The sequence below is a fragment of the Alteraurantiacibacter buctensis genome (assembly GCF_009827655.1).
Taxonomy (GTDB): Bacteria; Pseudomonadota; Alphaproteobacteria; order Sphingomonadales; family Sphingomonadaceae; genus Alteraurantiacibacter; species Alteraurantiacibacter buctensis.
Window position 1 is genome coordinate 657 of the sequence record NZ_WTYV01000002.1, and the last position, 57,671, is coordinate 58,327.

General features: G+C 66.6%; 41 protein-coding genes (1 of these 41 only partly in view). 21 read left to right on the plus strand and 20 right to left on the minus strand.

What is annotated here, in order from left to right; translation table 11 throughout:
• The 4 genes from GRI99_RS04645 to GRI99_RS04660 form a co-directional block, all read right to left on the minus strand.
• Positions 1-209: ArsR/SmtB family transcription factor (locus tag GRI99_RS04645; RefSeq protein WP_160770893.1), on the minus strand; the 209-nt coding region annotated here is incomplete at its 3' end.
• Positions 206-3,421 (minus strand): efflux RND transporter permease subunit, encoded by a 3,216-nt coding sequence (locus tag GRI99_RS04650; protein ID WP_160771628.1) that lies wholly within the window; start codon positions 3,419-3,421, stop codon positions 206-208. The genes GRI99_RS04645 and GRI99_RS04650, both read right to left, overlap by 4 nt.
• Before the next feature lie 8 nt (positions 3,422-3,429).
• On the minus strand, positions 3,430-4,443 hold the full coding sequence (locus GRI99_RS04655; RefSeq protein WP_160770894.1) for an efflux RND transporter periplasmic adaptor subunit: 1,014 nt from the start codon (positions 4,441-4,443) through the stop codon (positions 3,430-3,432).
• A gap of 27 nt (positions 4,444-4,470) precedes the next feature.
• Positions 4,471-4,803 (minus strand): rhodanese-like domain-containing protein, encoded by a 333-nt coding sequence (locus GRI99_RS04660; RefSeq protein WP_160770895.1) that lies wholly within the window; start codon positions 4,801-4,803, stop codon positions 4,471-4,473.
• Positions 4,804-4,922: 119 nt separating this feature from the next.
• Here GRI99_RS04660 and GRI99_RS04665 point away from each other — a divergent pair, with 119 nt between their 5' ends.
• From GRI99_RS04665 to GRI99_RS04675, 3 genes are read left to right on the plus strand one after another with little or no spacing between them, the layout of a single operon-like run.
• A complete protein-coding gene (locus GRI99_RS04665) occupies positions 4,923-6,203 on the plus strand; it encodes an NAD(P)/FAD-dependent oxidoreductase (RefSeq protein WP_160770896.1) in 1,281 nt (426 codons plus the stop codon).
• An 11-nt stretch (positions 6,204-6,214) separates the two neighbouring features.
• Positions 6,215-6,418: a YgaP family membrane protein gene (locus GRI99_RS04670; protein WP_160770897.1), complete on the plus strand. Its 204-nt coding sequence runs from the start codon at positions 6,215-6,217 to the stop codon at positions 6,416-6,418.
• Positions 6,419-6,420: 2 nt separating this feature from the next.
• Positions 6,421-7,683: a TolC family protein gene (locus GRI99_RS04675; RefSeq protein WP_160770898.1), complete on the plus strand. Its 1,263-nt coding sequence runs from the start codon at positions 6,421-6,423 to the stop codon at positions 7,681-7,683.
• On the opposite strand, the gene GRI99_RS04680 is transcribed toward GRI99_RS04675, so the two are convergent.
• From GRI99_RS04680 to GRI99_RS04700, 5 genes are all read right to left on the minus strand, one after another.
• The gene (locus GRI99_RS04680) at positions 7,680-8,462 is read right to left on the minus strand and encodes a TSUP family transporter (RefSeq protein ID WP_160770899.1); all 783 of its coding nucleotides are present in this window, start codon (positions 8,460-8,462) and stop codon (positions 7,680-7,682) included. The genes GRI99_RS04675 and GRI99_RS04680 overlap by 4 nt on opposite strands.
• A 5-nt stretch (positions 8,463-8,467) precedes the next feature.
• A complete protein-coding gene (locus tag GRI99_RS04685; RefSeq protein WP_160770900.1) occupies positions 8,468-9,385 on the minus strand; it encodes an MBL fold metallo-hydrolase in 918 nt (305 codons plus the stop codon).
• A gap of 68 nt (positions 9,386-9,453) precedes the next feature.
• On the minus strand, positions 9,454-9,573 hold the full coding sequence (locus GRI99_RS04690; RefSeq protein WP_160770901.1) for a DUF2474 family protein: 120 nt from the start codon (positions 9,571-9,573) through the stop codon (positions 9,454-9,456).
• Entirely contained in the window at positions 9,573-10,571 is a 999-nt protein-coding gene (gene cydB / locus GRI99_RS04695) for a cytochrome d ubiquinol oxidase subunit II (protein ID WP_160771629.1), read from the minus strand. The genes GRI99_RS04690 and cydB overlap by 1 nt, the downstream gene beginning before the upstream one ends.
• Positions 10,572-10,573: 2 nt before the next feature.
• On the minus strand, positions 10,574-12,022 hold the full coding sequence (locus GRI99_RS04700; protein ID WP_160770902.1) for a cytochrome ubiquinol oxidase subunit I: 1,449 nt from the start codon (positions 12,020-12,022) through the stop codon (positions 10,574-10,576).
• A 119-nt stretch (positions 12,023-12,141) separates the two neighbouring features.
• Between GRI99_RS04700 and GRI99_RS04705 the strand changes: the two genes are divergently transcribed.
• Positions 12,142-12,345: a hypothetical protein gene (locus GRI99_RS04705; RefSeq protein WP_160770903.1), complete on the plus strand. Its 204-nt coding sequence runs from the start codon at positions 12,142-12,144 to the stop codon at positions 12,343-12,345.
• Positions 12,346-12,776: 431 nt separating this feature from the next.
• Here GRI99_RS04705 and GRI99_RS04710 read toward each other — a convergent pair whose 3' ends face one another.
• Complete coding sequence (locus GRI99_RS04710) at positions 12,777-14,600, minus strand: bifunctional helix-turn-helix transcriptional regulator/alpha/beta hydrolase (protein ID WP_160770904.1); 1,824 nt, start codon at positions 14,598-14,600, stop codon at positions 12,777-12,779.
• A gap of 151 nt (positions 14,601-14,751) precedes the next feature.
• Here GRI99_RS04710 and GRI99_RS04715 point away from each other — a divergent pair, with 151 nt between their 5' ends.
• The 3 genes from GRI99_RS04715 to glpK all read left to right on the plus strand — a co-directional run bounded on the left by GRI99_RS04715 (position 14,752) and on the right by glpK (position 22,399).
• Complete coding sequence (locus tag GRI99_RS04715) at positions 14,752-19,842, plus strand: autotransporter domain-containing protein (protein WP_160770905.1); 5,091 nt, start codon at positions 14,752-14,754, stop codon at positions 19,840-19,842.
• 175 nt (positions 19,843-20,017) lie between these two features.
• Entirely contained in the window at positions 20,018-20,851 is an 834-nt protein-coding gene (locus GRI99_RS04720) for an MIP/aquaporin family protein (RefSeq protein ID WP_160770906.1), read from the plus strand.
• A gap of 60 nt (positions 20,852-20,911) precedes the next feature.
• Positions 20,912-22,399 (plus strand): glycerol kinase GlpK, encoded by a 1,488-nt coding sequence (glpK, locus tag GRI99_RS04725; protein WP_160770907.1) that lies wholly within the window; start codon positions 20,912-20,914, stop codon positions 22,397-22,399.
• An 8-nt stretch (positions 22,400-22,407) separates the two neighbouring features.
• Here the strand turns inward: glpK and GRI99_RS04730 are convergent, their stop codons facing one another.
• On the minus strand, positions 22,408-22,863 hold the full coding sequence (locus GRI99_RS04730) for an Lrp/AsnC family transcriptional regulator (protein ID WP_160770908.1): 456 nt from the start codon (positions 22,861-22,863) through the stop codon (positions 22,408-22,410).
• 131 nt (positions 22,864-22,994) lie between these two features.
• Here GRI99_RS04730 and ald point away from each other — a divergent pair, with 131 nt between their 5' ends.
• Positions 22,995-24,110 (plus strand): alanine dehydrogenase, encoded by a 1,116-nt coding sequence (gene ald / locus GRI99_RS04735; protein ID WP_160770909.1) that lies wholly within the window; start codon positions 22,995-22,997, stop codon positions 24,108-24,110.
• 6 nt (positions 24,111-24,116) lie between these two features.
• Here ald and GRI99_RS04740 read toward each other — a convergent pair whose 3' ends face one another.
• The 5 genes from GRI99_RS04740 to GRI99_RS04760 all read right to left on the minus strand — a co-directional run bounded on the left by GRI99_RS04740 (position 24,117) and on the right by GRI99_RS04760 (position 29,505).
• The gene (locus GRI99_RS04740; protein WP_160770910.1) at positions 24,117-24,713 is read right to left on the minus strand and encodes an FMN-dependent NADH-azoreductase; all 597 of its coding nucleotides are present in this window, start codon (positions 24,711-24,713) and stop codon (positions 24,117-24,119) included.
• 123 nt (positions 24,714-24,836) lie between these two features.
• Entirely contained in the window at positions 24,837-25,865 is a 1,029-nt protein-coding gene (locus tag GRI99_RS04745) for a methionine synthase (RefSeq protein WP_160770911.1), read from the minus strand.
• Between the two features lie 20 nt (positions 25,866-25,885).
• Positions 25,886-26,872 (minus strand): DUF1852 domain-containing protein, encoded by a 987-nt coding sequence (locus GRI99_RS04750; protein ID WP_160770912.1) that lies wholly within the window; start codon positions 26,870-26,872, stop codon positions 25,886-25,888.
• Between the two features lie 26 nt (positions 26,873-26,898).
• Positions 26,899-27,852 (minus strand): ArsR/SmtB family transcription factor, encoded by a 954-nt coding sequence (locus GRI99_RS04755; RefSeq protein ID WP_160770913.1) that lies wholly within the window; start codon positions 27,850-27,852, stop codon positions 26,899-26,901.
• Positions 27,853-27,975: 123 nt separating this feature from the next.
• On the minus strand, positions 27,976-29,505 hold the full coding sequence (locus GRI99_RS04760; RefSeq protein ID WP_337192868.1) for a tryptophan halogenase family protein: 1,530 nt from the start codon (positions 29,503-29,505) through the stop codon (positions 27,976-27,978).
• A gap of 239 nt (positions 29,506-29,744) precedes the next feature.
• Between GRI99_RS04760 and GRI99_RS04765 the strand changes: the two genes are divergently transcribed.
• From GRI99_RS04765 to GRI99_RS04790, 6 genes are all read left to right on the plus strand, one after another.
• On the plus strand, positions 29,745-32,909 hold the full coding sequence (locus GRI99_RS04765) for a TonB-dependent receptor (protein ID WP_160770914.1): 3,165 nt from the start codon (positions 29,745-29,747) through the stop codon (positions 32,907-32,909).
• A gap of 117 nt (positions 32,910-33,026) precedes the next feature.
• A complete protein-coding gene (locus GRI99_RS04770; protein ID WP_237438152.1) occupies positions 33,027-34,076 on the plus strand; it encodes a glycoside hydrolase family 16 protein in 1,050 nt (349 codons plus the stop codon).
• Between the two features lies 1 nt (position 34,077).
• The gene (locus GRI99_RS04775; protein ID WP_160770915.1) at positions 34,078-35,142 is read left to right on the plus strand and encodes a substrate-binding domain-containing protein; all 1,065 of its coding nucleotides are present in this window, start codon (positions 34,078-34,080) and stop codon (positions 35,140-35,142) included.
• Positions 35,135-36,334, plus strand: a complete 1,200-nt coding sequence (locus tag GRI99_RS04780) for an MFS transporter (RefSeq protein WP_160770916.1) — start codon at positions 35,135-35,137, stop codon at positions 36,332-36,334. Before GRI99_RS04775 ends, GRI99_RS04780 begins: the two co-directional genes overlap by 8 nt.
• A 70-nt stretch (positions 36,335-36,404) precedes the next feature.
• The gene (locus tag GRI99_RS18840; RefSeq protein ID WP_160770917.1) at positions 36,405-38,870 is read left to right on the plus strand and encodes a glycoside hydrolase family 3 protein; all 2,466 of its coding nucleotides are present in this window, start codon (positions 36,405-36,407) and stop codon (positions 38,868-38,870) included.
• Positions 38,871-38,932: 62 nt separating this feature from the next.
• Positions 38,933-40,228 carry a sugar MFS transporter gene (locus GRI99_RS04790; RefSeq protein ID WP_160770918.1) on the plus strand — a complete coding sequence of 432 codons (1,296 nt, stop codon included), beginning with the start codon at positions 38,933-38,935 and terminating at the stop codon, positions 40,226-40,228.
• Positions 40,229-40,276: 48 nt separating this feature from the next.
• Here GRI99_RS04790 and GRI99_RS04795 read toward each other — a convergent pair whose 3' ends face one another.
• From GRI99_RS04795 to GRI99_RS04810, 4 genes are all read right to left on the minus strand, one after another.
• On the minus strand, positions 40,277-41,587 hold the full coding sequence (locus tag GRI99_RS04795) for a sugar porter family MFS transporter (protein WP_160770919.1): 1,311 nt from the start codon (positions 41,585-41,587) through the stop codon (positions 40,277-40,279).
• A gap of 33 nt (positions 41,588-41,620) precedes the next feature.
• Positions 41,621-43,015, minus strand: coding sequence for an alpha-amylase family glycosyl hydrolase (locus tag GRI99_RS04800; RefSeq protein ID WP_160770920.1), 1,395 nt, complete (start codon positions 43,013-43,015; stop codon positions 41,621-41,623).
• A gap of 3 nt (positions 43,016-43,018) precedes the next feature.
• Positions 43,019-44,563, minus strand: a complete 1,545-nt coding sequence (locus tag GRI99_RS04805) for an MFS transporter (protein WP_160770921.1) — start codon at positions 44,561-44,563, stop codon at positions 43,019-43,021.
• Positions 44,564-44,684: 121 nt separating this feature from the next.
• A complete protein-coding gene (locus tag GRI99_RS04810; protein ID WP_160770922.1) occupies positions 44,685-45,722 on the minus strand; it encodes a LacI family DNA-binding transcriptional regulator in 1,038 nt (345 codons plus the stop codon).
• 121 nt (positions 45,723-45,843) lie between these two features.
• Here GRI99_RS04810 and GRI99_RS04815 point away from each other — a divergent pair, with 121 nt between their 5' ends.
• From GRI99_RS04815 to GRI99_RS04845, 7 genes are all read left to right on the plus strand, one after another.
• Positions 45,844-46,539: a DUF6445 family protein gene (locus tag GRI99_RS04815; RefSeq protein WP_237438153.1), complete on the plus strand. Its 696-nt coding sequence runs from the start codon at positions 45,844-45,846 to the stop codon at positions 46,537-46,539.
• A 193-nt stretch (positions 46,540-46,732) separates the two neighbouring features.
• Positions 46,733-49,519, plus strand: coding sequence for a TonB-dependent receptor (locus GRI99_RS04820; RefSeq protein WP_160770923.1), 2,787 nt, complete (start codon positions 46,733-46,735; stop codon positions 49,517-49,519).
• A 106-nt stretch (positions 49,520-49,625) separates the two neighbouring features.
• Positions 49,626-51,170, plus strand: coding sequence for a tryptophan halogenase family protein (locus GRI99_RS04825; protein WP_237438154.1), 1,545 nt, complete (start codon positions 49,626-49,628; stop codon positions 51,168-51,170).
• The gene (locus tag GRI99_RS04830) at positions 51,167-52,987 is read left to right on the plus strand and encodes an alpha-amylase family glycosyl hydrolase (RefSeq protein WP_160770924.1); all 1,821 of its coding nucleotides are present in this window, start codon (positions 51,167-51,169) and stop codon (positions 52,985-52,987) included. The genes GRI99_RS04825 and GRI99_RS04830 overlap by 4 nt, the downstream gene beginning before the upstream one ends.
• Positions 52,988-52,998: 11 nt before the next feature.
• Positions 52,999-54,570: an alpha-amylase family glycosyl hydrolase gene (locus tag GRI99_RS04835; protein ID WP_160771634.1), complete on the plus strand. Its 1,572-nt coding sequence runs from the start codon at positions 52,999-53,001 to the stop codon at positions 54,568-54,570.
• Positions 54,571-54,574: 4 nt separating this feature from the next.
• Positions 54,575-56,611 (plus strand): glycoside hydrolase family 97 protein, encoded by a 2,037-nt coding sequence (locus GRI99_RS04840; protein WP_160770925.1) that lies wholly within the window; start codon positions 54,575-54,577, stop codon positions 56,609-56,611.
• Positions 56,608-57,671, plus strand: partial view of a tryptophan 7-halogenase gene (locus GRI99_RS04845; RefSeq protein ID WP_160770926.1) — the 5' portion only. Its footprint extends 442 nt past the window's final position; only the first 1,064 of its 1,506 coding nucleotides appear in the window; its start codon is at positions 56,608-56,610; its stop codon lies off the right edge, out of view. Before GRI99_RS04840 ends, GRI99_RS04845 begins: the two co-directional genes overlap by 4 nt.

The window sequence follows — 57,671 nt, forward strand, 5'->3', positions numbered from 1 at the left end:
CTGACCACGTCTTCCTCGCGCAGCAGGGCCAGATGCTGTGATACCGAGCTCTGCGACAGGCCGGAAAGTTCGACCAGCTCGTTCACGGAAACCTCGCCTTCGTCCATGCGGCACAGCATCAGCAGGCGCTCGGGGTGGCTCATCAGCTTGAGTCGCCCTGACATGATCGTGGCGTTCGTCTTCAGTTCGGAGCGGTCGGTCGGCTTCATGGGGTAATCTCGGTAAGCGGCACCCCGTCATCGCGCAAGACAATGTAGATGGCGGGGATCACCAGCACCGTCAGCAGGGTCGATGAGGCGAGGCCGAACAGCAAGGATATGGCCAGCCCCTGGAAGATCGGATCGGTCAGGATCACCGCTGCCCCGATCATGGCCGCCGCTGCCGTCAGCACGATTGGCTTGAAACGGATCTGGCCCGCCTCGATCAGCGTCTGGCGCAGGCTCTTTTCGGGGCTGCGGGTATGGCGGATGAAATCGACCAGCAGGATCGAATTGCGCACGATGATCCCGGCCAGCGCGATGAAGCCGATCATGCTGGTGGCGGTGAAGGGGGCGGCAAACAGCATGTGGCCCAGCACGATGCCCACCAGCGTCAGCGGGATCGGGGTCAGGATCACCAGCGGAATGGTGAAGCTGCGGAACTGGCCCACCACCAGCACATAGATGCCCAGCAACGCGACCATGAAAGCTCCGCCCATGTCGCGGAAGGTGACCCAGGTAATCTCCCATTCTCCATCCCACAGTAGGCTGGCGTGGCTTTCGTCAGACGGCTGACCGTTCAGCAGCACTTCCGGCTTTTCCAGGCCGGCGGCTGACCAGTCGAAGCTGTCGATGGCATCGGCCACTTCCAGCATGCCGTAGATCGGCGCTTCGTAGCGTCCGGCCAGCTCGGCCGTGACCATGGTGGCCCCGCGCCCGTCGCGGCGGAAGATCGCCGGGCTGCCCGGCTCCATCCGCGCCTCGACCAGTTCGCCCAGCGCGATCAGCTGGCCGGTGGGAGTGGCGGCCACGGGGGTGGCGGCAAGGGCGGCGGACCACTGGCGCTGCGACTGGTCCATGCCGATGGTGATCGGCAGGGGATCGCGCTCGCCCTCGCGGCTGGCATAGCCGACGACCTGGGTGCCCATCAGCGCGCCGATGGAATCGAACAGTTGGCGTTCGGACAGGCCATAGTGGTCGAGCTTTGCCCGGTCGGGCACCAGCCGCAGGGTGGGGCGCGGCTGGCCGAAGCTGTTGTCGACATCGACGATGTAGGGCACCGCGCGGAACAGGGCTTCCACCTGGGTTGCCGTGGCGCGGCGGGTGGCCTCGTCCGGGCCGTAAATCTCGGCCAGCAACGTGGCCAGCACCGGCGGCCCGGGCGGAGTTTCCACCACCTTGATCGAGGCGCCCTGCGGCAGGTCCAGCGCGGCCAGCCGCTGGCGCAGGTCCACGGCGATCTGGTGGCTGGAACGGTCGCGGTCGCCCTTGGGCAGCAGGGTCACCATCAGGTCACCCATTTCCGGCTGGCTGCGCAGGAAATAGTGCCGCACCAGCCCGTTGAAATTGAACGGGGCCGAAGTGCCGGCATAGGCTTCCATCGCCACCACTTCCGGCACGGCGCGCACCACGGCGGCGGCCTGTTCCAGGACGCGCCCCGTCTCCTCCAGGGTGGTGCCTTCGGGCAGGTCGGCCACCAGTTGCACTTCGCTCTTGTTGTCGAACGGCAGCAGCTTCACCGTCACCGCCTTGAAGTAGAACATCGAGCAGGCCAGCACGGTGGCAATGCCCACCGCGATCAGGAACTTGCGGGCCGAACCCCTGGTAGCAATCACCTTGCCGGCCCAGCGGGCATAGACCGCGCCCAGCTTGCCGCCGTGGGCATCGTGCCCGCCATCGTGGTCAAGCGCCTTGCGGGCAAAGCGGATCATCAGCCACGGCGCGATGATAACGGCCACAAAGAAGCTGAAAACCATGGCTGCGCTGGCGTTGATCGGGATCGGCGCCATGTAGGGGCCCATCAGGCCGGACACGAACAGCATCGGCAGCAGGGCGGCGACCACGGTGAGGGTGGCGATGATCGTGGGATTGCCCACCTCCGCCACGGCCTCGATCGCGGCCTGCATGCGGTCGCGCCCGTCGCGCATGGCCCAGTGGCGAGCGATGTTTTCGATCATCACGATGGCATCGTCCACCAGGATGCCGATGGAGAAGATGAGGGCAAACAGGCTGACGCGGTTGATGGTGAAGCCCAGCACCTTGCTGGCAAACATGGTCAGCATGATCGTGGTGGGAATGACGATGGCGGTCACCCCGGCCTCGCGCCAACCGATGGCAAAGCCGATCAGGACCACGATGGAAATGGTGGCCAGTGCCAGATGGAAGATCAGCTCGTTGGCTTTCTCGTTCGCCGTCTCGCCATAGTTGCGGGTGACGGATACCTCCACGCCCGCGGGGATCAGGCTGCCTTCCAGCGCCTCGACCCGATCAACGATTGCTTCGGATACGGTGACCGCATTGGCGCCGGCGCGCTTGGCCACAGCCAGGCTGACGGCGGGGGCCATGTGCCATTGCCCGTCAGCATCCTTCGCCCAGCGCCAGGACCGTGCCTGGTCCTGCGTGGCGGCCTGTTCCACCCGTGCCACATCGGCCAGCAGGACCGGCGCGCCAGTGGCGGAGCGGACGGTGAGGGCGGCCAGTTCCTGGGCATCCGACAGGCTCTGCCCGGCAACCACCAGCGCCGCCTGCCCGTCTTCGCGCACGGTGCCTGCGGGGAAGGCGCGGTTGGCCTGCGTTACGGCATCGATCAGGTTGCCCAGCGGCACCCGGTGTACCGCGAGAAGGGCGGGATCGGGCACCACGCGCAGCGCCATGGCCTGCCCGCCGGTGAGGAAGGTGAGGCCGACATCGTTCACCTTGGCGACCTCGGTCCTGAGGTCAGCGGCTATGTCGGCCAGAGCCTGGTCGGTCCATTCCCCCGCCGCACCGGGCCGGGGGGTGAGCGTGAGCACCACGATCGGTACATCGCTGATCCCGCGCACGGTGACTTGCGGGAAAGGAATGCCGGCGGGGATGCGATGCTTGTTGGCCTCGATCTTCTCGCCGATGCGGATCGCCGCGTCTTCCGGATCGCTGCCCACCAGGAAGCGGGCGGTGACCATCACGCCGTTGTCCTGCGCCTGGGTATAGGTGTGTTCCACCCCGTCCACGCTGCGCACGATGGTCTCCAGCGGCTTGGCGACAAGCTCGGTGGCATCGGCGGCGGAGAGGCCGGGGGCCTGCACCATGATATCGACCATGGGCACGCTGATCTGCGGCTCTTCCTCGCGCGGGATGGTGATGGTGGCGATGAGGCCGACGATGATCGCCGCCAGCAGCATCAGCGGCGTCAGCGGCGAGCGGATGGTGGCCCGCGTCAGCTTGCCGGAGATGCCCAACTCCACGGCCGAGGTCATTGCCGGCCCACCAGCGTATCGCCGGCACGCACGCCCGAGAGGATTTCGATTTTGCCCGCTTCGCCCGAAGGCGCGGTCTGCACTGGCACCTCGCTGGCGGCTCCGTCGGCCCCCAGCACGGTCACGTAATCGGCCCCGTAACGGGTGGTGACATAGGCTTCGGGCACCAGAAGGGCAGGGCGGTTGCCGGTTTCCACCAGCGCCGCCACGCGCCGCCCGATCAGCCGGCCATCAAGCCCGGCGACTTCCACGTCGGCCGTTACCTGGCCAGCCGTGACAGCAGGATAGAGCCGCGTGACGGTGCCGCTCACTTCGCTTTCGCCGATGGTGGCCCTGACGCGGGAGCCTGCCCGGACCTTGTCGGCCAGGCTTTCGGGCATTTCCAGCCGCAGGATCACCGGCCCCGCCGTGATTACGGCGATTGCCATGCCGGGAGCAACCGGCGCTCCGGCTGGCACATCGGCCCGCAGCACGCGACCACTGGTGGGCGCCAGGAGGGCTCCCTGACCGGCCACGGCACTGACTGCGTCCTGCTGCGCCCGGGCGGCGCGGACCTGCGCATTGGCCGCACTTGCGGCAGCGCGGGCCTGTTCCAGCCGGGCATCGGCATAGACGCCGTTGTCGTGCAGGAAGCGCACCCGCTCCAGTTCTGACCGGGCCTGCGCCGCCTGGGCCTCTGCCGCTGCCGCCTGCGCGCCGTAAGCGCCCGCCTGGTAGCCAAGCTGCGAATCGACGATGCGGCCGATTACCTGCCCGCGCGCCACGGTATCGCCCTCGCGTACGGTCAGGCTGGTGAGGATGCCGGGGATGCGCGCCAGCACCTGCGCCTGGTCAACCGTGGCCACTTCCGCGCTGACCGCCTGCCAATCGGCGGCCTGGCTGGCCTGCAAGACCATGCGCGGTCCAGCGGGGGCGGCGGGGGCGGCGGGTTCTTCCGCCGCTTCGCCGCACGCCGCCAACGCCAATGGTGCCAGCCCCACAAGTGCCAGAGCCAGAATTGATGCCCGCATGGTCAATCTCCCCCCCTTTGTGCAGGATCAGCGTTCCACCGGCAGGCCGGCATCGGCCCAGGCCTTGAAGCCGCCGGCCAGGTGCGTGTCGATGGCGGCCTGGGCAACGGCGCACTGGTCCAGCGCCATGCCGCTGCGCTTGCCGCCGAGGCAGTTGAGTACAACCAGCCGATCGCCTGGATGGGGCACGGCGGCCGGATCAAAGCCGGACAGTGGCAGGTTCACCGCACCAGGCACGTGGCCATCGGCGAACTCGTCGGGTTCGCGCACGTCAACCACCAGCGCGCGGCCTTCCTTCAGCAGGGCAGCAAGCTGATCGGCATCAATTTCACGGTGCGCCTTTTTCCCTAGACCGAACATCGCAAGCTCCTTTTCGATTTTCTATTGACCATATGACATACATCTAATATTAGTCAACTATAATTCAAAGGGTGGTCGAGTGGTTGCCCTGCCGGACTGGCTCGCAGCGGGAGAGAGACATGTCATTGCCCCAGATCATAATCGTCGGCGCAGGACTGGGCGGCACCATCGCCGCCTACGAGATTCGCGATGCCGTGAAGGGCCGCGCTGCGGTGACCGTGATCAACGACCAGGACGATTACTGGTTTGTCCCCAGCAACCCCTGGGTGGCGGTACGCTGGCGCGAGCCGGAGGCGATCAAGGTCCACCTGCCGCCGATCATGGAAAGGAAGGGCATCGGCTTTACCTCCGTCGGCGCAAAACGGGTCCATCCCACGGAAAACCGGGTGGAGTTGAACGACGGCACATCGCGCCATTACGACTATCTGGTGATCGCCACCGGGCCGGACCTGGCATTTGACGAGATCGAAGGGCTGGGGCCGCAGGGTTTCACCCAGTCGGTCTGCCAGACGGGCCACGCCGCCGCTGCCGCGACCGCGTTTGACGCGTTCTGCGAAGACCCCAAGCCGATCATCGTCGGGGCGGCACAGGGGGCAAGCTGCTATGGCCCGGCCTACGAATTCGCCCTGATCCTGGACACCGAGTTGAAGCGCCGCAAGATCCGCGACAAGGTGCCGATGACCTTCGTCACCGCCGAACCCTACATCGGCCACCTGGGCCTGGACGGGGTGGGCGATACCAAGGGCCTGCTGGAAAGCGAAATGCGCGACCGGCACATCAAGTGGATCACCAATGCCCGCATCAGCAAGGTCGAGGATGGCCTGATGCACGTGGAGGAAGTTGCCGAGGACGGCAGCGTGGCGAAGACGCATGACCTGCCATTCGGCTTCTCGATGATCCTGCCCGCCTTCCGCGGCGTGCCGGCAGTCCACGGGATCGAGGGGCTGACCAACCCGCGCGGCTTCATCCTCGCCGACAAGCACCAGCGCAACCCCAATTTCCGCAACATCTATTCACTGGGCGTCTGCGTGGCGATCCCGCCAGTGGGGCCGACCCCCGTGCCGGTGGGCGTGCCCAAGACCGGCTTCATGATCGAAAGCATGGTCACCGCCATCGCCGCCAACCTATCGCTGGAGCTGGACGGCAGGGAACCGGTGGAAGAGGCCACCTGGAACGCGGTGTGCCTGGCAGACTTCGGCGATGGCGGCGTGGCCTTTGTGGCCCAGCCGCAGATCCCGCCGCGCAACCTCAACTGGTCGAGCAGCGGCAAGTGGGTCCACCTGGCCAAGGTGGGCTTCGAGAAATACTTCCTGCACAAGGTCCGCCGCGGGACCAGCGAGCCGTTTTATGAAAAGCTGGCGATGCACGCGCTGGGCATTCGCAAGCTGCGCTTCAAATAGGGAGATGATCGATGACGCTTGACCGCGCCGTGATGCGCTTTGCCGGCCTTGTGGTGCTGCTCAGCGCCATTCTGGCCTGGTTCGTCCACCCTTACTGGCTGGGCCTCACCGCCTTTGCCGGGCTTAACCTGCTGCAGGCCAGCTTCACCGGGTTCTGCCCTGCAGCGACCGTGTTCAAGCGCCTGGGCGTGAGGAAGGGCGAGGTCTTCCGCTGAGCATGCGCCGCCTACCCGCCTTGCTGCTTGCCGCTTCCTGCGCCGTCGCTGCCCCCCCGGCGGCGGCGCAGGATCTTGAAACCGCCATCGCCGCTGCCCTAGCCCATTCCCCTGTGCTCGACGAAGCGGATGCGGGTGCGGCAGCGGCAGCGGCCCGCTTGCGCCAGGCGCAGGCCGAGCGCAATCCGCTGCTGCGCGTGGAGGGCTCGGCCGGGTTGGGGCGGATCGACAACCGCGGTTTCTTCGGCATTGCCGCCGATGATGTGACCCCGCTCTCGGTCCAGGCCCTGGCGGAAATGCCGCTGTTCACCGGCGGCCGGTTGTCCAGCGCGCTGGCGCAGGCGGGTGCCGGGCGCGATGCTGCGCGCTATGGGCAGGACCAGGCCCGCCTGGAGGTGGCCGTTGCCGCCGTGGGCGCCTATGCCGAAGTGCGGACTTCTCGCCGGCTGGTGGGTAGCTTCAGGCAACTGGTCGTGGCCCTGGCCGAGACCGAACGGCAGGCCGGGCTGCGGTTCGAGGCTGGCGAAATCGCCAGCAGCGACCTGGCCCAGGCCCGCGCGCGCCGCGCAGAGGCCGAAGCCGGCCTGGCGCAGGTGCAGGGCCGCCTGGCCTCGGCCGAAGCGGCTTTCGAGCGCCTGACCGGCGAGGCGCCGGGAAGCCTTGAACCGCCCGCCGCTCTGCCTTCCCTGCCCGCCTCGCTGGGCGAAGCGCTGGAACTCGCCCGCGCGACCAACCCCATGCTGTTGCAGGCCCAGGCAGGGACGCGGGCGGCAGAGGCCGGCGTGGCCGCCGCCAGGGCCGAGGGCATGCCGCAGCTTGGCGTGTTTACCGAAGCCAGCCACGTGGCCGACCAGTTCTTTCCCGGCTACCGCGCCAACAGCGTGTCGGCCGGCGTACGCGGCCGCTGGACCCTGTTCAGTGGCGGACGGACCGGCGCGGCCGTGGCCGTTTCGCAGGCCGAAGCCGATGCCGCCGATGCCCGCCTGCAACAGGCACGCCTGGCGGTCGATGGCGCGGTGATCGATGCCTGGCAGGCGATGACCGCCGCCGGGCGCATGGTCGAGGCTTCGCGCCTTGGGCAAGCTGCGGCAGCCGAGGCGCTGCGCGGTCGCCGGCTGGAGGCGCAAGTGGGAGCCGTGCCGACGTTGGCCGTGCTCGATGCCGAACGCGAGGCGATGGCGGCCGAAGCGGCGCTGGCCGAAGCGGAAGGATTGCATCTTGTGGCCGCCTGGCGGCTGCGGGCGCTGACCGGGGCGATCGACTAGAGCGCCGCCACGCCCTGCCAGATCATGTAGCCGGCCACCACGAAGATCAGCAGCGCGAAGACCGTGTTGAGCAGCCCCTTGCGCGCGGCCAGCTTCTGCGAAGCGCGTGTGCCCACCAAGCCGCCGATCACGCCGCCGCCGATGAAAGCTGCGGCCAGTCCCCAGTCAACCAGCCCGGACCAGGCATAGTTGAGCGCTGCGGCCAGCCCGAAGGCGGTGACTGCAACCAGTGACGAGCCGACAGCGTTGCGCATCGGCATGGTGGTGGATGCCATCAGCGCGGGCACGATCAGGAACCCGCCGCCAATGCCGAAGAATCCGCTGAACAGGCCAGTGGCAAGGCCGAAGCCGATCACCTTGGGCGCGTTCTCGCGGTGGCACTGCACGTCCGGATTGCCCGGATCGCCGCGACCGCGCAGCATCAGCACGCCCACTGCCAGCATCAGCACGGCGAACAGCAGCAGCAGGTGCTGGCCATTCATGGCCTTGCCAAGCGTCGATCCGCCAAAGGCGCCCAGCACGCCGGCGGCCGCGAACATCGCGGCACAGCGCCATTTCACCGTGCCGGCGCGGGCGTGTGGCAGAAGATTGGCCCCGGCATTGGCGGCCACGGCCAGCGCGCTGGTGCCGATGGCGATGTGCGGCACGGGCACGCCAACCAGATAGACCATCAGCGGTACGGCCAGGATCGACCCGCCGCCGCCGACCAGGCCCAGGGTAAAGCCTACGAAGCTGCCGGACAGCGCGCCGAGGGCATACTGGAGCGTGCTCAGGTCCACGGCCGTTACAGCGAATTCAGCGGTAGCTTGAGGTAGCTGACGCCGTTGTCCTCGGGCTCCGGCATTCGCCCGCCGCGGATGTTGACCTGGATCGAAGGCAGGATCAGCCTCGGCATCCCCAGCGTGGCATCGCGCGCCTCGCGCATGGTCACGAAAGCGTCCTCGTCCACCCCTTCGTGGATATGGACATTGCCCGTGCGCTGGTCACCCACGGTGGTTTCCCACACGAAGACGTCGCGGTTGGGGGCCTTGTAATCATGGCACAGGAACAGCCGCGTCTGCACCGGCAGCCCCATCAGACGGCGGACAGAGCGGTAGAGCACGCGCGCGTCGCCGCCGGGAAAGTCGGCCCGGGCGGTGCCGTAATCGGGCATGAACAGGGTATCGCCGATGAAGGCGGCATCACCGATTACATAGGCCATGTCCGCCGGCGTGTGGCCGGGCACATGGAGGGCGATCGCCGGGATCGAACCGAGCATGAAGGTGTCGCCATCGTCGAACAGCCGGCCGAACTGCGATCCGTCGCGGGCAAAGCGGGTGCCTTCGTTGAACACCTTGCCGAACACCTGTTGCACGGAGACGATGTGGCGGCCGATGGCCAGTGTGCCGCCAAGCTGTTCCTGCAGATAGGGCGCGGCAGAGAGGTGGTCGGCATGCGCATGGGTTTCCAGCAGCCATTCGACCGCCAGCCCCGCCTCGCGCACATGGGCGATCACGGCATCGGCCGATGTGGTGGTGGTGCGGCCAGAGGCGGGATCGAAATCCAGCACGCTGTCGATGATCGCCGCCTTGCCGGTCGCCGGGTCGGACACGACATGGGTGGCGGTAAAGGTCGCCTCGTCAAAGAAGGTGCGGACCACGGGCTGCGCTGCTCCGGTGCGCTCGATAAGGGCACGGGCAGCGATGATCGCGGGATCGGACACGACGGCTCTCCTTAAATGCGTCAAAGCTAATATTAGAAGACAACGCTATAAAATCAAGGTCGTTCCCGTCAGCCGTTCAGCCACCAGCGGATCACCATGGCCACCAGGCCCAGCACGGCCACGCTGGTAGCCCAGATGCCGGCCATCCACGCCAGTCGCACCAGAAGCGGGCGATTTTCGGGCGCCATCAGTGATAGCCGTGGGTGCCCACCTTGCCGCGGAAAATCCAGTAGGCCCAGGCGGTATAGGCCAGGATCAGCGGCAGGGTCAGCGCCACGCCCACCAGCATGAACACCTGGCTGCGCTCCGGTGCGGCGGTGTCCCAGATGGTCAAGGCGTCAGGCACGGCATAGGGCCAGATGGTGATGCCGATGCCCAGCGTGCCGGCAAGGAACAGGCCCAGCGACAGGAAAAAGGGCCGCGCCTCGCGCTGGCGGCGGGCAAGGTCGCCCAGCAGCACGCCGGCCAGGATCGCGGTGAGCACCGGCACCGGTGCGGCCAAGGCCAGGTCGGGCAGGGCCAGCCAGCGGGTCCGATAGTCAGGGTCCAGCGCCAGGTTGGCCAGGCTTACCGCCCCCATCAGCACCAGCGTGGTCACGGCGGCGATCAGGGCCAGCCGCCGGGCACGCTGCTGGCAGCTCCCTTCCGTCTTCCAGATCAGCCAGGTGGAGCCGAGCAGGGCATAGCCCGCCACCGTGCCGAGGCCGGTGAGCAGCGTGTAGGGCGTGAGCCAGTCCCACCAGGAACCGGCATAGGCCCGGTCTGCCACTTCGATCCCCTGCAGCATCGCGCCCAGCACCATGCCCTGGGCCAGGGCCGCCACCAGCGAGCCGGCAAAGAAGGCCCGGTCCCAGAAGGCGCGGTGGCGCGGGTCACGCCAGCGGAATTCGAACGCCACGCCGCGAAACACCAGTCCCAGAAGCATGGCGATGATCAGCGGATAGGTGGCGGGCAGGATCACCGCGTAAGCCAGCGGGAAGGCGGCAAACAGCCCGCCGCCGCCCAGCACCAGCCAGGTCTCGTTGCCGTCCCACACCGGGGCGATGGAGTTCATCGCCTGATCGCGTTCCTCGCCCACGGCAAAGCGGGGAAACAGGATACCGATGCCCAGATCAAAGCCATCCATCACCACATAGGCGAACACGGCAAAGCCGATGATGCCCGCCCAGATCACGGTAAGGTCGATGTTCACGGCCGGTCCTCCGTCTGGGTATCGCCCGGCAGGGGCTCGCCGCCCGGGTTCTGGGTCGGGCCCGGAGTGATGCCGGCGGTGCGGATCGGCCCCTGGTCAAGCACCGGATCGGCCGTTTCGTGCGGGTGGGGTGGTTGTGCCATCAGCCGCAGGACATACCAGGCACCCGTGCCGAAGACCGCACAATAGACCACGATGAAGGCCAGCAGGGATGCACCCACGGCAGGCGCATCCAGCGGGCTGGCGGCATCGGCGGTGCGCAGCAGGCCATAGATCACCCACGGCTGGCGGCCCACCTCGGTGGTCACCCATCCGGCAATCACCGCCACGAAGCCCGATGGACCCATCACCAGCGCCGCCCGGTGCAGCCACGGCCAGTGGTACAGCCGGCCCCGCGCGCGGGCCAGCAGGCTCCACAGCCCCAGGCCAAGCATGGCAAAGCCGATGCCCACCATCACCCGGAAAGCCCAGAACACCACTGGCACCGGCGGGCGATCCTCCGGGACGATCGTATCCAGGCCCGCCAGCGGGGCATCGGGATCGTGCTTCAGGATCAGGCTGGATGCCTTGGGGATCTCGATCGCATAGCGGACCCGCTGCTCCTCGTCGCTGGGCAGGCCGAACAGGATCAGCGGCGCCCCGTCGGGGTGGCTGGTATAATGCCCCTCCATCGCCATCACCTTGGCCGGCTGGTGCTCCAGCGTGTTGAGACCATGCATGTCACCGGCGAAGATCTGCACCGGGGCCACCAGCGCGGCCATCCACATGGCCATGGAGAACATCTTGCGGGCATGGCCATTGTCCCGGTCGCGCAGCAGGTGCCAGGCACCCACGCCGCCCACGGCCAACGCGGTGGTGAGGTAGGCGGCAATCACCGTGTGGACCAGGCGATAGGGAAAGCTGGGGTTGAACACGATGGCCCACCAGCTCTCGCCCGGCAGGAACTGGCCATTGGCCCCGATCTCGTAACCGGTGGGTGTCTGCATCCAACTGTTCACGCTGAGGATCCAGAAGGCCGAGATGAAGGTACCCAGGGCCACCATCAGCGTGGCGGCAAAGTGCAGCCGCGGCCCCACCTTGTTCATGCCAAACAGCATCACGCCCAGGAAGCCGGCTTCCAGGAAGAAGGCCGTCAGCACCTCGTAGGCCATCAGCGGGCCGATCACCGGCCCGGCCTTGTCGGAGAATACCGCCCAGTTGGTGCCGAACTGGTAGGACATGACGATGCCCGAGACCACGCCCATGGCAAAGGCCACGGCGAAGATCTTCAGCCAGTAGCGGAAAAGGTCGAGATAGATCGCCTTGCCGGTCCTCAGCCACAGGCCTTCCAGCACTGCCAGGTAGCTGGCCAGGCCGATGGAGAAAGCCGGGAAGATGAAGTGGAAGCTTACCGTGAAGGCAAACTGGAGGCGCGCGAGCAGCAGGGCATCGGCATTCTCAAACATGAGAACTCTCTAATATAGATTCGCCATAGCGACAAGGCGGTTCCGGGCCCTGGCCATGGGAACCTTGCGGGCAAGGCCGACATTGCAAGCAGGATGAGACACCACGGAGCCTTCCTGCGATGACCGGCGATCTTGCCGCTCTGGAACGCGAACTGCCCGATCTGGGCGCACGCGGTCGGGCCTTGCTGGAAGCGGCGGAAAAGTCCGCGCCGGAACTTGGCCCCGTCGGACGAAATTACCGTGCGGACGTATTCCGACGAGAAGGTTTCTCCCATTTCCCCGAAGCTATCGAAATAGAGCTCGGTCATCGCTGTCGCGATTAAAGGTGCCCACGTGGCGGGAATGCTCCACGCTGCCGAAGGCCGAGTCATAGACATGGTTGGGCAGTACCTTCATGGGCGGTGCGGCTGGCTCGGCGGGGGCCACTCTTGCCTGGAACACCGGCGGCTGGATTGCAGTCGTCGCCTTCGGTGCCGCCGTTTCTGCCCTCGGCTTGCTGATTCAGGTCGCCGGGCGCAGGTTCGCCGATCGAGTGGCAGACGGAAGTTCGCCTGAGTCCGCGCCTCGTTCACCACCACGTCAGCCAGACCGCCGCCTTCGCGATTGGCAGCCCTGAGAGTTTTGCCACTCGGCAGCTTTGGGCGGGGGGGGGGGGGAGCTTCATAGCCTGATGCATGCTCCGATCGGCGCGCACTACGTCAATCGGAGGCGAGTTGCCGTTGGACTGACAACACCGCGACCCGCTTCGCGATGCTTATTTCGCTGCCAAAACTTCAAGATGACCGGCAATCAGGTCCGGGCTGCTCGATGTCATGAATCTCCCCCCGCCTTCGACGCAGAGTATCGGAGTGCGGGGCAGGACCTGCCGCCAGTAGCGCTCCACTTCCGCGAAGCTGTTATGGATGTCCTTGTCGCCCTGCAGGACAACCCAGTCATCGACATCAAGCGGCGCAAGCCGGTCGAGACCCAGCGAGATCACGTGCTCCTCGATAATTCCCCCGGCCAGATTGCCGGTGGACATGGGGCGCAGGGCGCGGAAGCGGTCGCGGATGAACTGCGGATCATCGCACAGCGCGGTATCCTCAGGGCTTTCCTTGACGATTGCCCGCGTCAGTTGCTCCACCCGTGGCATGGTGAATTGCGTGCAGATCATGCGGAAGAACAACTCTATCAGGCGCGGGCGGCGCATGTAGGTTTCCTTGATCATGCCAACCAGGCCCACGCGCCTGCCATCGGGTGTGGTCTGGGGGGACGGGGAGACCAGCACCACCGGACCCACCCGGTCAGGCACCGCCTGCTTCAGGGCATGGACAAACTGCGCGCCACACTTGGCGATGATGGCAACCCGCGGGATGCGGCAGGCGTCGAGAATCTGCAGCGTATCTGCGATGGCCTGGCCAAAGGGATCCTCGCGGCTTGACCGGCCTAGGTGCGTCGCCCCGAAGCCCGGCCGGTCGATCGCGATCGGTCGCCAGCCTCGCTTCTGCAGTTCCACCAGCAGCGGACGGGGCACCGCGCGACAGGACCAGTTGCTGTGGACGACCAGCACCGGCTTGCCCGAAGCGGGGCCATAGTCGCTCCACCCGATCAGCTCCATCGTCTGCGGGCGCATGGCAAAGCGGGTCGGTTCGATCGCGGCCGCCAGGAAGCCGGGGGCACCGTCGATCGAGCGGGCGAACAGCCGCAACGCCTTCACCTCCACGATCAGCCGCGCCAGCTCGGTCGCGCTCTGCACGCCGAAATTGGCGTAGAGCAGCTCCAGTTCCTTCTTGATCACCGCCAGGCCGCAGCCGACAGCGTGGGCCACCTCCTCGCGCGAGCGACCGCTCGATACCAGCAGCGCCACTTTGGCCTGGCGCGGGGTGATCCGCAGCATGTCGGCCAGCAGGGCTTCTTCATCGAACTCGCCAGGCATGATGCCGAAGGCTGCGGAGACGATCACCCGCACCACCGCCGGCGTGTTGGGCAAGGCCATGCGCCGGGCCACGTCGGCCATGGTTTGGCGGGCCGTCGTATAGCCGATCCCGAGATGCCGCGCAGCTTCGCGCACGCTGCCGATGCGCACCACGGCGACCACTACACGCTGTTGCAGGTCGCTGAGGCCGAAACCCGCAGCTGCCATTTCCAGCGGCTCGGCCGCCCCGCCAGCCACCAGAACCAGCCGTCCTCCCGGTGCCTGCTGGCAGGCCTCACGAATGCGTGACGGCAGGTTCCAGCCCGACGTTTCCTCTATCGGGGCCCACAGGGCAAAGGCCAGCCGGTCGGTTGCAGTGGCAAGACACAGGAGCCGGCCATTGCTGCTGCGCACCTGGGCCTCGGCCAGCAGTTCGTCGAAACTGGCAGGACGCGGCACCCATTCGGGCTCGCCTAGGTCGACCGCATGGCCCTGGCCGTCGAACATGGCAAAGCCCAGGAACCCGTCTGTGGGGATTGCCGCTGTTGCGCGGACATTGTGCTGCTCCTCGCGCCGCACTTCCTCCTCGAACGCGTCGGGATCGGCCAGGAGTGCCTCGAGCAGCTCCTCCGGCCGGTCAATCATGCGCTGGAAGTTGGACGAGAACTTGTCTTCGCGAACCAAGTGCTGGTTCCCTTCGTGTGATCCGCAGCTACAATCCCCCAACTCCATCCGCACAAACAAGGGTGAATTTTTACAACACCCTACAAAAGGCTATCCTTAAGTTTCTCCCGCTGTGCGCATTTACGGCCACTTGCACTTGGGGGATCTCTATATGACCGTTGCCGTTTCGTCTGCTGCCCGCCTGCGCGCATCTCTGACGCTGGGCGCTAGTCTGGCCGCGCTGGCGCTTGCCCAGAATGCCCAGGCCCAATCCGCCTGTCCGGGGGTGGTCCAGGGCAACGTCTGTCTGGTGACGGTCGAAGGCAGCAGCGGCGCGGTTGACGCCGCCAACAACCCCGTCTTCATCTTGACCAACAACGGCACCATCACCGGCGGCCCCGCCGTTTCTCAAGGCGGCTCCTCCACCCTGGTGGTGCTGAACAATGGCACCATCACCGCCACCAACGGCACGGCCATTTCCGGCGCCTATCGCCTGTCCAGCTATGTCGACAACAAGGGCACCATCAACGGCAACGTCGTGGTGGCGGACCCCCCGCAGCCAAACGTGTTCACCTTCGGCTTCATCACCTTCATCAGCAACACTGGCAGCGTGGTGAACGGCGACGTGACGCTGGCCAGCAACGGGTTCACCCGCGCCAATTTCATCCAGCGCGGGGCGGACGACGGCGTAACCGGCACGATCAGCGCGGGCCAGGGGCTGGATATCTACACCCGCAGCTACACCACGTCGCAGAGCCTGGCCCTGGCTCAGGCACTTCCTGCCACCTTCGAGATCGCCGGTTACGAGGCGCTGGGCACCGATACCACGCTGACGCTGACTGGGCAGAGCGGCACCATCAGCCTGATGGGCGACGGCAACGTGGTCAATGAAGGCACGATCTCGCGCGGCCCCTCGAACGAGGCGATCGGCTATTATGGCACCACGGTGAACGTGATCCGCCGGCCGCAAATTCCGCTGGGCCAGCCGGGCAGCTTCCTGGCGGTATTTTACGGCCCGGGCCTGAACAGCTTTACCAACAACGGCACGGTCAACGGCGATATCAACAACCTGGGCACGGCCAGCTTCATCAACAACGGCACCATCAGCATGACCTCGACCACCAACGGCATGGTGATCGCGGGCAAGACCGATGCCGCCTTCACGTTCGTCAACTCGGGCACGATCGCCATGAGCGACGACGGGGCGCGCCCGGCGGGCCTTTCCGTGGTGCGCGAGTTCGATGGCGGCGTTGACGCCGGCGTGCGCCTGCGTTCAGCGGTGTTCACCACGCAGACGGCGGATGTTTCCATCACCAACAGCGGCCAGATCACAGGCGGCGTGGACGCGCGCTTTGCTGCCGATGATCTGACCTTCACCAATAGCGGCCTGATCGCCGGCCATGTTTCCAGCACTGCGGGCTATATCCCCGGGGTCTACATCAACGCGGGCCAGCTTGGCATCCATGTGGGCGACGAGAGCCACTATGACGGTGCCTCTGCCACCGTGGTCAACACCGCCACCGGCGAGATCCGCAATGGCCTGGTGCTCGATGCCTCCACGCTTGCCGCCAGCATCGACAACCGCGGCACGATCGGCATCGGCTACGCGGGCGATGCGATCCGGGTGGACCAGTTTCTCGATGCGGAAACGATCGACAACACCAGCTTCGACTTTGATAACAGCGGCACGATCAACGGCAATGTCGAACTAAACCTTGGCACCACCACGGTCACCGTGCAGAACAGCGGCAACCTGAACGGCGCGGGCGCGCCGGTTGACCAGGACACCTTCCCCGACCTGATTTTCAACGGTGGCGGCATCGCCCTGGCGGTGGAGAACGCCACCGTCGGTGACCAGACGGTCAGCTTCGTCAACAGCGGCACCATCGCCACCACCGCCAGGGCGCAGACCGGCGTGGTGATCGAACTCGATTCTGATGACGACCGCGACAACATAGTCGACGTTTCCGGTGTCAGCGCCACGGTGAATGTCACCAACAGCGGCACGATCAGCGCCACCGGCGGGGCGACCATTGTGACCCGCCAGTTCGCCACCTTCCTTGAGGAAGGCCAGGTGCTGGTCAACCCGATGGCGGCGCTGGCGGTAGATGCCAGCGACATCCCGGCCGAAGCGGTGATCACCATCGATAACCAGGCTGGCGGCGTGATCCGGGCCGGCGGCACGCCCAACGTGCTGACGCCCAACGGCTACTCCGCCGTGCCAAACGGGGTGGACGGTGCGCTGACGGTGGCAGTCTTCGCCTCGGGCAAGACGATCAACATCACCAATGCCGGCACCATCCAGGGAGGCGCGGGCAGCAACTTCGGCGCCAACCTGGTATCGAACAACGTGGAACCGCGTGACGGCTATCTGGCGGGTGCCATCCACACCGAGGGGGACGAATACGGCTCCGATGACGAAACCGCCGTCTACATCGCCTCTCGCGATACGGTGACGAACACCGCAACCGGCACAATCATCGGCTCGATCGATCTGGGCGGCAACGATGATACCCTTGCCAACAACGGGTCGATCACTGGCGACATCTACCTGCGCGACGGAAACGACAGCGTCAGCAACTACGGCACGCTGACGGGCAACCTGTATCTTGGTTCCGGCGACGACAGCTTCACGCAGGCCGTCTCCGCCGTGTTCAACGGCACGGCTGACGGACAGGACGGCAACGACACCTTCAACCTTGACCTGACAGGCGGCGGCACCATCGACCAGTCGATTTATACCCGCCTGCTGAATTTCGAGGTGTTCAACCTCGTTGGCCAGGGCCAGGTGGATGTGGACCTTGGCGACGACGACGATGACTTTGCCAACGACGGCGAACTGGAAGGCGACGTCAATCTGGGCAACGGGAGCAACAGCTTCGAAAACAGCGGCACCGTAGCCGGAAACGTTACCTCCGGCGACGGCAGCGACGACATCGGCAACGATGGCACGGTGGACGGGTCGGTCGGCTTGGGCGAGGGTGACAACACCTTCGAAAATACCGGCACCGTAACGGGCGACGTATCCGGCGGCGATGGCACGGACGACGTTGCCAACGAAGGTGAAGTCGGGGGCTCGGTCAACCTCGGCGGCGGGGATAACGCGCTGAACAACAGCGGCAGCGTGGGCGGCGACATCACCAGCGAAGACGGGGACGATGCCGTGACCAATGGCGGCACCGTGGGCGGCGACGTGAACCTGGGCGGTGGCGAGAACCAATTCACCAACACCGGCGAGGTGGGCGGCGAAGTAGCCAGCGGCTTCGAGGACGATAGCGTGACCAACAACGGCTCGGTCGGCGGCTCGGTTTACCTCGACGGTATTCCCGCACCTGACCCTGACCAGCAGCAGGCCGCGCTCGCCTACCAGCGCACGCTGATGCGCGTCACGCAGGCACTGGAGCCGACCGGCGGCGACGACACCTTCACCAACTCCGACGTGGTGGAAGGCGGCGTGTTTGCCGGGGCCGGCAACGATACCGTCACCAACACCGGCACCATCGGGGGCGACCTGGACCTGGGCGATGGCAACGATACGCTGGTGCTGCAGGGCTCCTGGGCTATCGGCGGCACCACCGATGGCGGTGCGGGCACCGATGCCGTGAACCTGACCCTGCGGGGCGGGGCGCAACAGCAGGCGCTGGACCTGGCGCGGTTCACCGGTTTCGAGACGCTGGGCATCGGTGGCAGCGGCATCGGCGTGGTGAGCGGCAACGTGGCCTTCACCCAGATCAACGTGGGGGCCAACCGCCTGATCGGTGCGGCGGGATCGACCATCACCGGCAACGTGGCGGTGGCTGCGGGCGGCACGTTCGGCAGCGCGGGCACGGTCAACGGCAATATCACGGTGGCATCGGGTGGCACCCTGTCGCCCGGCGCATCGCCGGCGGTGATGACCGTCAATGGCGACGTCTCGCTGGCGGCCGGTTCCACCACCGTGTTCGAGTTCGTGCCCGCCCCGGGCCAGAGCGACCAGTTGCTGATCGATGGCACGCTGACCATCGCCAGCGGCGCGACGCTGAACCTCACCGGCAACCGGCCGCTGACCCCGGGCACGCCTTACGACCTGATCGTGGCCGACCAGATCAGCGGCCAGTTCACCATCGGCACCTGGGACAAGTCGCTGGTGCAGGGCTTCCTGCGCTATGTGGACGGCGCGGCGACGGACCGGCTGCAACTGCTCGGCACTTTCGTGTTCCAGTCTGCGCAGGGTCCGCAGCCGACGGCGGCGGTCAATTACGTCAACAGCCTGCTGCTGGGCGGGACGGCCTCGACCGCGCTCAATGCCGCGATCCCGCAACTGCTCGACAACTCGGGCTTTGCCAGCGTGGCGGCCTTCTCGTTGTTGACGCCGGAGCCCTACGCCTCGGCCACCCAGCTTGGCGTGGAGACGGGGCTGAGCGTTGCGAAGGCTTCGCGTAAGGGCTTGGTCGAGGTTGCCGCGGACGAGCCCACGCTGTTCGGGTTCGGCACCGGCTTCGGCGCCTGGCGCACTCTGGCGGCTGATGGCACGCTGGGCACGTCGCGCGCCCGCAACCACGAAACCGGCTTGATCGGTGGCATCGGCTTTGGCAGCAGCACGGCATCGGCGGGGGCTTTCGTCGGCTATCTCGACGGACGCCAGCGGATCGCCGCACTGGATGCGCAAACCAATGTGGACGGCATGCTGGCGGGCATCGCCAGCCATCTGGGCGGGGCTGGTTTCACGCTCGATGCGCTGGCCGGCTACCACTGGGGCAAGGCGGAAACGCAGCGCAGCGTGCCGGCGGGCGGCAGCGCGGGTGATGACTATACCCTGCGCACCCTGGTGCTGGATGCCCACGCCGGTTACGCCCTTGACCTGGCTGGCCTGTCGGTAACCCCGGCGGCGGGTGTCACGCACATCTCGGTGCGCCGCGCCGCAGCCACCGAAGCGGGCAGTGCCGCCTATGGCCTGAACGTGGCGGGTGAACGCCATGCCGCCACCTTTGTCGATGGTTCGCTGGCCCTGGCCGGTGCAGCCGACAGGGCGATCCGGCCCTGGGCTTCGGTCGGCGTGCGGCACCAGCTGGAAGGTGACCTGGTATTCGCCACCGGCTCGTTGCTGGGCTCGGCGGCAACCTTCACCGTGCCGGGCGCACCGCGCAAAGATACGGTAGTTACGGCTGGTGCCGGCCTTGAGACCGACCTGGTCCCCAACGTCAGCGTGAGCGCCGCCTACAGCGGCGAGTTCGGCGGCGGTTCCGGCAACGGAGTGACGATCGGCCTGCGCGCCCGGTTCTGATCCGGAAAGGTGGGCGAGAGGGGCAGTGACTGCCACTCTCGCCCAGCCGGAAGGCCCAAGTCCCCGGCGTCTCTTCCCCCTGATCCGGCAAGGAGCCACAGCGCAGTCTTGCCATCGTGCTGGCAAGCCAGCGAGGGCCATCGTAGAATGATGACCCTGGGGTAGGGGGAATCACATGACGCAGAAGAAGAGAGATCTGGGAGAGCTGATCGCGGAATTCATTGCCGTGCTGATCATCATCACGGTCGGCAACTCCGCAGCGGCGATGTATGTGCTTTACGATCCCAGCCCCTATGCCACGTCCTATTTCGGCGTCTGCATCGTGTGGGGCCTCGCCGTTACGCTCGCGATTTGCGTCACCGGCGCGGTATCGGGCACCCATGCCAATCCTGCCGTGACGCTGGCCCTGGCGCTGTTCCGGGGCTTTCCGGCGCGCAAGATCGTGCCCTATTGGGTGGCCCAGGTGCTGGGCGGCATCGCCGGGGCGGCGTTGGTCCTGCAGATGTTCGGCCCGGTGATCGATACCTACACCCTGGCCGAGGGGGTAAGCCGCGCCGACGGGGGTGCCGCGGGCGTATTCTTCACCCATCCGGGCGAACACATGACGCCCCTGCGCGCCTTCGTGAACGAGATTATCCTCACCGCCATCCTGCTGCTGGGCATTTTCGCCATCACCGAGAAATACAACACCATGGCCCCGCAGGCCAATTCGGGCGCGCTGATGATCGGTCTGCTGGTGGCCATGATCGGCGGCGCGGCGGGCCATCTGGAAGCCTGGCCGCTCAATCCCGCGCGCGACCTTGGGCCGCGCATCTTCGCCTATTTTGCCGGCTGGGGCGAGGCTGCATTCCCGGCGCCCATGAACTACTGGTGGGTGCCCATTGCCGGCCCGCTGTGCGGAGGCGTGGTGGGGGCGGCACTCTACCAGTACCTGATTTATCCCTTCCTGCCCGAGCGCGAACGGGCGATGTACGAGCAGGAACTGGCCGAGGAACAGAGCCGGGCCTGAGCCAACCGCCGTCACTGGCAACAGCCAGGGCCGATCCAATTGCCGGAGAGATAAACAGCCATGCCGCAGCCAACCCATATCCTGGCGATCGACCAGGGGACCACGTCCACCCGTTGCATCCTGTTCGATAGCGCAGCCCGGCCGCTGGCCGTGGCGCAGCGCGAATTCGCCCAGCACTATCCGGAACTGGGCTGGGTGGAGCATGACCCGGAGGATATCTGGAGCGATACCGTGGCCACCATGCGCGAGGTGGTTGCCACGGCGGGCATCGATGCATCCGCCATCGCCGGCATCGGCATTACCAACCAGCGCGAGACGGTGGTGGTGTGGGACCGTGCGACCGGCCGGCCAATCCATCGCGCCATCGTGTGGCAGGACCGACGTACTTCCGAACTGTGCGGGCAGTTGAAGGCCGACGGGGCCGAAGCAATGGTTACACAGAAGACCGGCCTGCTGATCGACCCCTATTTCTCAGCTACCAAGCTGGCGTGGATCCTTGACAATGTGCCCGGCGCGCGGGCGGCGGCAGAGCGGGGCGAACTGGCCTGCGGAACGATCGACACCTTCCTGCTATCGCGCCTGACGCGCGGCAGGGTGCACGCCACCGACCCCACCAACGCCGGCCGGACGCTGCTGTTCGACATCATGGCGCAGCAATGGGACGAGGAGCTGCTGCGGCTGTTCAGGGTGCCGCCAGCGATCCTGCCCGAAGTGCGCGACAATGCCTGCCTGTTCGGTGAGTGCGATCCCGACATCCTGGGCCACGCCATCCCCATCGCCGGCATGGCGGGGGACCAGCAGGCCGCACTGTTTGGCCAGGGGTGCTTCCGCCCGGGCATGGCCAAGTCCACCTATGGCACGGGCTGCTTCGCCCTGATGAACATCGGCACTACGCCGGTCCTCTCATCCAACCGCCTGCTGACCACGCCCGCCTATCGGCTTGCCGGCGTCACCACCTATGCGCTGGAAGGCTCGATCTTCGTGGCCGGGGCAGCGGTGAAGTGGCTGCGCGACGGGCTGAAGATCATCACCCGCGCCTCCGAGACGCACGACATGGCCACACGGGTCCCGGACAGCCACGGGGTCTACATGGTCCCCGCCTTCGTGGGCCTTGGCGCGCCCTACTGGAACCCGGACGTGCGCGGGCTGATCTGCGGGCTGACGCTGGATGCCACCGATGCCCACCTGGCGCGCGCGGCGCTGGAATCGGTCGCCTTCCAGACCAAGGACCTGGTCGACGCGATGCGGGCGGATTCCGCGCCGGGCCAGGGTGCTCTGCGGGTGGACGGCGGCATGGCCGCCAACGACTGGCTGTGCCAGTTCCTGGCCGATATCCTCGCTGCGCCCGTTGAACGCCCCTCTACCGTAGAGACAACCGCGCTGGGGGCCGCCTTCCTGGCCGGACTGGGCACGGGTCTGTGGACGGGGCTGGACCAGCTGGAGCAGGTATGGAGCCTTAACCGCCGGTTCGAAAGCAAGATGGACCCCGCCTTGCGGACGACCATGATCGGTGGCTGGCGCAAGGCCGTGGAGCGGACCCTGCTCTAACGCCCTGCCTATCCAACCGGGAAGCCGCGCCAGCGCTTGATGGTGCGGATGGCAAAGCTGGAACGCATCGCGCTGACCCCGGGCAGGCGCGACAGGCAATCGCGGTGGATGCTGTCGAAATGCTCCAGATCGCGCGCGCACACGCGCAGGATGTAGTCGGCGCTGCCCGACATCAGGTGGCATTCGAGGATGTCGGAATAGTCGAGCACCGCCCGTTCGAACGCGGCCATCGCCTCGCTGCTCTGGCTGGTGAGGGTGATCTCGACGAAGGCGTTGAGCTTCAGGCCCAGCTTCTGCGGGTCCAGCGTGGCGCTGTAGCCGCGAATGAAGCCCGCCGCCTCCAGCGACTTGATGCGCCGGTGGCAGGCGGAGCTGGAGACGTTGGCCAGGGCTGCCAGATCGGCGATCGACAGCGAGGAATCTTTCTGCAGGGCGGCAAGCAGGATTGCGTCGCTGCGATCCATAATCTTTTCCCGATTCCATCCGGTTGAACGGGATGGTATCCCATTTTTTCAGAAATACACGGCCAAAGTGGCAACCAATTCCTTCGCCCTTGCGTTAGCATCCCCTGCATAACTTGCAGGGGACTGAGCCAATGCGTGTCGGTACGGTCAAGGAAATCAAGAACCACGAATACCGCGTCGGCCTGACGCCCGAGAGCGTCCGCGAACTGGCCGCTGCCGGGCAGGAGGTGTGGGTGGAAACCGGTGCGGGCCTGGGTATCGGGGCCGACGATGCGGCATATGTCGCCGCCGGCGGCACGATCATCGCCACTGCTGCCGAGATCTTCGCCCAGTGCGAAATGGTGGTGAAGGTGAAGGAACCGCAGCCCGTGGAGCGGGCGCAACTGCGCCAAGGCCAGATCCTCTACACCTACCTGCACCTGGCCCCGGACCCCGAACAGACGGCCGACCTGGTGAAATCCGGCGTTACCGCCATCGCCTATGAGACGGTGACGGGCGAGGGCAACACCCTGCCGCTGCTGAAGCCGATGAGCCAGGTGGCCGGACGGATGGCGATCCAGGCCGGGGCGACAGCGCTGGAGAAGGCCCACGGCGGGCGCGGCGTGCTGCTGGGCGGCGTGCCCGGCGTGCTGCCGGCCAAGGTGGTGGTAATCGGCGGCGGCGTGGTGGGCTTCAACGCCGCGCAGATGGCTGTGGGCCTGGGGGCGGACGTGACCATCCTCGACCGCGATCCCAATGTGCTGGAGCGGCTGGACAGCCACTTCGTAGGCCGCGCCCGCACGCTCTTTTCAGGCCGCGCGGCGCTGGCGAGCGAGGTGGCGGAGGCCGACCTGGTGATCGGCGCGGTGCTGGTGCCAGGCGCGGCTGCGCCCAAGCTGGTGACGCGCGAGATGCTGGGCACCATGCGCCAGGGCGCGGTGCTGGTGGACGTGGCGATCGATCAGGGCGGCTGCTTCGAGACGAGCCGTGCCACCACCCATGCCGATCCGACCTACGTGGTTGATGGCGTGGTCCACTATTGCGTGGCCAACATGCCCGGTGCCGTGGCACGCACCAGCACCTATGCCCTCAACAACGTCACCCTGCCGCACGCACTGCGTATCGCCAAGCTTGGCTGGCGCGCGGCCCTGGCCGCCAACCCGCACCTTGCCGCAGGCCTCAACGTGCACGAGGGCAAGGTGACCTATGAAGCCGTGGCCCGGGACCTGGGCTATGACTACGTGCCGGTAGCCGAGGTCCTGGGCTGAGATCGGTCAGAGCTTCGCGACCTGCTCCTTCGCCGCTGCGATCGAGGCGGCGCGGGCTTCGGGGCCGAAGCCGATCTTGTCTGCCCGGATGATGGTAATGTCGGTCACCCCGATGAAGCCGAGGAAAGCCTTGAGCAGGCTTTCCTGGTGCTCGGAGGCATCGCCGTCCGAATACATGCCCCCTTGCGAGGAGGCGATGATCACCCGCGTATTGCCGGCCAGCCCCTTGGGCCCCGCTTCCGAATAGCTGAACGACATGCCCGGCACGCCCAGCCGGTCAATCCAGGCCTTGAGCCCGGACGGGATCGAGAAGTTGTACATCGGGGCCCCGATCACGGCCACGTCGGCAGCCAGGAACTGGCGCAGGCTGGCCAGTTCGCTTTCGGTGGCGGCCTCCATTTCCGGGGTCTTGGCAGCAGACGGGCGACGCAGCGCGCCGGTGGAGATTTCGTCCAGGTGCGGGATGGGGTTTGCCACCAGGTCGAGCCGGATGACTTCAGCTCCAGGGTGCTTCGCCGTCAGGTGCTCGACAATGGCGGCGGACACTTCGCGGGTGACCGAATCCGCACCGGTGGTGGCGCTGTCGATATGCAGGATCTTCATCTGTCTTCCTTGCTGCTGGGGGGATCATGGCAGAACGCCAATCTCGGCCGGTAATGCACAGCAGGACGATAATTGTCACGACCTTCGGCGGCGGCAAGGCCCGGCAGGGTTTGCCTGCCCCCGTCAGCCCGCCAGTTCCTGCCGCACGATCGCCGCGCCGGCAGCCAGCGCCGCCAGCTTGCCCTGTGCCACGTGGCGGGGCAGCGGGGCCATGCCGCAGTTGGTGGAGGGGTAGAGCCTGTCCGCATCGACGAAGCGCAGCGCCCGGCGCAGCGTATCGGCGACCTCCTCGGCCGTTTCCACCACGTGGCTGGCCACGTCGATCGCGCCGACCATCACCGTCTTGCCGCGGATCAGCTCGATCAGGTCCATCGGCACGCGCGAGTTGTGGCACTCCAGCGAGACGATATCGATGCTGGAGCCCTGCAGCTTCGGGAAAGCCTCCTCGTACTGGCGCCATTCTGAGCCGAGCGACTGCTTCCATTCGGTATTGGCGGCAATGCCGTAGCCATAGCAGATGTGGACTGCGGTGCGGCAGGGCAGCCCCTGGGCCGCCCGTTCCAGCGCAGTAACGCCCCAGTCGTTCACCTCGTCGAAGAAGACGTTGAAGGCGGGCTCGTCGAACTGCACGATATCGACCCCGGCGGCGGCGAGTTCGTGCGCCTCCTGGTTCAGGATGCAGGCAAATTCCCAGGCCAGCTTCTCGCGGCTGCAATAGTGGGCATCGTGCAGGGTATCGACCATGGTCATCGGGCCGGGCAGCGCCCACTTGATCGGCTGCCCGGTCTGCCGGCGCAGGAAGCGCGCGTCGTCCACGAAAACCGGTCGCGGGCGGCTGACCGGGCCGACCACGGTTGGCACGCTCGCGTCGTAGCGGTCGCGGATGCGCACGGTTTCGCGGCGGATGAAATCGACCCCGGCCAGGTGTTCGATGAAGGTGGTCACGAAGTGCTGGCGGGTCTGCTCACCGTCGCTGACAATGTCGATCCCGGCGTGCCGCTGGTCAGCCAGCGCCAGGCGCAGGGCATCGCGGCGGCCTTCGTCCAGTTCCTCCCCCGCAAGCTTCCAGGGCGACCAGAGGGTTTCGGGCTGGGCCAGCCAGCCGGGTTTCGGCAGGCTGCCTGCGGTGGAGGTGGGCAACAATCGCGTCATGGGCAAGGGGCTTTCGGGGATCAGTGCGCGGGGCTGGCGGACCATTGAGCCAGCACGGCCTGGTAGGGCTTTATCAGCCGCTCCTCGGCCAGGCGGCCCTGGCTGACTGCCAGCCGGCTGCGCTCCTCGCGGTCATAGACCACGCGTGTCAGCGAATAGTCCTGGCACGTCAGGCTGGGCCGGAAGTACTCCGCCGCCACCGAGTTGGCGTTGTAGATTTCCGGCCGGTAGATCTTCTGGAAGGTTTCCATCGCGCTGATCGTGCTGGCGATCTCCAGGTTGGAATAATCCCGCAACAGGTCACCCATGTGATAGAAGGCCAGCGGCGCGGCGCTGTTGCGTGGCATGAAATAGCGCACCTTCAGGCCCATCTTGGCGAAGTACTGGTCGGTCGCCGAAAACGCATCGTTGCGGTATTCGATGCCCAGCAGCGGGTGCTCGTTGCCGGTCCGATAATAGGTCTGGTTGCTGGACACGCTGAGGCAGATGACCGGCGCCTTGGCGAACCGCTCGCGATAGGCGGGCGAGGCCAGGAACAGCTTGAACAGGTTGCCGTGCAGGTCCCCGAAATCGGCGGGTGCCTCGCTGCCGGGGTGGGTCTTGCGGTGCTCCTGAAGGCGCACGCTGAAATCGTAGTCGCGGATGTAGGACGAGAAGTTGTTTCCCACCACGCCATCGATCCGCTCACCTGTGGTGTGGTCCAGAATGCGGGTTTCCAGCATCTCGATCAGGGGGAAGGGGTCTTGCCCCTGCTCACCGGCAATTGTCATTTCCACGGAGACGATTGTCAGCTCCACGCCATAGCGGTCACCCCGGGGGTTGTCCCAGTGGGCCAGCGAATTGAACCGGTTGTCGATCATCCGCAGCGTGTTGCGCAGGTTTTCCTGCCGCCGCTCGCCGCGGGCAAGGTTGGCGAAATTGGTGGTGATCCGGGTGCTTTCGGCGGGGCGGTAGTCCTCGTCGAAAGCCTGGGTGCGGATGGCGAAGGCTGGGGCAGGGCAGGGCATGGGGGTATCCTGGGTTGTCGGGAAGGTCATACGGCCCGCAGACGGGCGGGCAGGGGCCGGGCCGACCACAGGGTGACGGTCAGTTCGCCGCCGGCGAGTTGCTCCTCCACTCGGCCCTCCAGCCCGGCGGCGGCAATGCAGGCGAGCACCTCCTCGTCGGCAAAGCCCAGCCGGGTGTGGGCGTGTTCGCGGCGCAATTCCTCGCGGTGGTGGGGGGCAACGTCGACCACCAGCAGCTTGCCGGCAGGTTTCAGGATGCGCGCGGCCTCGGCGATCACCGTGGCGGGACGGTGGGCGTAGTGCAGCACCTGGTGCAGCACCACGGTATCGGCAGAGCCGGCGGGCAGGTCCAGCGCGGTCATGTCGCCCTGGCGCAGGTCGGCATTGGTGATGCCCTGCTCCAGTAATTTGGCGCGGCCGAAGCGCAGCATCTCGGGCGAGCGGTCGATGCCGATCACGTGGTTTGCGCGCGGGGCCAGCAGCTCGATCATCGTGCCAGTGCCGGTGCCGATATCGACCACCTGGCCCAGCGGATGATCGCCCAGGGCGTGCAGGATTGCCCGGTCAACCGCCTGGGTTGCCACGTGCAAGCCGCGCAGCCGGTCCCACTGTGCCGCATGGGTGGCAAAATAGGCGGCGGCCTCGGCGCTGCGTTCGGCGTTGATCGCGGTCAGCCGCGCCGCATCCGCCGCCAGCCACGGGTTGCGGCCATGGACTTGGGCCCAGCGGTCGAGTAGCGCGAACAGGGGTTCCACCAGTGCCCGGTTGCCGAGGCGCAGGAACACCCAGTTGCCCTCCTTGCGCCGGTCCAGCAGGCCGCAATCGATCAGCAGCTTGACCTGCCGCGAGACCTTGGGCTGGCCCTGTGCCAGGGTCTGGGCAAGCTCGCCCACCGACAGCTCCATCTCGCGCACGAGATAGAGGATCCGCAGGCGCACCGGATCGGAAAGGGCGTGGAACAGATCGGCGTCGTGATTCATAATGCCTATATGCATATATAGACATATAGAGTCAACAGAGACGCGAGGGTCTAACCGGACAGGCCGTTCGGGGTGGCGCCGGGGGTGATTACCGGTTCTGGTGCGGCAGGATGGCGCGCGCCCTCAGCCCATGGGCGCTGGGCAATATCGCGCCAGGTAATCGGCGTGGTTGGGCATGGCCTGGACCAGGAAGCGGACCGATTTCTCGATCTCGTCCAGCTCGCGCTTCGTCTCCGCCGGGTCCAGTGTTTCGGCCATGGCATTGTGGCCCTGCATGGTGATGCCCTGGCCCATCATCACGGCCGCCCAGCTCGTCTCGGTGAACAGTTCGTCTTCCTCGCGGAAGATCTGCCCGTTGCTGCGGAACAGTTCCACCTTCTCGGTCAGGCTATCGGGCACGCTCATGGTGCGGCAATAGTTCCAGAATTCGGAATCATCGCGCGTGGTGGTGTTGTAGTGCAGGATCAGGAAGTCGCGGATGCGGGTGTATTCGCGCGTGGTCAGGCGGTTGAAGGCATCCTCCTGCGCCTGGGTCACCCCGTCGAGCGAGATCAGCGAGATAAGCTTGGTGATCGCCGTGTTGATCAGGTGGATCGAGGTGGATTCCAGCGGCTCCATGAAGCCGCCCGCCAGGCCGATGGCCACCACGTTGCGGTTCCAGAACTTGTTGCGCCGCCCGGCCACGAACCGCAGGTGGTTGGGGTCAGCCGTGGGCTTGCCGGCGATATTGGCCAGCAGGATATCGGTCGCCTCGTCCGCGTCCATGAAGGCATCGCAATAGACGTGGCCGTTGCCGTTGCGGTGCTGCAGCGGCACCTGCCACTGCCAGCCGGCCTTGTGCGCCGTGGCGCGGGTGAAGGGCGGGGGCGGGCTGCCGTCGTCACGCTTGCAGGGCAGGGCCACGGCGCGGTTGCACGGCAGCCACTTGCTCCAGTCCTCGTATCCGGTGTGCAGCGCCTGTTCGATCAGCAGGCCACGAAAGCCCGAGCAATCGACGAAGAACTGGCCCCCGATGACCTTGCCGCCCACCATCGTGATGGAGCGGACGAAGCCGCTTTCCCCGTCCAGCGCCACATCCGCCACCTTGCCTTCCACCCGCACCACGCCGCGCGCCTCGGCATATTTGCGCAAGTAGGCGGCATAGGCGGTGGCATTGAGGTGATAGGCATAGTTGATCGGCGGCAGGTCATCGCGCTTCAGCGCATCGGTCTTGGCGAACCTGCCGAAAAATGCGGCCATGGTCTCGGCATTGAACACCTGGATCGGGCGCTTGTCGCCCAGCGTCTGGAAATGGTGCCACACGTGGTGGAACGACAGGCCGCCGATCTCGTAGCCATAATTGCCGAACGGGTGGATGTAGCTGTCGCCGATCTTGCCCCAGTTGACGAACTGGATGCCCAGCTTGAACGATCCCTGCACGGCGGCAAGCATCTCGGCCTCGTCGATTTCCAGCAGGCGCTGGAAATCCACGAAGGGGGGAATGGTCGCCTCGCCCACGCCCACGGTACCGATCGCCTCGCTCTCGACCAGGGTGATGGCGAGCTGGCGCCCCTTGCGCAGGCGCGAGAGGGCGGCCGCCGCCATCCACCCGGCCGTGCCGCCCCCGACGATGACGATATGGTCGATTTGCTCTTTTGCGTTACTCTGGCGCACCTGTTCTCTCCCTGCGGGCAACCTAGCCGCTGGGCAGCGGGCGACAAGCGCCCGATCCACGGCAAAAAGTCCCTGTTGGCAAAAATGCTACACTAGGCGAGAAGAATTGTGAACGTTCATTTTGCCGATTGTGAACGATCACAATTATGCTAGATGAGCCTCGCATCCCGTGGTTGGGATCAGAGCTTAGTACAGGTGCCGGGACGCGCATAAGTCCCGCATCGGAGGGGAGAATCCACATGCGCTTGTCGACTTTCAGGCCCGCGAATCGGGTGCGCTCGCTTATCACCGTGTCCAGCCTGGCGCTGGGCGTGGCGGCCTCGTCCGCCGTTTTCGCGCAGGACGCGCCTGCCCCCGAGGACGAAGTGGCCGACGAGGATGTTATCGTCGTCAGCGGCTATCGCGCGGCGCTGGAGAACGCCCAGAACATCAAGGAAGACGCCGACACCTTCGTCGACGTTATCACCGCCGAGGACATCGGCGCCCTGCCCGACCGCTCGGTGGCCGAGGCCCTGCAGCGCGTGCCCGGCGTCAACATCAGTCGCTTCGAGCAGCGCAACGACCCTGACCGTTTCTCGGTCGAAGGTTCGGGTGTCATCATCCGCGGCCTCAACTTCGTGCGTTCCGAACTGAACGGGCGGGACATCTTCTCGGCCAACGGCGGGCGGGAACTCAGCTTCAACGACGTGTCGCCCGAACTGCTGGGGCGGGTGGAGGTGTTCAAGAACACCACTGCCGACATGATCGATGGCGGCATCTCGGGCACGGTCAACCTGATCACCCGCAAGCCGCTGGACAACCCGGGCCTGCACATTGCCGGCACGGCGGAAGTCAACGTGGGTGACCTGGCCAACGAATGGTCGCCCGGCTTCTCGATCCTGGGTTCGGGCACGTTCGAAAGCGGCATCGGCAGCTTCGGCCTGCAGCTTGGCTATACCCAGCAGGAACTGGTAACCCGCACCGATGCCTCGCAGATCACCGACCCGTGCTATCGCGACCAGTCGCTGACCGGCCCCTGCATCCGCGTGCGCCCGGTGGGTTCGGGCGGCTTCGGCGGCGACGTCCAGTTCGACGAGACCAACTTCCCGCCGGCCAACTCGGTGTTCGTGCCCAAGGGTGCGGGCGTGCGCACCACCGACCTGACGCGTGACCGGCAGGCCTATTCCGCCGTCGCGCAGTTCGAAAGCAACGACCGCCGCCTGCTGATCACCGGCGAATACCTGCGCGCCGAGACCGAGGCGACGCTGAACGAATTCGCCGTGCTGGCGCTGGTCAACGACGATGCCCTGTTCCCGATCATTGCGCCGGGTACCACACCGGTGTTTATCGGCAACCAGTTCGGCTCGGGCACGCTCACCCAGGCCGGCAACGGCATTCCCACCGAGCTGCTGCGCTTCCAGCGCGAAGACACGGCGATGACCGAGGACGCCTCGATCGACATCGACTTCGAGGTGACTGACCGCCTGCGCCTGAACTTCGAGGGCCAGTACATCAACTCGGGCCGGACCGAGGACGGCTTCATCTCGGCGATGCAGACCTACACCGACATCCGCATCGACAACACCGGCGGCACCCCGCTGGTGGAATTCCTGCAGCCGGGGACCACCGGTTCGCCTGCCGGCTATTTCAACGATCCCGCCAAGACCTTCTACTGGTTCCTGATCGACAACCAGGTGAATAACGAGGGCGATCTCTACACCCTGCGCGGCGATGCCGAATACGACGTGTCTGACGACGGTCTGCTGCGTTCGGTGCGTTTCGGCGCCCGCTGGAGCGACCGCAACCGCGTGACCCGCTCGGCCAACTTCTCCAACTGGGGTAACCTGGGCGCTCCCTGGACCGGCCGTGGCGGCAACTGGAATTGCGGCGATTACCAGGCCTTTGGCTGCGGCGGTGCCTATGTGAAGGACTTCCCCAATTCGGCCAACGTCTACAATCCGTTCGGCGACGGCTTCCAGCGCGGCAATGCGCCGCTGCCGTTCGGTGACGGGTCGGCCTTCTTCTTCGGCGGCGACAACCTGGTGCAGGACTACCTGAGCGGCGCGATCACCCAGCAGGCTGCGGCGATCACTGCCTACACCCTGACGCCCAACGCCTGGTTCCCGATCTCGGCGCGCGGCAACGTGGTGCCGGGCGGCCCGTGGACCCCGGGCGAGATCTCCGATGTCGACGAGCAGACGCTGGCCTTCTACGCCCGCGCCGATTACGAGACGCGCCTTGGCGAAGACGTGACGCTGACCGGCAACGTGGGCCTGCGCTTCGTGGAAACCACCGTGGGCGCGGCCGGCCAGATCGGCTATCCCACCGGCGAATTCTTCGACCAGGGCGCGGCTGGCAACAACAACGGCACGGTCGAAGTGGCCGAGCTGCAGGCGGCGTGCGCCAACGTGCAGCCGGGCCAGGTCGCGCCGGGCTATTGCAGCCTGTCGACCGCCCGCCTCGCGCAGTTTGCCGCTGTGTTTACCGGCGAGACGGTGGACGACAGCGCCGACATCTCGTTCCGTCACTGGCTGCCCAGCATCAATGCGCGGCTGGACTTCGGCAACGGTATGCTGGTGCGCGCAGCGGCATCGCGCGGCATTTCGCGGCCCGATCTCAACGCCTTCCAGACCGGTGGCGCCATCTTCGACAACACCACCAACCTGCGCCAGGCAGGCACGCTGGATACCGGCCCGCTGTTTGCGATCAACACCGGCAACCGCCTGCTGCGCCCGGTGGCCTCGTGGAACTATGACCTGTCATACGAATACTATTTCAATGCGGTCGGTTCGATCACGGCGTCGCTGTTCGCCAAGGAAATCACCAACCTGGTCAACTTCGGGGCCAATGTCCGCAGCTTCACCAGCCCCAGCGGTGTGACCACCGATGTGCTGGTGAACGGCCCGGTCAATTCCGACAGCGGCTGGCTGAAGGGCTTCGAAGTGGCCTACCAGCAGGTCTATGACTTCCTGCCGGGGCCGCTGGCGGGCCTGGGCACCCAGCTGACCTACACCTATGTCGACGGTGGCTCCTTCGCCAACGACAAGCTGGGTTCGGAACAGAGCCCGTTCACCGGCGGGCTGCCGCTGGCGGGCATCTCCAAGCACACGGTCAACGCCGTGCTGTTCTACGAGATGGCGGGCTTTTCTGCCCGTGCCGCCTACAACTGGCGGTCGGACTTCCTGCAGACCCCGCGTGACGTGATCTTCCCGTTCTCGCCGATCTATGGCGAAAGCACGGGCCAGCTCGACGCGTCGATCTTCTATGACCTGACCGACAACATCAAAATCGGCCTGCAGGGTGTGAACCTGCTGGACGAGGTCACCCGCACCTCGCAGGTGATCGACTACAACGGCACAAGAGCCACCCGTTCGGCGTTCCGCAACGACCGCCGCTATACGTTCCTTGTCCGGTTCTCCTACTGAGAACCAAGCTCCTACCGGACAAGGTGGTGGCAGACGGGCCCCGGCGGACTCCCACGCCGGGGCCCAACTGTTATGCAGGCCCGCCAACAAGGGCCCATGATCGAGAGGGGAACGACGATGAGGCGACTGCGCGCAATCACCCGGTCCGGCCTGCTGGGCTGTGCGGCCCTGCTGGCATCCTGCGGGGGCAGTGAGGGCACACCGCCGCCAGTGGTCGTGGCTCCCGCGCCCGCGCCGACACCTGCGCCCACGCCCATGCCCACCCCTTCCGCCACGCCCGCCGCCACGGGCTGGTCGCTGGTCTGGGCCGACGAGTTCGACGGGGCGGCAGTGGACCCGGCGCGCTGGAACCTGATTGCCGACTGCTGGGGCGGCGGCAACAACGAGCGCCAGTGCTACACTGCGCGGGCCAGCAACGTGAGCATCGAAAACGGCGCGCTGGTGATCACCGCGCGGCGGGAAAGCTATACCGGCAGCGCCTGGCCTGCCGCCTGGGCTGCGACGCAGGCGGATCCCGACGCGCAGGCCACGCGTGAATACACTTCCGGCAAGCTGACCACCCAGGGCAAGGCATGCTGGCTCTTTGGCAAGTTCGAGATGCGCGCACGCCTGCCGCAGGGGCAGGGCACCTGGCCTGCCTTCTGGATGATGCCGGAGGAATCGCACTATGGCGGCTGGCCGCTGTCCGGCGAGATCGACATCATGGAGGTAGTCAACCTGGGCGTGGAATGCCCCACCTGCGAGCCGGGCGGGGAGAATTCCTTCCTGGGCACGCTGCATTTTGGCGACCGTCCGCCGGGCAATGTCTATCGCAACCGCGAAACGCAGTTCCCGGCCGCGCTGGACGGGCAGTTCCACACCTATGGGGTGATCTGGCAGCCGGGGAAGTTCACCTGGACCATCGATGGCGTGCCCTTCGGCAGCCTGGTTACCGGTGACTGGTGGACCGCCGCCAGCAGTGCGCCGCAGGCCCCGTTCGACCGACCGTTCCACCTGATTCTGAACCTGGCAATCGGCGGCAACTGGCCGGAATCCACAGCGCTGGGCGGAGTTTCCGCAGAAGGTTTCCCCAAGCGCATGGAAATTGACTGGGTGCGGGTCTGGCAATGTGGTCCCGGCGGCACTACGCAGGGCGGGGCCGGACAGGACTGCACCGGGGGGAATTGACGTGGCACGCAGGCGCCAATCGGTGACGATCAAGCACGTGGCGGCCGATTCCGGCGTCTCGCTGCAGACGGTCAGCCGCGTGATCAACAACGAACCCAACGTGCGCCCTGAAATGAAGCGCAGGGTGCAGGCCTCGATCGACAAGCTGGGTTATGTCCCCTCGATCGCTGCCCAGCGGATGAGTGGCTCCAAGAGCTACCTTATCCTGGCGCTGAACGACCGCGCCCGCACAATCGAGGCGTGGACCGCGCGCGAAGGCAGCGACTGGGTGGACCAGATGCTAATGGGCGGGATGCTGAAGTGCGCCGAATACGGCTATCGGCTGATCTTCGAGCTGATCGATACGCGCGACGACACCATCGAGCGCGAGCTGAACGCGGCCATCGCCGCGCTGCAGCCCGATGGCGTGATCCTGACCCCGCCGCACTCGGACAATCCGATGATCACCGGCTTGCTGGAGCGCGAGGGCATTCCCTTCGCCAGGATCGGTTCGCGCAACACGGCTGGCGGTATCTCGCTGACGATGGGCGATACGCGCATGGCGGCGCTGGCCACGCGGCACCTGATCGGCAAGGGGCACAAGCGCATCGGCTTCATCGCCGGCCCGCGCGAATATGCCGTCAGCGACCGGCGCAAGGCCGGCTGGCTGGCCACGATGGAGGAAGCGGGTCTGGCCACAGACCTGTGCGAACGGGGTGACTTCACCTATCCCAGTGGCGAGGCTGCCGCGCGCCGTCTGCTGGCCCAGCCTGACCGGCCCACCGCGATCATCGCCAGCAATGACCAGATGGCGTTGGCCACAAACGCCGTGGCGCGCGAAATGGGGCTGGGCGTGCCGGATGACCTGTCGCTGATCAGCTTTGATAATTCTCCGGTGGTGCGCTTCGTCCAGCCTTCGCTGACGGCGGTCGACCAGCCGGTGGCCGAAACGGTCAGCCAGGCGGTGGAGCTTTTGATCAAGGCCAACCGGGGTGAAGATCTGCCGGACATGCCGGTGGTGGTGGAAGGCCGCCTGATCGAGCGCGATTCGGTGGCCGCACCTGCTTCCGCGCCGGCTGATGGCTGACGGCCTGACCGCCCTCCAGCGGCAATCGCCCCGCTTTCTGCTCCTTTATGCCCTGGCCGTGGCGGGCGGGGCCATCGCCTATGTCCCGCTGCTTACCATCCTGCTGCCGGTGATGGTGGAAGCGGCTGCCGGCCCGCAGGGGGTGACATGGTTGGCCTATGTCGCCTTTGCCGGAGCCGTGGCCGCCAGCCTGGGCAACATTGCCTTCGGCTGGCTGTCCGACCGCACCGGCACGCGGCGGCCGTGGATCGTGGCAGGCCTGGCCGGAAGCACCGCCTTGTTGCTGGTGGTAGACCGGGTGGTTGGCAACCTGCCGCTGTTATTGGTCACGCTGGTGGTGTGGCAGGTGTTCCTCAACATGATGCTGGGCCCGCTTTCTGCCTGGGCAGGGGACCTGGTACCCGATCACCAGAAGGGCGTACTGGGCGGGCTGCTGGCCTTTGCCCCGGCGCTGGGCGCGCTGTCGGGCACGCTGGTCACCTTCCCGGGAGTGGCCGCGCCGGACGAGCGCCTGGGCATGGTGGCATTCCTGGTTGTGGCTGCTGTCCTTCCGGTGCTGCTGCTGGGACGGCCCCGGCCCTTTCCGCACCTGATGGTGAACCCGCCAGAGGGTGAGGCAGGGCCGCTGGCCGGGCCGCACCGTATCGTCGCCCGGATGTGGCTGGCGCGGCTGCTGGTGCAGGTGGCGGAATCGGCGCTGTTTGCCTACCTCTACATGTGGCTGCGCTCGATCGCGCCGGAAACGCCGGACAGCGTTGCCGCACAGGTCTTCGGTGTGGTGCTGCTCTCTTCGGTTCCAGTCACCCTGCTGGTGGGCCGCTGGGCCGACCGCACCGGGCAGGCTATCCTGCCGCTGGGTCTGGCCGCCGTGATCTGCTGCGCGGCCTTGCTTGGCATGTCGCAGGCGACATCGCTGGAGCAGGCCATGGCCGGCTATGCCGTGTTCGGGCTGGCGGCGGCGGTCTTCCTGGCGCTGCATTCCGCCCAGACCCTGCGCGTGCTGCCCCGGCCGCAGAGCCGCGGGCGCGACCTGGGTCTGTTCAACCTGACCAACACCGTGCCCAGCCTGATCATGCCGGGCCTGACACTGGCGATGGTGCCGGTGTTCGGCTTTGCCGGCTTGTTCCTGGTGCTGGCCCTCCTGGCCGGTCTGGCCAGCCTGCTCCTGCTGGTTTTCCGCAACCCCAAATAGGCGCTTGCGACCACGGACAAGCCGTGTAAAACCCTAAATTGAGAACGTTCCCAATTTTCCGAGGATGACCATGCAGGTACATGCAATCAGTTGGCTGCGGACAGGTGCGGGCGTATCGCTGGCGGCACTGGCGCTGGCGGGTTGCGCCACCGTGCCGGCCGCTCCTTCGACGGCTTCGGCACCGGTTGCTGCGCCGGTTTCTGCGTTGGCCCCGGCAGGCGAGGACCAGGTGGTGGCAGATCTGCTTTCGCGCATGAGCCTGGAGCGCAAGATCGCCCAGTTGATTCAGCCCCAAATCAATTCCTTCACCGTTGAAGACATGGAGCGATACCGCTTCGGCAGCTACCTCAACGGCGGCAACGGCGGCCCCAACGGCAACGAATTCGCCCCGGCGGCGGACTGGCTGGCGCTGGCCGATGCGATGTACGACGCCTCGGTCCGTCCGCTGCCTGGCGGCGAGCCGGTGGTCGCCACCATGTGGGGCACCGATGCTGTCCACGGTCATTCCAACATCGTCGGCGCCACGCTGTTTCCGCACAACATCGCGCTGGGCGCCACCGGCGATGCGGACCTGGTGCGCCGGATCGGTGCGGCGACTGCTGCCGAGATCGAGGTGACGGGCATCGACTGGAACTTCTCCCCCACCGTAGCCGTGGCGCAGGATGACCGCTGGGGCCGGACCTACGAAAGTTATTCGGAAGACCCGCAGTTGGTCGCCCGCCTTGGTGCCGCGCTGGTGGAGGGCTTGCAGGGCACACCCGGCAGCGCCGATTTCCTCGGCGATGGTCGGGTCATCGCCACGGCCAAGCACTTCTTCGCCGACGGCGGCACCGAACAGGGCGTGGACCAGGGTGACGTGAACGGCGATATCGAAGAACTCATCTCGCTCCACGCCGTGCCCTATCCGGCAGCGATTGCGGCCGGGGTCGAAACGATCATGGCCAGCTTCAATTCGATCAACGGCGTGAAGATGCATGGCAACCGCGAGCTGCTGACCGGCGTGCTGCGCGAACGCATGGGGTTTGACGGACTGGTGGTGGGGGACTGGAACGCCCACGGCCAGATCGCCGGGTGCGAGATTGCCAATTGCCCCCAGGCCCTGCTGGCCGGCCTAGACATCTACATGGTGCCCGATGACTGGAAGGCGCTGATGGACAACCTGCTGGCCCAGGTGCGCGACGGCACGATTCCCATGGCGCGGGTGGATGAAGCGGTGGGCCGCGTGCTGCGGGTGAAGTACCGCGCGGGCCTGCTGGGTCCGGCGGCGCCGCGCCCTTCCGAGCGTGGGGTCGCGGGTCGGTTCGACCTGCTGGCCTCGCCCCAACACCGCGCCCTGGCGCGCGAGGCGGTGGCCAAGTCGCAGGTGGTGCTGGCCAATGATGGCGTGCTGCCGCTGCGTGCCGGCGCGCGCGTGCTGGTGGCTGGCACCGCGGCCGATGACGTGGGCCAGGCGGCGGGCGGCTGGACGCTGGAATGGCAGGGCGGCCGGGCCGACCAGCTGCCCCGCAGCCGCTTCCCCAACGCCACCTCGATCTGGGAGGGCTTGCGCGATGCCGTGGCGGCGGGCGGCGGTTCGGCCACGCTCTCGGCCGATGGCACCTTCACCTCCCGGCCGGACGTGGCCGTGGTGGTATTTGGCGAGCGACCCTATGCCGAGTTCGCGGGTGACCAGCAGGACCTGGTGCTGCGCGACGAGGAGGGTTTGACCCTGCTGCGGCGTTTCCGCGAGCAGGGCATCCCGACCGTGGCCGTGTTCCTCTCCGGCCGCCCGATGTGGGTCAATCGCGAGCTCAACGCCGCCAACGCCTTCGTCGCCTCCTGGCTGCCCGGCAGCGAAGGCGCAGGCGTGGCCGACGTGCTGACCGGAGCAGTGCCAGCCACGGGCCGCTTGTCGTTCTCGTGGCCCGCCGCTTGCGAAGGCCGGCCGGTGAACGGGCCGGACGGCGCTCTTTTCCCGCTGGGGCATGGCCATTCGCTGTCCGGGACCGCGCCGCTTGCGCGCCTCAGCGAAGAGTGCTCGGCTCTTGCCAGCAACAGCAATGCTGCCCTGGTGTTCGGCTCGGGCCGGCTGGGGCAGGGCGTCACCGCCTTCGCCGCCCCGCTGGCGGCATCAGGTGATGGTGAACTGCTGCCGCAGATGCGCGGCGACATGAGCGCGGCGGGCGTTACCGCACGCGGCTATGACCGCGATGCGCAGGAGGATGCGCGCCAGATTGTGATGCGTGGCGGCTCGCGCTTCGGCCTGCGGCAGGCGCAGGATAGCGGCGGGGCCTGGCGCATTTCGTACGAGGTGGTCACCCGCCCCACCGCCCCCGTCAGCTTGCAGGTGGGCGAGGGCGCAGCGGCTACCACGCTGGACCTGACCAGCCACTTCGCCCATGCCGAGGGCAAGGGCTGGCGCGAAATGCTGATAACCGATGCCTGCGCCCCCGGCCTGGGATCGCGCCTTGCCTTTACCACACAGGCCGACGTAACTTTCCGCATCTCGCGCGTGCGGCGCGAACAGGTGCCGGCGGATACGCCTTGTGCCTTCTGACCAACGATAAGAAACACTGACTGGGGCCGGCACCGCCGGCCCGCATGGGGAGGATATTGCCGATGGCACTTGCGCCAACCACTGCGGAGGGGGTTCCCGCCACCACCGATGATCGCCCGCCGGTGGATGCGCCGGGGCTGAACTATTTCGTGTTCGGGCTGTTCTTCATCTTCGGCGGGATCACCTCGCTGAACGATGTGATCATTCCCAAGCTGAAGGAGCTGTTCACCCTCAGCTTCTTCGAGGCCAGCCTGGTGCAGTTCTGCTTCTTCATCGCCTATGCCGTGGTCGGCATTCCCGGCGCGCAACTGGTAAAGCGCATCGGCTACATGCGCGGCGCGGTGACCGGGCTGGTGACGATGCTGGTCGGCTGCCTGCTATTCATCCCCGCCAGCCAGAGCGCGGTCTTCGGCGTGTTCCTGTTCGCCTACTTCATCCTCGCCACCGGCGTGGTGCTGGTGCAGATCGTGGCCAACCCGCTGATCAGCCTGCTGGGCAAGCCATCCACCACCCACAGCCGGTTGACCTTTGCCCAGGCGTTCAACTCGCTGGGGACCACGATCTTCCCCTACTTCGGCGCGATCCTGATCCTGGGTTCGCTGGCCACCGTCACGGCAGATCAACTTTCCGGGGCTGAGCTGACCGCCTATCGCCAGGCGGAAAGCCAGGCGATCGTCAACGGCTACCTGGGCCTGGCCGTGGCGCTGGGCGTGGTGGCGGCCGTGGTCTGGTTGTTCCGCAACCGCCTGAAGGGCGAACAGCACGAAGCCTCCAGCCTGGTGGATGGCCTGAAGCTGCTGGCCCGCCCGCGCTTCGGCTATGGCGCGGCGTGCATCTTCCTTTACGTGGGGGCAGAGGTCGCCATCGGCAGCTTCATCGTCAACTACCTGATGCAGGACAGCGTGCTGGACCTGGCCGAACAGGACGCGGGCAAGCTGATCTCGCTCTACTGGGGCGGGGCGCTGGTGGGCCGGTTCATCGGCTCGGGCTTGCTGCGCCTTGTCAGCCCCGGCCTGCTGCTGGCCACCGTGGCTGCGGGGGCGATTGCCCTGATCGCGCTGTCTGCCAACACCACCGGCGAGGTGGCGGGCTATTCGCTGCTGGCCGTGGGCCTGATGAACTCGATCATGTTCCCGACGATCTTCTCGCTGGCCTGCGAGAAGCTGGGCAGCAAGGCAGCGGACGGATCGGGCATCATCAACGTGGCCATTGCCGGCGGCGCGGTGATCCCGGCCATCTACGGCGCGCTGGCCGACCAGATCGGCCTGGGCCCGGCGCTATTCATCCCCGCCCTGTGCTATGCCATCATCGCCGGTTTCGGGATCTTCACCCGCCGACCGGCGCAGGACGAGGCCTGACCCGCTACCTAAGTGGACGGGCTGGCGGCCCCGCCGCCGCCCGTCCCCCTAGAGCCCGCCGGCGATATCTTCCAGGCTGCGGCCGCGGGTTTCGGGCATGGCCAGGTGCACCCACACCAGTTGCAGCACCATGATTGCCGCGAAGCCCAGGAAGATCGTCACCGGTGGCACCGTGGCGAGCAGGCCCGGCATCACCAGGGTCAGCGCGGCAGCGAAGACCCAGTGCGTGCCCGCGCCCAGGCTCTGACCCTTGGCACGCGCAGCGCTGGGGAAGATCTCGCTGATGAATACCCAGATCACCGCCCCCTGGCCGATTGCGTGCGCGGCGATGAAGGCCAGGATGAATGGCAGCACCAGGCCGAAGTTGCCGCTGCCGAAGCCGTAGGCGGTCATCCCCAGCGAGACGATGTAGCCCACCGAGCCGACATACATGAGGAACTTGCGGCCCGCCCGGTCGATCAGCGCCATGCCCACCAGCGTGAACAGCAGGTTGATCGCGCCGATGCCCACCGTGGCCAGCAGGGCGACCGACTGGCCCGCGCCAGACAGCTCGAAGATGCGCGGGGCGAAGTAGATGATCGCATTGATGCCCGATAGCTGGTTGAACATGGCAATGGTGAAGGCCAGCAGCAGCGGTCGGCGATAGGCCGCGCCGAAGAACTGCCTCCACGTTACCGCGCCCGCATCGTGTGCGGCTTCCTGGCGGATCGCGGCCACCGTTTCATCAACCGTGGCCGGGTTGATCGCCGCCAGCACGGTGCGGGCCCGCTCTTCGGCCCGTAGCTTGATCAGCAGCCAGCGTGGGCTTTCCGGAATGAACAGCGCCGCCACAAGGTAGGCAAGGGCAGGCAGCGTTTCGGCACCCAGCATCCAGCGCCACGCATGTTCGCCCGCGCCATCAAGCGCATAGTTGGAAAGATAGGCAATCAGGATGCCCAGCACGATCATCGCCTGGAACAGCGCCACCAGCCGCCCGCGCCATTCGCGTGGGGCGATCTCGGCGATGTAGGCCGGTGCCGCCACCGAACTGGCGCCCACGCCCAGCCCGCCCAGGAAGCGGAAGGCCATGAAGCTGGCCGGATCCCAGGCCAGCGCGGAGCCCACGGCGGAGACGGCATAGGCCACGCCGATCCAGATCAGACAGCGCTTGCGGCCCAGCGCATCAAGCGGCCAGCCGGCGGCGAGCGCCCCGATCACCGTGCCCCACAGGGCGGCGGAAATGGCGAGGCCATGAACCAGGTCGCTCATGGCCCATTCGGCCTGAAGCGCCTGCTCGGCACCGGAAATCACCGCGGTATCGAAACCGAACAGGAATCCCGCCAGCGCCGCGATCAGCGCCCAGCTGCCACTCTTGCCCATGTGCCCCTTCCCCTCCCCAGGAAAACTTTTGCGCTACTGGTTGCCACCACCGGCCAGCAAGCGCCAGCCCCAGGCGGGCAGATCCACCGTGTCGCCCGCCGCGATGGTCACCGGCTGGCCGCTGCTGAAATCGGTATAGGTGCCCGCAGCCAGCCCGTCGGCCAGCCGCGCGGTCACCGGTTCGGCGGACAGGTTGAACAGGCCCACCACCTTGTTGCCATCCTGCTGGCGCACCCAGGCGAACAGTTGCTGGGGCTTGTCGTTCACAACCTGGCTCATCCGCGCACCCCAGCGGCCGTTGTGCAGGGCGGGGTTGGCATCGCGGAACGCGATCAGATCGGCCAGCAGGGTGCCGTAGGTGCAGGTCTGCCCCTGCCGCCAGTCGATCGGGTCTTTTTCGAAGAACTCCAGCCGGTCGGCATTGCAGGCTTCCTGGCCGTTGTGGATCATCGGCAGGCCTTCATGGGTGAAGCTGAGCGCGGTCATCGCCTCCAGCGCCGGGCCAAAGTTCTCGTAGATCGTGCCTTCCCACGCGTTGCTGTCGTGGTTTTCGATATAGGTCAGGCGCATGGCCTCGCGCGGCCACAGGCTTTCGTTCTCGGCGTAATAGCCGAAGAAGCCGGTGGCGTTGGCCTCGCCGTGGGCGATCTTCTTGCTGGCGACGTGCCAGTCCCAGCCGTACGAGGCGTCAAACGCGGCGCGGTGCCAGGCCGATTGCTGCACCTCGCCCAGCATGAAGACCGGGCGGATGGCATCCAGCCGCGCACGCATCGTTTCCCAGAAGTCCACCGGGACATAGCCGGCCACGTCGGCACGGAATCCGTCCACGCCAAAGTCGCGCACCCACATTTCCATCGCCCCGCCAATGTGCTGGCGCACGCCGGGCTGGCTCCAGTCGAGGTCGATCACGTCGGACCAGTCCCACCAGGGGGTGGGGCGGAAGTGGCCGTCCCACGTCTTTTCGTACCAGTCGGGGTGCTGGGTGGCCAAGGCGTTGTCCCAGGCGGTGTGGTTGGCCACCAGGTCCAGGATTACCTTGAAGCCCTCTGCGTGCGCAGCATCGATGAAGGCGCGCAGGTCCGCCTCGGTGCCGAATTCGGGGTTCACCGCATAGTAGTCGCGCACCGAATAGGGGGAGCCGAGCGTGCCCTTGCGGTTCTGCGCGCCGATCGGGTGGATCGGCATCAGCCACAACACGTCCACCCCCAGCGCGCGCAGGCGCGGCAGTTCGCGGGTGGCGGCGGCAAAGGTGCCCTCCGGCGTGAACTGGCGGGTGTTGATCTGGTAGAGCACGGCGGTGCGCATCCAATCCGGGTTCCGGATCTGCACGTACTGGGCCGGCTGCCAGGGGTCGGCGGCTTCCTGCGCCAGGGCCGGGGTGGCGGCAGCGATCAGGGCGGCGGCGAGCGAAAAGGCGATACGGCGCATGGGTCAGGGGTCCTTGTTGACGGGGGTAGAGGGGAGGGCGGCCGACACGCGGCCCATCGCCAGCGCGGCGACAATGAAGCCGGCGGCGGCGAACAGCATCGTCCACACCGGCTCACCCGGGAAAAAGGCCTGCATGATCGAACCCATCACGGTCGCCACCAGCAGTTGCGGCACCACCACGAAGACGTTGAACAGGCCCATGTAGATGCCCAGCTTCGCCTGCGGCAGGCTGGAGGCGAGGATGGCATAGGGCATGGCCAGGATGCTGGCCCAGGCAATGCCGATGCCCACCTCGGCCAGCAGCAGCGCCTGCGCATCGCGCACCAGGAAGAAGGCGAGAAATCCCGCCGCACCGATGGTCAGGCAGATCGAATGGGTCCGCACCTGCCCGAAGCGGCGGCTGAGCCACGGCAGGAGGGCCAGGGCCGCCACGGCCGCCACTCCGTTGTAGACGGTGAAGAGGACGTTCACCCAGTTGGCGCCTTCGTTATAGGCGGCGCTGGCCGGATCGCTGCTGCCAAATACGTACTGGGTCACCACCGGGGTGGTGTTGATCCACATGATGAACAGGCCCGACCAGCTGAAGAACTGCACCAGCGCCAGCCGCTTCATCACCTCGGGCATCCCGGCAAAGTCGCCCACGATGCTCGACAGCATCGAGGAGGAGCGCCCGGCGCGGGCCGAGCTGATCGCCAATGCGCTGAGCACGCCATACAGCACCAGCAGCGCCCCCAGCAGCAGCACTTCCTTTTCCAGGTCCAGCGCCTCGACCGAGAGGGCGACGGCAAGGCCGAGCGCAACCCAGAGGCCACTGGAAACGTAGGTCTTGGCGGCCAGCGCGCGCACCGGCAGGTCGTCTGTTGCGGCAGCGCCTTCGGCCCCGGCAAAGGCGGCCTGCTCCTCCGGGCTGTATTCGCGGGTGGTCAGCACGGTCCACATGACGGCGGCAAACAGTGCTGCGCCGCCAGCCCAGAAGCTCCACTTCACCGTATCGGGCAACTGCCCGTCGGGGGCCAAGTTGGGCACGCCGAGGTGCTCCAGTAGCCACGGGAAGATCGACCCCACCACCGCGCCCGCGCCGATGAAGGCGGTTTGCACGGCATAGCCGGCGCTGTGCTGGTCGGTCCGCAACATGTCGCCCACGAAAGCGCGGAACGGCTCCATCGAGACGTTGAGGCTGGCATCGAGCACCCACAGCATCACCGCGGCAAACACCAGCGGCGCGCCCATCAGCGGGCTCAGCGGCATGATCAGCAGGGCAAGGGCCGAAAGTACGGCCCCGGCCAGGAAATAGGGTCGGCGGCGACCCAGCCGGTTCCAGGTCCGATCGGACAGGTGGCCGATCACCGGCTGTACCAGCAGCCCGGTCAGCGGCGCGGCTACCCACAGCGCAGGCAGGTCGTCCATGCTGGCGCCCAGCGTCTGGAAGACGCGGCTCATGTTCGCGTTCTGCAGGGCAAAGCCGATCTGGATGCCGAAGAAGCCGAAGCTGATGTTCCACAGGCCCCAGAAGCCCTGGCGCGGCTTGTCCGTTCGCGGTTGTCCCATCGCGCGCACACCTTCTCCCGTACGGTGGACTTGCCGCCACCTTGCTCGATAGCCCACGGCTGGCATGGAAGCGCCGGGGCCCGCAACATGTATACGAATGTATAGCGGGACTTGCGCGCCCTCAGGCGCGGGCGGTGCTGCCGCGGGTAATCAGCCGCGTGGGCAGGCGGGCATCGGGCAGGGGCCGCCCGTCGATCTGGGCCAGCAGGGTTTCCACCAGCCGGTCACCCGCGCCCTTCACGTCCTGCTGGATGGTGGTCAATGGCGGGCTGGTGAGGCTGGCGGCAGAGATGTTGTCGAAGCCCATCACGGCCACGTCCCCTGGCACCCGCAGCCTTGCTTCCGCCAGGGCGCGCATGGCACCGATGGCGATCAGGTCGCTGGCAGCGAACACCGCATCGAACGCCGCACCGCCCGCAAGCAGCGCCTGGGCGGCGCGATAGCCGTCATCCTCGGTGGTATAGGCATCGTGCTGCAGGGCGGGATCAGGCTCCAGCCCGGCGGCGCGCATGGCTGTACAGAGCCCTTCGTAGCGGTGGGCGAATTCGGGATAGCTCTCGGTCGCATGGCCCAGGAAGGCGATTCGCCGGCAGCCCTGGACCAGCAGGTGCTCGCCCGCCAGTTGTCCCGCGCCCAGGTTGTCAGAACCGATGGTGGCCCCGCTGCTTTCGCTGCGGACCGATCCCCAGCGGGCGAAATGGGTGCCCTGCTCGATCAGTTGCGCCAGCCGCATGGCGTAAAGCGAATAGTCGCCATAACCCAGCAGGATAAGTCCGTCGGCCCGGTGTGCATCCTGGTAGCGCATGTGCCAGTTGTCCTCCATCCGCTGGAAGCTGATCAGCAGGTCCAGCCCGCGCGTGGCGCAGGCCCGCGTGATCGAGCCGAGCATGGCCAGGAAGAACGGATTTATCGTGCCCTCGTCGCTCGGATCGTCCTCGAAGAACAGCAGGGCAATGGTGTTTGACCGCTGCGAGCGCAGCGACGAGGCGTTCTTGTCCACCGTGTAGCGCAGGTCTTCGGCGATCTTGACGATCTTCTGCCGCGTCGCCTCGCTGACCGAGCGGTCCCCGCGCAGCGCCCGGCTGACCGTGGGCTGCGAAACGCCCGCGAGATAGGCGATGTCGAAGCTTGTCGGCTTGCCGGTTGGCGGTCGTCCCAATGGCCTCTCCCTGCGCCCCGCCGACACAGGCATGGCGTCTATCCCCCATGGCATGATAGGTCGCACCCTGCCGCTTGGCAAACCCGACATTTTGTCCAGATAGCGGAAAGGCAAAGCACGCATGGAATCGCCGCTGGCCCTGCTGGAACAGGCCCGTCCGGTTGCTTCCACGCTGGGCGCGGAATGCAACCCGCTGGTGGTTGTCGATGATGCGCTGGCTGATCCCGAACTGGTGCGGGCCGTGGCCGCGCGCCACACCTATCGCCCGATCGGCCCGCACTATCCCGGCCTGCGGGCGCCGGTTTCTGCAGCTATCGCCATGCCGCTGGTGGATCCCCTGGGACCGCTTCTCCAGCAGGTATTCCACCTGGCCGCGCCCCCGGCCTTTGGTGAATGCTTCCTGAGCCTGCTGACCATGTCGCCACAGGACCTGGCCCCGATCCAGCGCCTGCCGCATTTCGACGGGGTGGAGCCCGAACGGCTGGCCGTGCTGCTCTATCTCGATCCCGCAGCCGGTACGGGCACGGCCTTCTACCGCCAGCGCTCCACCGGGTTTGAAAGCGTGACGGCGGAACGCTTCGCCAGCTATCAGCAGAACCTGCACGCCGATGCCGCCCGCCACGGCCTGCCAGCCGCTGGCTATATCGGCGAGGACTCGGCGCTGTTCGAACGGATCGGCCTGGTGGAAGGACTGTTCAATCGCTTGGTGATCTATCGCGGCAACCAGTTGCACTGCGCCAGCCTGCCGCCCGATTTCGTGCCGGTGGCAGACCCGTCACGCGGCCGGCTGACCCTGAACCTGTTCCTCAACTGCTGATCCAAATATTTGCAATAAAAGCGGAATTCATGAATCTGCGGCCTGCGTATACGTATGCTTGCTTCCCAATGTGGAACTTTGCCCGGATAAATTGCCCATCGCTTGAAGTGGCTGGACGGCATGTCCCGCACCTGGCGACGAGAACACAAAACCGTTGCCGGACATCCGGTCACGGGGGGAGCCTGGGACTATCATGACGACTTTCCGCAAGACGCTGCGCGTGGGTGCAAGCACCACCGCATTCGCTATCGCCGCACTGGCGATCCCGTCCATCGCCGTGGCGCAGGATGCCGCCGCCTCTGCCGCTGCCGACGATACGGCGCCGGAAGATGCCATCATCGTCACCGGCTATCGTCAGGCCCTGGAATCGGCCGCCGGCCTGAAGCGCGATGCGCCGGTGATTGCCGAAGCCTTCTCTGCCGAAGACATCGGCAAGCTGCCCGACGTGTCGATTGCCGAAACGCTGGGCCGCCTGCCCGGCCTGGCGGTGCAGCGCGTTGACGGCCGCGCGCAGAGCCTTTCGGTCCGCGGCCTGGGCCCGGACTATTCCAACTCGCTGCTCAACGGCCGCCAGGTCGTCTCTTCGGGTGACAACCGCGCGGTGGAATACGACCAGTATCCGGCCGAACTGATCAACAACGGCGTGATCTACAAGACCCCCTATGCCGGCCTGGTCGGCCAGGGCCTGGCAGGCACGGTTGACCTGCGCACCATCCGCCCGCTGGACAGCGAGGAAGTGATCTCGGTCAGCGGTCGCCTGGAATTCAACGAGGACGGCTCGCTCAATCCCGACGTGCCGGGCTGGGGCTATCGCGCCACCGGCACCTATGTCGACCAGTTTGCCGACGATACCCTGGGCGTGGCCGTGGGCCTCGCCTATCAGTCCAGCCCCAGCCAGGTGCAGAAGTTCAACGCATGGGGCTACCCCGACGATGCGGGCTATGCCGTGCTGGGTGGCATGAAGCCGTTCTCGCGCTCGGTAGACCTGGATCGCTTGGGCATGTTCGGCACGCTGGAGTTGCAGCCTTCGGCGGAATGGAACACTGCGATCGACCTGTTCTATGCCGACTATCGCGAGCGCATTCCGCAGCGCGGTATCGAATTCCCGTTCAATCCCGGCTGGGGGGCGGGCACCACGATTTCCGCCAACAGCGGCGGCGCCTTCCCGGACAGCGTCACCTTCCGCAACGTGCAGCCGGTGGTGCGCAACGACTATGATCGCAAGGACACCCAGACCTTCGCCGCCGGGTGGAACACCCGCTACGAGGACGACAACTGGTTCTTCGATTTCGATGCGTCCTACTCGCGTTCGGAACGCCGGCTGCAGCAGGTGGAGAGCTATTCCGGCCTGACTTTTGCGGCCGGTGCCGGTCCGTCGGATACGGTGGTGGTCAACAGCACCGATGGCGGGTTCCCCTACAGCTTCACCAACCAGATCGACTATTCCAACACCAACCTGATCCAGCTCACCGATCCGCGGGGCTGGGGTGCCGGCGGCATCGTGCAGGCGGGCTTCATCAATGACACCACGACCGAGGACGAGCTGTGGAGCCTGCGCGGCGAAGCCGGCTACAAGGTCGAAGGCGGCTTCATCGATGCCCTGGTGGTGGGCGCGGCCTATGACGACCGGTCGAAGGCGCGCGACATCACGCAGAACTTCCTTAGCCTGAAGGGCGGCCCCTCGGTCTATGCCGCGCAGGGTGCCACCACCCGGTTGGCGATCCCGCAGTCGGCCCTGCTGGAGCCGATCGCCTCGCTGGGCTTCCTGGGCTTCGGGCCGCAGGTTGCCTATGATCCCTTCGCGCTGATCAACGATGGCACCTATGTGCTGACCAGCGTGCAGAGCTCCAGCCTGCCGTTCCCGGGTGACTGGGTGGTCAACGAGCGGGTCTATACCGGATATGCCCGGGCGGACCTGGATGCCGATCTTGGCGGCCTGCCGCTGACCGGCAACCTGGGCGTGCAGGTGGTGCGCACCGAGCAGAGCAGCGACGGGTTCAACTCGCCCGGCGGCATCGCCGCGGTGCAGACCCCGGTGACGGGTGGCGACAGCTACACCCACGTGCTGCCCAGCGTGAACCTCAGCTTCGAGGTGGGCAGCGACATGTTCCTGCGCTTCGGCGCGGCGCGCACCCTGGCCCGGCCGCGCATGGACCAGCTCAACGCCTCGTATAACGCCAGCATTGCCAATGCCCCGCAGGGTTCGTTGAACTCGATCTTCAGCGGCAGCGGCGGTAACCCGCAGCTGCGGCCCTACGTGGCCGATGGGGTGGACGCGTCCTACGAGTATTACTTCGACGGCGCGGGCGGCTACCTGGCGGTTGCCACCTACTACAAGTGGCTGAGCAATTTCGTGAACCCGAACGCTTCGGTGGTCCGCGACTTCTCGTACCTGGTGCCTTCGCTCACCGGCACGCAGCTTGCGGCATACAACGGCAGCGGGCAGCAGAACCTGGGCTTCGTGTCCGGGCCGGACAACGGGGCGGAAGGCCACATCTTCGGTGTGGAAGCCACCCTGTCGATGCCGTTCGAGACGCTGACCAGCGCGCTGGAGGGCTTCGGCTTCCAGACCAGCCTGTCGTATACCGAAAGCCAGTTGACCGTGACGCCGCCCACCGGGGCCTCGTTCTCGGTCGATGTGCCGGGGCTGTCGAAGTGGGTGGTCAACTCCACCATCTACTTCGAGAACAGCGGGTTCGAGGCGCGCCTCAGCCACCGTTACCGCTCCAGCTTCCTGGCCGAGTTCATCGGCATCTCGGCCAGCCGCAGCTTCCGCCAGACCTATGCGGAATCGATCTTCGACGCGCAGATCGGCTATCGCTTCGAGGAAGGATCGCTGGAAGGCCTGAGCCTGACTCTGCAGGCGCTGAACCTGACCGATGAGCCCTTCATCAACTACCAGAACGGCGACCGGGCCCAGATCATCGACTACGAAAGCTACGGTCGCACGTACCTGATCGGTGCTTCCTACCGCTTCTAAGGCGGTAGGTGAGACCGGCGGGGGGAGTAAAATCTCTCCCAACGGGAATTCAAGCTCTTCCCGCTCCCCCCGCCGGCACATTTTGCCCATCTGGCCCACCTGGTCCATGATCGGCACGGGACAGGATAGTGGTGCGGCGATGACCAGCGGACGCGGTGTCGACATTCTGGTAGCGGGCGGCGGCACGGCCGGCTGGATGGCAGCGGCCGCGCTGGCCCGCTTCGCCCCTCCCGGCAGCCGCCTGCAGCTGGTCGAGAGCGAGGCCATCGGCACCGTGGGCGTGGGCGAGGCCACGATCCCCCAGATCCACCTGTTCAACGGCGCGCTGGGCCTGGACGAGGCGGAGTTCCTGCGCGAGACGAAGGGCAGCTTCAAGCTGGGCATCTCCTTCGATGGCTGGCTGCATGAAGGCCACAGCTACATGCATGCTTTTGGTGACGTTGGGCAGGGCGTGGGCTTGCTGCCCTTCCAGCATTACTGGCTGCGCGCGCGGAAGCTGGGGCTGGCGAAGCCGCTGGTGCGTTATTCCCTCAACGAACTGGCGGCGCGCACCATGCGGATGCAGCGCGGCCGCCCGCATCCCGCCGCACGCGAGATGCCCTATGCCTACCATTTCGATGCCGGGCTCTATGCGGCCTACCTGCGCCGCTATGCCGAGGCGCGCGGGGTGGTGCGCCACGAGGGGCAGATCGCCCATGTGGAACGCCAGGGCGAGACGGGCGACATTGCCGCGCTGGTGCTGGACGACGGGCGGCGGCTGGCGGCGGACTTCTTCATCGACTGCACCGGCTTTCGCGCCCTGCTGGTCGGGCAGGCGCTTGGCACGCCGTTTGATGATTGGTCAAACTGGCTGCCATGCGACCGGGCCATGGCTGTGCCGTGCGAGGGCGGCGGCGATTTCACCCCCTTCACCCGCGCCATCGCGCGCGAGGCTGGCTGGCAGTGGCGCATTCCGCTGCAGCACCGCATCGGCAACGGGCTGGTCTATTCCAGCGCCCACCTGAGCGATGACGAGGCGGCCAGCGTGCTCCTCGCCAACCTTGACGGAAAGGCTACTGCCGATCCGCGCCCGATCCGGTTCACCACTGGCAAGCGCCGCCGGCATTGGGCGCAGAATTGCCTGGCGCTGGGCCTGGCGGCAGGCTTCATGGAGCCGCTGGAATCCACCTCCATCCATCTGGTGCAAAGCGCGATAAGCCGCCTGCTGGCAATCCTGCCCGGCGGGCGCGGCGATCCGGCGCTGGCCGATTACTTCAACGCCCAGGCCGATTTCGAATGGGCCCGCATCCGCGATTTCCTGGTGCTGCACTACTGGGCCAACCAGCGCCACGGCCAGCCGTTCTGGGACCAGGTCCGCAATATGGACCTGCCCGATACGCTGGCGGCCAAGCTGGACCTGTGGCGCGCCGCCGGGTTCATCCACCGCGAGCACGAGGAGCTGTTCACCCCCGTCGGCTGGTTCCAGGTGCTGGCGGGGCAGGGCGTGGCGGCCCATGGCTACAACCCTGTCGCCGATGCCTTGGGCGAAGCCGACCTTGCCCGTCTGCTGCATGAAACCGAAACATCGCTGGTGGACCAGGCGCGGGCCATGCCCCGCCACCTGGATTTCCTGCGCGACTACATCGGCCAGAGCCAGGGAGTGCCCGCATGAAGCGCCTGATCCTGCCCCTGCTGGCCGCCTGCGCCCTGCTGCCCGGTTGTGCCACCGCGCAACCGGCTGCCGGCCTGCGCGCCCGCGTGCCGGCCGAGGAGGTGATCTACTTCGTCCTGCCCGATCGTTTCGAGAACGGCGACCCTGCCAACGATCACGGCGGGCTGACAGGCGACCGGCTGGCCACCGGCTTCGATCCTTCAGCGCGCGGCTTCTTCCATGGCGGCGACCTGGCGGGCCTGACCGCGCGGCTCGATTACCTGGAACGACTGGGCATCACCGCCATCTGGCTGACCCCGATCTTCCAAAACAAGCCGGTGCAGGGCCCACCCGGCGAGGAGAGTGCCGGCTATCACGGCTACTGGGTGACCGACTTCACCCGGCCGGATGCGCATTTCGGCACCGATGCGGAGTTTGCCGAGTTCGTCGCTGCCGCCCATGCGCGCGGGATGAAGGTCTACATGGACATCATCACCAACCACACGGCGGACGTGATCCGCTATGCCGATGGTGACGCGACCAACTACGAATATCGCAGCCTGGGCGATTATCCGTATGCTTCGCGCGGCGGTCCGGGCGGGCCTGCGATCAACCCCGGCTTCACGGGTCACGAGGACTCCAGCGAAGCCAACTTCGCCCGGCTGGTTGACCCGAACTATGCCTATATCCCGCAGGTGCCGGAGGCCGAGCGCGGCGTGAAAGTGCCCGCTTGGCTGAACGATCCGATCTACTACCACAATCGCGGCAACAGCAGCTTCACCGGCGAGGACAGCCGCTTCGGCGATTTCTCCGGCCTGGATGACCTGTTTACCGAACACCCGCGCGTGCGCGCCGGAATGATCGACATCTATGCTGACTGGATCCGCCGCCACGGGGTGGACGGCTTCCGCATCGATACCGCGCGCCACGTGGACCCCGGCTTCTGGCAGCAGTTCGTGCCTGCCATCCAGCAGGTCGCGGTGGAGGAAGGCGTGCCCAACTTCCATATCTTCGGCGAGGTCTACAAGGACGTGCCGCAGAACGGCTATATCGCCGAATACACTCGGCGGGACGGTCTGCCATCGGTGCTGGACTTCGCCTTCCAGGCTTCGGTCCGCGCCGTGCTGGGCAAGGGGCAGGGCACCGTGGTCATGGCCCAGCTCTATGACGGGGACGTGCTTTACGAAGGCGGCGAGGAGGCGGCGCTGAACCTGCCGACTTTCCTGGGCAACCATGACATGGGCCGCTTCTCCACCCTGCTGCGGCAGGACATTCCCGGCATCTCGCAGGATGAACTGCTGGCCCGCGTCACGCTGGGCCACGCCATGATGCTTGGCCTGCGCGGCAGCCCGGTGATCTATTACGGTGACGAACAGGGCTTCGTGGGTGACGGGGTGGACCAGCAGGCGCGCGAGGACATGATGCCCAGCGCCACCGCCGAGTATAATGACAACGACCTGATCGGCACCGATGCCACCACGGCGCGGGCCAATTTCGACGAAGATCACCCGCTGTTTCGCACCATCGCGCGGCTCTCCGCAATCCGGCGCACGCACCCTGCGCTTAGCCGCGGCCGCCAGTTCGTGCGCCATTACGAGCAGGGGCCGGGCCTGTTCGCCGTCAGCCGGTTCGATCCCGCCGATGGCCGTGAATACCTGGTGATCTTCAATACCACCGCCCAGGAACGCTCGGCCAATGTCTGGCTGGGTTCGACGGCGCGCACCTTTACCGCGCTGGACGGGGCATGCCCCGCCGCAGTCAGCGCACCGGGAAGCGCCCGCTTCACCGTGCCCGCCTTCGGTTGGGCCGTGTGCCGGGCAAACGAGGCAGGACAGTGACCGATACAGCAATGCCCTGGTGGAAAGGCGCCGCCATCTACCAAATCTATCCGCGCAGCTTCATGGATTCCGACGGCGACGGCGTGGGTGACCTGCCAGGCATCGCCCGGCGGCTGGACCACGTTGCCCGGCTGGGCGTGGATGCCATCTGGATCAGCCCGTTCTTCAGAAGCCCGATGAAGGACTTCGGCTATGACGTGGCCGATTACTGCGATGTCGATCCGGTGTTCGGCACGCTCGCTGACTTCGATACCGTGGTGGCGCGCGCCCACGCCCTGGGGCTGAAGGTGCTGATCGACCAGGTCTATTCGCACACATCAGACGAGCATCCGTGGTTCGCCGAAAGCCGCGCCGATCGCACCAACCAGAAGCATGACTGGTACGTGTGGGCCGAGGCCAAGCCCGACGGATCGCCGCCCAGTAACTGGCAGTCGGTGTTCGGCGGCCCCGCCTGGACCTGGGATGCGCGCCGGGGCCAGTATTACCTGCACAATTTCCTCAGCGCCCAGCCGCAGTTGAACCTGCACAACCCGGATGTGCAGGATGCCGTGCTGGCAGTCATGCGCTTCTGGCTGGATCGCGGGGTGGATGGCTTCCGCATCGATGCGCTGAACTTTGCCATGCACGATCCGCAGTTGCGCGATAACCCGCCCGCGCCCGCCAGCAACAAGCAGCGCACCCGGCCGTTCGATTTCCAGCAGCGGATCTACAACCAGTCGCACCCTCACATTCCCGCCTTCATCGCGCGGATCAGGGCGCTGACCGATGAATATGACGGCGTGTTCACCGTGGCCGAAGTGGGCGGGGACGATGCCACGGGCGAGATGCACGCCTTCACGGCCGGAGAGGGGCACCTCAACTCTGCCTATGGCTTCAACTTCCTCTATGCCGACCGTCTGACCCCCGAACTGGTATGTGCAGCGCTGGCGCAATGGCCGGATCAGCCGGGCATGGGCTGGCCAAGCTGGGCCTTCGAAAACCATGACGCGCCGCGCGCGCTCAGCCGCTGGTGGCAGCCGCAGGACCATGCGGCGGCCGCGCGAATGAAGGTGCTGCTGTTTGCGGCCCTGCGCGGCAACATCATTTTCTACCAGGGCGAGGAGTTAGGCCTGACCCAGGTGGAGATCCCCTTCGAGCAGTTGCATGACCCGGAGGCGATCGCCAACTGGCCGCTGACCCTTAGCCGCGACGGGGCGCGCACGCCCTTGCCGTGGATGGCCGAGACACCGGGGGCGGGCTTCTGCCAGGCCCAGCCGTGGTTGCCGGTGGGCGAGGAGAACCTGGCCCGCGCGGTGGATGCGCAGGAGGCCGATCCTGAATCGCTGCTCAACCATACGCGTTCCGTGCTGGCGTTGCGCAAGGCCAACCCCGCGCTGCATCACGGTCGCGTGGCGGCGTGCGGAGGGCGGGGCGACCTGCTGGAGCTGACGCGCGCGGCGGAGGGGCAGACGCTGCGTTGCCTGTTCAACCTGGGGGCCGAGCCGCTTGCCCTGGAGGGCTTGGCGGGCCGCGTGCTCAGCGCGGTGGGCGGGGCCGATGTGAACCACCTGCCGCCGTTCGGCGCCCTGATCGTGGAGGTCTGATCCGATGTTGCGCCTGCTTGTTGCCGCCCTGTTCGTGATGCTGCCGGTGGGAGTGCAGGCAGGCACCGTCACCTCTCCCGACGGGCGCATCGCCGTGGAACTGGCAGTGGATGGCGAGGGCAAGCCCTACTACGCCGTGACCCTGGCCGGGCAGGTGCTGGTTGCGCCGTCCAGCCTGGGCTTCAACCTGACCGACGAGGACCCGCTGCGGCGCAATTTCGCGATCGTAGCCGAGGAGGCAGGCAGCGCGGATTCCACCTGGGAACAGCCGTGGGGCGAGCGGCGCTTCGTGCGTGACCACCACAACGAGCTCGCCGTCACCTTCCGCCAGCAGGACGCAGCGGCGCGGCAGTTTACCGTGCGGCTGCGGGTGTTCGACGATGGTCTGGGTTTCCGTTACGAGTTCCCCGCGCGAGCCGACAAGCCCGAGTGGCGCATTGCCGAGGAACTGACCGAGTTCGTGCTTGCCCCAAGGGGCACCGCCTGGTGGATCCAGGCGGGAGACTGGAACCGCTACGAACAGCTCTACAAGCAGACGCCGGTCGATGCGGTTTCGGTTGCGCACACGCCCATGACGCTGCGGCTGGACGATGGCACGCACTTGGCGATCCACGAGGCGGCGCTGGTCGACTATGCCGGCATGTGGTTGCAGCGCATGGACGGCGGCCGCTTCCGCTCTACCCTGGCACCATCATCGCGCGGGGCCAAGGTGGTGCGGACGGGGGCCTTCACCACGCCCTGGCGCACGATCCGCGTGGCGCCGGACGCAGCCGGGCTGGTGGAGAGCGACCTTGAGTTGAACCTCAACGAGCCCAACGCGCTGGGCGATGTAAGCTGGGTGCAGCCGGGCCGCTACATCGGCATCTGGTGGGGCATGATTTCCAACCGCTGGACCTGGGCGCAGGGGGATCGCCACGGCGCGACGACCGAACGCACGCGCGAATACATCGATTTCGCGGCGGAGAACGGGTTTCGCGGGGTGCTGGTGGAAGGCTGGGACCATGGCTGGGACGGCCCGTGGTTTGGCAACGGTCGCGAGTTCAGCTTCACCCGCGCCTATCCCGATTTCGACATCGAAAGCCTCTCCGCCTATGCCCGCCAGCGCGGCGTGCGGCTGATCGGGCATCACGAAACGGGGGGCAATATCGCGAACTACGAGGCCCAGCTCGATGACGCGATGGCGCTCTACCAGCGGCTGGGGATCGACTGGGTGAAGACCGGCTATGTGGCCGATGCGGGTGGGATCATTGCGTGCAATGCCGATATTGCCGATCCCTGCGGGGCCCAAGTGATGGAATGGCACGATGGCCAGCGCCAGGTGCAGCATCACCTGCGCGTGGTGCAGGAAGCCGCAGAGCACCGCATCGCGGTCAACCCGCACGAGCCGGTGAAGGACACGGGCCTTCGCCGCACTTATCCCAACTGGGTTGCGCGCGAAGGCGCGCGCGGGCAGGAATACAATGCCTGGAGCGCCTTCGGCAACGGACCGGAGCACGAGCCAACGTTGGTCTACACCCGCATGCTCTCCGGCCCGATGGACTACACACCCGGTATTCTCAGCCTTACGGGCCAGGATGGGGTGCCGATGGCCTCCACACTGGCCAAGCAGCTTGGTCTCTACCTGGCGATCTATTCGCCCATCCAGATGGCGGCGGACTTCATCGATAGCCTGGCCCAGCACCCGCGCGAGATGGACTTCATCCGCTCGGTTCCGACCGACTGGGCCGACAGCCGCCTGGTGGCGGGCGCGGTGGGGGACTACGCCATCTTCGCTCGCAAGGACCGCAATTCCGATCGCTGGTTCGCCGGGGGTATCAACGATGCCACGGCCCGTGACGTGACGCTCGATTTCGGCTTCCTCGATCCCGGCGTCACCTATCGCGCCAGCGTGTGGCAGGACGGCGAGGGCGCAACCTACGAGACCGAGGCGCGACACCGCATCGCCTATGACAGCTTCGAGGTCCGCGCCGGAGACAGCCGCCGGTTCTGGTTGGCCCCCGGCGGCGGCCTGGCCATCCGGCTGGAGCCGCTGCCCCGGTGACACCGCCGCGCCCGCCGCATGTGGTGATCCTGGGCGGCGGCAGCGCCGGGTGGATCACCGCCTGCCTGCTGCACCACCGCTGGGCAGCGCGCGGCGGACGGGTGACCCTGGTGGAGAGCCCGGAGATCGGCATCATCGGCGTGGGCGAGGGTTCCACGCCGCAACTAAAGGCCATGTTCGACCTGCTGGGCATTGCCGAGGCCGAATGGATGCCCGCCTGCGATGCCACCTGGAAGCTGGGCATCCGCTTTTCCGGCTGGAGCGAGCGGCCGGGCTTCGAAAGCTATTTCCACCCCTTTCCCGGCCCGATCGACCTGCACAGCGAACCCGGCTTCATTCGCGCCTGCGCGGCGGCGCGGCGCGGTTTTGCCGTGCCTGCGCACCCCGACCCCTGGTTCCTGGCGAGCGTCTTGGCGGGCGAGGGCCGCTCTCCCCATCCGGGGCCGCAGTTCCCCTTTGCGCCCGGCTATGGCTATCACTTCGATGCCTACAAGCTGGGCGCGTTCCTGCGCGACTGGGGCGTGGCGCGCGGAATTGTCCACCTGCCGCGCCGTGTCGTCGATGTGGCGCTGGACGGGCGCGGTGACGTGGCTGCGCTGGTATGCGAGGACGGCGAGCGGATCGCGGGGGACCTGTTCGTCGACTGCTCGGGCTTTCGCGCGGTGATCGCGCAGCAGGCGCTGGGCGGGCGGTTCATCTCCTTTGCAGACAACCTGTTCAACGATGCCGCCGTGGTCATCCCCACGCCGCACAGCGGACCAGTGCTGCCGCAGACCGACAGCATTGCCATGCAGGCAGGCTGGCGCTGGCGCATTCCGCTGACCACGCGGGTGGGCAACGGCTATGTCTATTCCTCGCGCCACATCAGTGCCGATCAGGCCGAGACCGAATTGCGCGCGGCGACCGGCATGCTCGACGCGGCAGAGCCGGTGCGATTCCTGACCATGCGCGTAGGGCGCATGGAGCAGACCTGGGAGCGCAACTGCCTGGCAGGAGGTCTGGCGCAGGGGTTCATGGAGCCGCTGGAGGCGACCGCGCTGCACATCGTCATCGCCACAGC

Bases quoted from the DNA above. Each gene is read 5' to 3' on its own strand.
- GRI99_RS04655 (WP_160770894.1), bottom strand. From the start codon at position 4,443: ATGCGGGCATCAATTCTGGCTCTGGCACTTGTGGGGCTGGCACCATTG.
- GRI99_RS18840 (WP_160770917.1), top strand. From the start codon at position 36,405: ATGCAGGTACATGCAATCAGTTGGCTGCGGACAGGTGCGGGCGTATCG.
- GRI99_RS04745 (WP_160770911.1), bottom strand. From the start codon at position 25,865: ATGACGCGATTGTTGCCCACCTCCACCGCAGGCAGCCTGCCGAAACCC.
- GRI99_RS04805 (WP_160770921.1), bottom strand. From the start codon at position 44,563: ATGGGACAACCGCGAACGGACAAGCCGCGCCAGGGCTTCTGGGGCCTG.
- GRI99_RS04790 (WP_160770918.1), top strand. From the start codon at position 38,933: ATGGCACTTGCGCCAACCACTGCGGAGGGGGTTCCCGCCACCACCGAT.
- GRI99_RS04700 (WP_160770902.1), bottom strand. From the start codon at position 12,022: ATGTTTGAGAATGCCGATGCCCTGCTGCTCGCGCGCCTCCAGTTTGCC.
- GRI99_RS04840 (WP_160770925.1), top strand. From the start codon at position 54,575: ATGTTGCGCCTGCTTGTTGCCGCCCTGTTCGTGATGCTGCCGGTGGGA.
- GRI99_RS04730 (WP_160770908.1), bottom strand. From the start codon at position 22,863: ATGGATCGCAGCGACGCAATCCTGCTTGCCGCCCTGCAGAAAGATTCC.
- GRI99_RS04820 (WP_160770923.1), top strand. From the start codon at position 46,733: ATGACGACTTTCCGCAAGACGCTGCGCGTGGGTGCAAGCACCACCGCA.
- GRI99_RS04670 (WP_160770897.1), top strand. From the start codon at position 6,215: ATGACGCTTGACCGCGCCGTGATGCGCTTTGCCGGCCTTGTGGTGCTG.
- GRI99_RS04835 (WP_160771634.1), top strand. From the start codon at position 52,999: ATGCCCTGGTGGAAAGGCGCCGCCATCTACCAAATCTATCCGCGCAGC.
- glpK (WP_160770907.1), top strand. From the start codon at position 20,912: ATGCCGCAGCCAACCCATATCCTGGCGATCGACCAGGGGACCACGTCC.
- GRI99_RS04675 (WP_160770898.1), top strand. From the start codon at position 6,421: ATGCGCCGCCTACCCGCCTTGCTGCTTGCCGCTTCCTGCGCCGTCGCT.
- GRI99_RS04665 (WP_160770896.1), top strand. From the start codon at position 4,923: ATGTCATTGCCCCAGATCATAATCGTCGGCGCAGGACTGGGCGGCACC.
- GRI99_RS04800 (WP_160770920.1), bottom strand. From the start codon at position 43,015: ATGCGCCGTATCGCCTTTTCGCTCGCCGCCGCCCTGATCGCTGCCGCC.
- GRI99_RS04830 (WP_160770924.1), top strand. From the start codon at position 51,167: ATGAAGCGCCTGATCCTGCCCCTGCTGGCCGCCTGCGCCCTGCTGCCC.
- GRI99_RS04660 (WP_160770895.1), bottom strand. From the start codon at position 4,803: ATGTTCGGTCTAGGGAAAAAGGCGCACCGTGAAATTGATGCCGATCAG.
- GRI99_RS04755 (WP_160770913.1), bottom strand. From the start codon at position 27,852: ATGAATCACGACGCCGATCTGTTCCACGCCCTTTCCGATCCGGTGCGC.
- GRI99_RS04825 (WP_237438154.1), top strand. From the start codon at position 49,626: ATGATCGGCACGGGACAGGATAGTGGTGCGGCGATGACCAGCGGACGC.
- GRI99_RS04815 (WP_237438153.1), top strand. From the start codon at position 45,844: ATGGAATCGCCGCTGGCCCTGCTGGAACAGGCCCGTCCGGTTGCTTCC.
- GRI99_RS04705 (WP_160770903.1), top strand. From the start codon at position 12,142: ATGACCGGCGATCTTGCCGCTCTGGAACGCGAACTGCCCGATCTGGGC.
- ald (WP_160770909.1), top strand. From the start codon at position 22,995: ATGCGTGTCGGTACGGTCAAGGAAATCAAGAACCACGAATACCGCGTC.
- GRI99_RS04720 (WP_160770906.1), top strand. From the start codon at position 20,018: ATGACGCAGAAGAAGAGAGATCTGGGAGAGCTGATCGCGGAATTCATT.
- GRI99_RS04740 (WP_160770910.1), bottom strand. From the start codon at position 24,713: ATGAAGATCCTGCATATCGACAGCGCCACCACCGGTGCGGATTCGGTC.
- GRI99_RS04780 (WP_160770916.1), top strand. From the start codon at position 35,135: ATGGCTGACGGCCTGACCGCCCTCCAGCGGCAATCGCCCCGCTTTCTG.
- GRI99_RS04750 (WP_160770912.1), bottom strand. From the start codon at position 26,872: ATGCCCTGCCCTGCCCCAGCCTTCGCCATCCGCACCCAGGCTTTCGAC.
- GRI99_RS04795 (WP_160770919.1), bottom strand. From the start codon at position 41,587: ATGGGCAAGAGTGGCAGCTGGGCGCTGATCGCGGCGCTGGCGGGATTC.
- GRI99_RS04770 (WP_237438152.1), top strand. From the start codon at position 33,027: ATGAGGCGACTGCGCGCAATCACCCGGTCCGGCCTGCTGGGCTGTGCG.
- GRI99_RS04690 (WP_160770901.1), bottom strand. From the start codon at position 9,573: ATGGCGCCCGAAAATCGCCCGCTTCTGGTGCGACTGGCGTGGATGGCC.
- GRI99_RS04715 (WP_160770905.1), top strand. From the start codon at position 14,752: ATGACCGTTGCCGTTTCGTCTGCTGCCCGCCTGCGCGCATCTCTGACG.
- GRI99_RS04765 (WP_160770914.1), top strand. From the start codon at position 29,745: ATGCGCTTGTCGACTTTCAGGCCCGCGAATCGGGTGCGCTCGCTTATC.